General features: G+C 64.7%; 62 protein-coding genes (2 of these 62 only partly in view). 27 read left to right on the forward strand and 35 right to left on the reverse strand.

Translation table 11 applies throughout. The features are described 5' to 3' along the window. The 3 genes from aroC to fabI form a co-directional block, all read right to left on the reverse strand. Positions 1-843, reverse strand: partial view of a chorismate synthase gene (aroC, locus tag I6F20_RS20180; RefSeq protein WP_225127554.1) — the 5' portion only. It extends 246 nt beyond the left edge of the window; only the first 843 of its 1,089 coding nucleotides appear in the window; it begins with the start codon at positions 841-843; the stop codon falls past the left edge of the window. Positions 844-1,029: 186 nt separating this feature from the next. Continuing rightward, positions 1,030-1,629, reverse strand: coding sequence for a histidine phosphatase family protein (locus I6F20_RS20185; protein ID WP_036004064.1), 600 nt, complete (start codon positions 1,627-1,629; stop codon positions 1,030-1,032). A gap of 12 nt (positions 1,630-1,641) precedes the next feature. Further along, complete coding sequence (fabI, locus tag I6F20_RS20190; protein WP_080135587.1) at positions 1,642-2,457, reverse strand: enoyl-ACP reductase FabI; 816 nt, start codon at positions 2,455-2,457, stop codon at positions 1,642-1,644. A 172-nt stretch (positions 2,458-2,629) separates the two neighbouring features. Here fabI and I6F20_RS20195 point away from each other — a divergent pair, with 172 nt between their 5' ends. Both I6F20_RS20195 and I6F20_RS20200 read left to right on the forward strand, forming a co-directional pair. Then, positions 2,630-3,118 (forward strand): RNA polymerase sigma factor, encoded by a 489-nt coding sequence (locus tag I6F20_RS20195; protein WP_225127555.1) that lies wholly within the window; start codon positions 2,630-2,632, stop codon positions 3,116-3,118. A gap of 106 nt (positions 3,119-3,224) precedes the next feature. Further along, positions 3,225-3,995: an anti-sigma factor family protein gene (locus I6F20_RS20200; protein ID WP_225127556.1), complete on the forward strand. Its 771-nt coding sequence runs from the start codon at positions 3,225-3,227 to the stop codon at positions 3,993-3,995. Between the two features lie 314 nt (positions 3,996-4,309). Here I6F20_RS20200 and I6F20_RS20205 read toward each other — a convergent pair whose 3' ends face one another. Further along, entirely contained in the window at positions 4,310-5,272 is a 963-nt protein-coding gene (locus I6F20_RS20205; RefSeq protein ID WP_225127557.1) for a DnaJ C-terminal domain-containing protein, read from the reverse strand. Between the two features lie 188 nt (positions 5,273-5,460). Further along, positions 5,461-5,865 carry an RT0821/Lpp0805 family surface protein gene (locus I6F20_RS20210; protein ID WP_225127558.1) on the reverse strand — a complete coding sequence of 135 codons (405 nt, stop codon included), beginning with the start codon at positions 5,863-5,865 and terminating at the stop codon, positions 5,461-5,463. A gap of 113 nt (positions 5,866-5,978) precedes the next feature. Here I6F20_RS20210 and pdxH point away from each other — a divergent pair, with 113 nt between their 5' ends. Together pdxH and I6F20_RS20220 are read left to right on the forward strand one after the other, a co-directional pair. Continuing rightward, complete coding sequence (pdxH, locus tag I6F20_RS20215; protein ID WP_225127559.1) at positions 5,979-6,620, forward strand: pyridoxamine 5'-phosphate oxidase; 642 nt, start codon at positions 5,979-5,981, stop codon at positions 6,618-6,620. 26 nt (positions 6,621-6,646) lie between these two features. Further along, the gene (locus I6F20_RS20220) at positions 6,647-7,399 is read left to right on the forward strand and encodes an SDR family NAD(P)-dependent oxidoreductase (protein WP_036004050.1); all 753 of its coding nucleotides are present in this window, start codon (positions 6,647-6,649) and stop codon (positions 7,397-7,399) included. Positions 7,400-7,612: 213 nt separating this feature from the next. Here the strand turns inward: I6F20_RS20220 and I6F20_RS20225 are convergent, their stop codons facing one another. Continuing rightward, the gene (locus I6F20_RS20225; RefSeq protein ID WP_035696491.1) at positions 7,613-7,831 is read right to left on the reverse strand and encodes a hypothetical protein; all 219 of its coding nucleotides are present in this window, start codon (positions 7,829-7,831) and stop codon (positions 7,613-7,615) included. Positions 7,832-8,035: 204 nt separating this feature from the next. Then, positions 8,036-9,013, reverse strand: a complete 978-nt coding sequence (locus tag I6F20_RS20230; RefSeq protein WP_036004038.1) for a magnesium transporter CorA family protein — start codon at positions 9,011-9,013, stop codon at positions 8,036-8,038. 340 nt (positions 9,014-9,353) lie between these two features. Between I6F20_RS20230 and I6F20_RS20235 the strand changes: the two genes are divergently transcribed. Next, the gene (locus I6F20_RS20235) at positions 9,354-10,034 is read left to right on the forward strand and encodes a L,D-transpeptidase (RefSeq protein WP_036031037.1); all 681 of its coding nucleotides are present in this window, start codon (positions 9,354-9,356) and stop codon (positions 10,032-10,034) included. Positions 10,035-10,070: 36 nt separating this feature from the next. Here the strand turns inward: I6F20_RS20235 and I6F20_RS20240 are convergent, their stop codons facing one another. Next, positions 10,071-11,153 (reverse strand): extensin family protein, encoded by a 1,083-nt coding sequence (locus I6F20_RS20240; RefSeq protein WP_225127561.1) that lies wholly within the window; start codon positions 11,151-11,153, stop codon positions 10,071-10,073. 65 nt (positions 11,154-11,218) lie between these two features. Between I6F20_RS20240 and I6F20_RS20245 the strand changes: the two genes are divergently transcribed. Beyond that, positions 11,219-12,847 (forward strand): fatty-acid--CoA ligase, encoded by a 1,629-nt coding sequence (locus I6F20_RS20245; protein ID WP_036004029.1) that lies wholly within the window; start codon positions 11,219-11,221, stop codon positions 12,845-12,847. A gap of 253 nt (positions 12,848-13,100) precedes the next feature. Continuing rightward, complete coding sequence (locus I6F20_RS20250) at positions 13,101-13,955, forward strand: DUF1499 domain-containing protein (protein WP_036004020.1); 855 nt, start codon at positions 13,101-13,103, stop codon at positions 13,953-13,955. 70 nt (positions 13,956-14,025) lie between these two features. Here I6F20_RS20250 and I6F20_RS20255 read toward each other — a convergent pair whose 3' ends face one another. From I6F20_RS20255 to I6F20_RS20270, 4 genes are all read right to left on the reverse strand, one after another. Further along, positions 14,026-14,943, reverse strand: a complete 918-nt coding sequence (locus I6F20_RS20255) for an MBL fold metallo-hydrolase (protein WP_036004017.1) — start codon at positions 14,941-14,943, stop codon at positions 14,026-14,028. Between the two features lie 163 nt (positions 14,944-15,106). Further along, positions 15,107-16,321 carry an acyl-CoA dehydrogenase gene (locus tag I6F20_RS20260; protein ID WP_036004014.1) on the reverse strand — a complete coding sequence of 405 codons (1,215 nt, stop codon included), beginning with the start codon at positions 16,319-16,321 and terminating at the stop codon, positions 15,107-15,109. Positions 16,322-16,457: 136 nt separating this feature from the next. After that, complete coding sequence (gene ribB, locus I6F20_RS20265) at positions 16,458-17,534, reverse strand: 3,4-dihydroxy-2-butanone-4-phosphate synthase (RefSeq protein WP_036004011.1); 1,077 nt, start codon at positions 17,532-17,534, stop codon at positions 16,458-16,460. 189 nt (positions 17,535-17,723) lie between these two features. Beyond that, positions 17,724-19,454: a cation:proton antiporter gene (locus tag I6F20_RS20270; RefSeq protein ID WP_036004008.1), complete on the reverse strand. Its 1,731-nt coding sequence runs from the start codon at positions 19,452-19,454 to the stop codon at positions 17,724-17,726. 67 nt (positions 19,455-19,521) lie between these two features. Between I6F20_RS20270 and I6F20_RS20275 the strand changes: the two genes are divergently transcribed. Together I6F20_RS20275 and I6F20_RS20280 are read left to right on the forward strand one after the other, a co-directional pair. Then, complete coding sequence (locus I6F20_RS20275; protein ID WP_036004005.1) at positions 19,522-20,049, forward strand: DUF3124 domain-containing protein; 528 nt, start codon at positions 19,522-19,524, stop codon at positions 20,047-20,049. A 51-nt stretch (positions 20,050-20,100) separates the two neighbouring features. Next, entirely contained in the window at positions 20,101-21,333 is a 1,233-nt protein-coding gene (locus I6F20_RS20280) for an aminotransferase-like domain-containing protein (protein ID WP_225127563.1), read from the forward strand. 20 nt (positions 21,334-21,353) lie between these two features. Here I6F20_RS20280 and I6F20_RS20285 read toward each other — a convergent pair whose 3' ends face one another. Then, on the reverse strand, positions 21,354-21,626 hold the full coding sequence (locus I6F20_RS20285; protein ID WP_036031024.1) for a helix-turn-helix domain-containing protein: 273 nt from the start codon (positions 21,624-21,626) through the stop codon (positions 21,354-21,356). A 159-nt stretch (positions 21,627-21,785) separates the two neighbouring features. Between I6F20_RS20285 and I6F20_RS20290 the strand changes: the two genes are divergently transcribed. Together I6F20_RS20290 and I6F20_RS20295 are read left to right on the forward strand one after the other, a co-directional pair. After that, positions 21,786-22,238 carry a hypothetical protein gene (locus tag I6F20_RS20290; protein WP_225127566.1) on the forward strand — a complete coding sequence of 151 codons (453 nt, stop codon included), beginning with the start codon at positions 21,786-21,788 and terminating at the stop codon, positions 22,236-22,238. Positions 22,239-22,340: 102 nt separating this feature from the next. Beyond that, on the forward strand, positions 22,341-22,583 hold the full coding sequence (locus I6F20_RS20295; protein ID WP_036031049.1) for a hypothetical protein: 243 nt from the start codon (positions 22,341-22,343) through the stop codon (positions 22,581-22,583). A 61-nt stretch (positions 22,584-22,644) separates the two neighbouring features. Here the strand turns inward: I6F20_RS20295 and I6F20_RS20300 are convergent, their stop codons facing one another. The 5 genes from I6F20_RS20300 to I6F20_RS20320 form a co-directional block, all read right to left on the reverse strand. Next, entirely contained in the window at positions 22,645-23,463 is an 819-nt protein-coding gene (locus tag I6F20_RS20300) for an aldo/keto reductase (RefSeq protein ID WP_225127567.1), read from the reverse strand. Between the two features lie 256 nt (positions 23,464-23,719). Further along, positions 23,720-25,285: an alkaline phosphatase D family protein gene (locus tag I6F20_RS20305; protein ID WP_225127569.1), complete on the reverse strand. Its 1,566-nt coding sequence runs from the start codon at positions 25,283-25,285 to the stop codon at positions 23,720-23,722. Positions 25,286-25,397: 112 nt separating this feature from the next. Beyond that, positions 25,398-25,814 carry a hypothetical protein gene (locus I6F20_RS20310; protein WP_225127571.1) on the reverse strand — a complete coding sequence of 139 codons (417 nt, stop codon included), beginning with the start codon at positions 25,812-25,814 and terminating at the stop codon, positions 25,398-25,400. A gap of 109 nt (positions 25,815-25,923) precedes the next feature. Next, positions 25,924-26,925, reverse strand: coding sequence for an NAD(P)H-dependent flavin oxidoreductase (locus tag I6F20_RS20315; protein WP_036031011.1), 1,002 nt, complete (start codon positions 26,923-26,925; stop codon positions 25,924-25,926). A 61-nt stretch (positions 26,926-26,986) separates the two neighbouring features. Then, positions 26,987-27,724, reverse strand: coding sequence for an SDR family oxidoreductase (locus I6F20_RS20320; RefSeq protein ID WP_225127572.1), 738 nt, complete (start codon positions 27,722-27,724; stop codon positions 26,987-26,989). A gap of 173 nt (positions 27,725-27,897) precedes the next feature. On the opposite strand from I6F20_RS20320, the gene I6F20_RS20325 reads away from it, so the two are divergent. After that, a complete protein-coding gene (locus tag I6F20_RS20325; RefSeq protein ID WP_036031008.1) occupies positions 27,898-28,362 on the forward strand; it encodes a winged helix-turn-helix transcriptional regulator in 465 nt (154 codons plus the stop codon). 24 nt (positions 28,363-28,386) lie between these two features. On the opposite strand, the gene I6F20_RS20330 is transcribed toward I6F20_RS20325, so the two are convergent. Then, a complete protein-coding gene (locus I6F20_RS20330; protein WP_036003959.1) occupies positions 28,387-28,761 on the reverse strand; it encodes a PRC-barrel domain-containing protein in 375 nt (124 codons plus the stop codon). 145 nt (positions 28,762-28,906) lie between these two features. On the opposite strand from I6F20_RS20330, the gene I6F20_RS20335 reads away from it, so the two are divergent. From I6F20_RS20335 to I6F20_RS20360, 6 genes are all read left to right on the forward strand, one after another. Continuing rightward, a complete protein-coding gene (locus tag I6F20_RS20335; protein WP_225127573.1) occupies positions 28,907-30,694 on the forward strand; it encodes a thiamine pyrophosphate-requiring protein in 1,788 nt (595 codons plus the stop codon). A gap of 8 nt (positions 30,695-30,702) precedes the next feature. Then, positions 30,703-30,930 (forward strand): hypothetical protein, encoded by a 228-nt coding sequence (locus I6F20_RS20340; protein ID WP_036003954.1) that lies wholly within the window; start codon positions 30,703-30,705, stop codon positions 30,928-30,930. Positions 30,931-31,016: 86 nt separating this feature from the next. Beyond that, complete coding sequence (locus I6F20_RS20345) at positions 31,017-31,571, forward strand: DUF4142 domain-containing protein (protein ID WP_225127574.1); 555 nt, start codon at positions 31,017-31,019, stop codon at positions 31,569-31,571. A 159-nt stretch (positions 31,572-31,730) separates the two neighbouring features. Further along, on the forward strand, positions 31,731-32,315 hold the full coding sequence (locus I6F20_RS20350; RefSeq protein WP_225127575.1) for a phosphatase PAP2 family protein: 585 nt from the start codon (positions 31,731-31,733) through the stop codon (positions 32,313-32,315). After that, a complete protein-coding gene (locus I6F20_RS20355; RefSeq protein ID WP_036030998.1) occupies positions 32,312-32,659 on the forward strand; it encodes a DUF3147 family protein in 348 nt (115 codons plus the stop codon). Before I6F20_RS20350 ends, I6F20_RS20355 begins: the two co-directional genes overlap by 4 nt. After that, on the forward strand, positions 32,659-33,147 hold the full coding sequence (locus I6F20_RS20360) for a DUF3147 family protein (protein WP_225127576.1): 489 nt from the start codon (positions 32,659-32,661) through the stop codon (positions 33,145-33,147). Before I6F20_RS20355 ends, I6F20_RS20360 begins: the two co-directional genes overlap by 1 nt. A gap of 97 nt (positions 33,148-33,244) precedes the next feature. Here I6F20_RS20360 and I6F20_RS20365 read toward each other — a convergent pair whose 3' ends face one another. Then, positions 33,245-33,412 carry a hypothetical protein gene (locus tag I6F20_RS20365; protein ID WP_167361644.1) on the reverse strand — a complete coding sequence of 56 codons (168 nt, stop codon included), beginning with the start codon at positions 33,410-33,412 and terminating at the stop codon, positions 33,245-33,247. Positions 33,413-33,578: 166 nt separating this feature from the next. On the opposite strand from I6F20_RS20365, the gene I6F20_RS20370 reads away from it, so the two are divergent. Then, the gene (locus I6F20_RS20370; RefSeq protein ID WP_036003940.1) at positions 33,579-33,824 is read left to right on the forward strand and encodes a hypothetical protein; all 246 of its coding nucleotides are present in this window, start codon (positions 33,579-33,581) and stop codon (positions 33,822-33,824) included. Between the two features lie 146 nt (positions 33,825-33,970). Here the strand turns inward: I6F20_RS20370 and I6F20_RS20375 are convergent, their stop codons facing one another. The 3 genes from I6F20_RS20375 to I6F20_RS20380 form a co-directional block, all read right to left on the reverse strand. Then, on the reverse strand, positions 33,971-34,174 hold the full coding sequence (locus tag I6F20_RS20375; protein WP_036003938.1) for a hypothetical protein: 204 nt from the start codon (positions 34,172-34,174) through the stop codon (positions 33,971-33,973). A gap of 71 nt (positions 34,175-34,245) precedes the next feature. After that, positions 34,246-34,374: a hypothetical protein gene (locus I6F20_RS37970; RefSeq protein WP_260346296.1), complete on the reverse strand. Its 129-nt coding sequence runs from the start codon at positions 34,372-34,374 to the stop codon at positions 34,246-34,248. A 112-nt stretch (positions 34,375-34,486) separates the two neighbouring features. Further along, entirely contained in the window at positions 34,487-34,681 is a 195-nt protein-coding gene (locus I6F20_RS20380) for a hypothetical protein (RefSeq protein WP_074447527.1), read from the reverse strand. Between the two features lie 95 nt (positions 34,682-34,776). Between I6F20_RS20380 and I6F20_RS20385 the strand changes: the two genes are divergently transcribed. Further along, positions 34,777-35,289: a DUF4142 domain-containing protein gene (locus I6F20_RS20385; RefSeq protein ID WP_225127577.1), complete on the forward strand. Its 513-nt coding sequence runs from the start codon at positions 34,777-34,779 to the stop codon at positions 35,287-35,289. A 2-nt stretch (positions 35,290-35,291) separates the two neighbouring features. Here I6F20_RS20385 and I6F20_RS20390 read toward each other — a convergent pair whose 3' ends face one another. Then, a complete protein-coding gene (locus tag I6F20_RS20390; protein WP_036030987.1) occupies positions 35,292-35,585 on the reverse strand; it encodes a hypothetical protein in 294 nt (97 codons plus the stop codon). Between the two features lie 284 nt (positions 35,586-35,869). Here I6F20_RS20390 and I6F20_RS20395 point away from each other — a divergent pair, with 284 nt between their 5' ends. Continuing rightward, positions 35,870-42,163 carry a HAMP domain-containing protein gene (locus tag I6F20_RS20395; protein ID WP_225127578.1) on the forward strand — a complete coding sequence of 2,098 codons (6,294 nt, stop codon included), beginning with the start codon at positions 35,870-35,872 and terminating at the stop codon, positions 42,161-42,163. Between the two features lie 13 nt (positions 42,164-42,176). Further along, positions 42,177-43,664 carry an HWE histidine kinase domain-containing protein gene (locus I6F20_RS20400; RefSeq protein ID WP_036003924.1) on the forward strand — a complete coding sequence of 496 codons (1,488 nt, stop codon included), beginning with the start codon at positions 42,177-42,179 and terminating at the stop codon, positions 43,662-43,664. Here the strand turns inward: I6F20_RS20400 and I6F20_RS20405 are convergent. Then, positions 43,661-43,882, reverse strand: a complete 222-nt coding sequence (locus I6F20_RS20405) for a hypothetical protein (protein ID WP_036029983.1) — start codon at positions 43,880-43,882, stop codon at positions 43,661-43,663. The genes I6F20_RS20400 and I6F20_RS20405 overlap by 4 nt on opposite strands. A gap of 140 nt (positions 43,883-44,022) precedes the next feature. Here I6F20_RS20405 and I6F20_RS20410 point away from each other — a divergent pair, with 140 nt between their 5' ends. Both I6F20_RS20410 and I6F20_RS20415 read left to right on the forward strand, forming a co-directional pair. Next, a complete protein-coding gene (locus tag I6F20_RS20410) occupies positions 44,023-44,280 on the forward strand; it encodes a hypothetical protein (RefSeq protein ID WP_036029986.1) in 258 nt (85 codons plus the stop codon). 124 nt (positions 44,281-44,404) lie between these two features. After that, a complete protein-coding gene (locus I6F20_RS20415) occupies positions 44,405-44,617 on the forward strand; it encodes a hypothetical protein (RefSeq protein ID WP_225127608.1) in 213 nt (70 codons plus the stop codon). Positions 44,618-44,713: 96 nt separating this feature from the next. Here I6F20_RS20415 and I6F20_RS20420 read toward each other — a convergent pair whose 3' ends face one another. Next, positions 44,714-44,935 (reverse strand): hypothetical protein, encoded by a 222-nt coding sequence (locus tag I6F20_RS20420; RefSeq protein WP_225127579.1) that lies wholly within the window; start codon positions 44,933-44,935, stop codon positions 44,714-44,716. A gap of 115 nt (positions 44,936-45,050) precedes the next feature. Here I6F20_RS20420 and I6F20_RS20425 point away from each other — a divergent pair, with 115 nt between their 5' ends. Both I6F20_RS20425 and I6F20_RS20430 read left to right on the forward strand, forming a co-directional pair. Then, the gene (locus I6F20_RS20425) at positions 45,051-45,245 is read left to right on the forward strand and encodes a DUF3072 domain-containing protein (RefSeq protein ID WP_225127580.1); all 195 of its coding nucleotides are present in this window, start codon (positions 45,051-45,053) and stop codon (positions 45,243-45,245) included. A 90-nt stretch (positions 45,246-45,335) separates the two neighbouring features. After that, positions 45,336-45,653 (forward strand): DUF6496 domain-containing protein, encoded by a 318-nt coding sequence (locus tag I6F20_RS20430; RefSeq protein WP_036003905.1) that lies wholly within the window; start codon positions 45,336-45,338, stop codon positions 45,651-45,653. 6 nt (positions 45,654-45,659) lie between these two features. Here I6F20_RS20430 and I6F20_RS20435 read toward each other — a convergent pair whose 3' ends face one another. Then, entirely contained in the window at positions 45,660-46,022 is a 363-nt protein-coding gene (locus tag I6F20_RS20435; protein WP_036003965.1) for a hypothetical protein, read from the reverse strand. Positions 46,023-46,291: 269 nt separating this feature from the next. After that, positions 46,292-47,845, reverse strand: coding sequence for a Do family serine endopeptidase (locus tag I6F20_RS20440; RefSeq protein ID WP_225127581.1), 1,554 nt, complete (start codon positions 47,843-47,845; stop codon positions 46,292-46,294). A 205-nt stretch (positions 47,846-48,050) separates the two neighbouring features. On the opposite strand from I6F20_RS20440, the gene I6F20_RS20445 reads away from it, so the two are divergent. Continuing rightward, positions 48,051-48,887, forward strand: a complete 837-nt coding sequence (locus tag I6F20_RS20445; protein WP_036003894.1) for a universal stress protein — start codon at positions 48,051-48,053, stop codon at positions 48,885-48,887. A gap of 18 nt (positions 48,888-48,905) precedes the next feature. Here the strand turns inward: I6F20_RS20445 and I6F20_RS20450 are convergent, their stop codons facing one another. The 7 genes from I6F20_RS20450 to I6F20_RS20475 form a co-directional block, all read right to left on the reverse strand. Continuing rightward, a complete protein-coding gene (locus I6F20_RS20450; protein WP_036003891.1) occupies positions 48,906-49,118 on the reverse strand; it encodes a hypothetical protein in 213 nt (70 codons plus the stop codon). Positions 49,119-49,287: 169 nt separating this feature from the next. Next, entirely contained in the window at positions 49,288-49,608 is a 321-nt protein-coding gene (locus I6F20_RS37975) for an EAL domain-containing protein (RefSeq protein WP_275945387.1), read from the reverse strand. 23 nt (positions 49,609-49,631) lie between these two features. Further along, positions 49,632-51,143, reverse strand: a complete 1,512-nt coding sequence (locus I6F20_RS20455) for a putative bifunctional diguanylate cyclase/phosphodiesterase (protein WP_275945388.1) — start codon at positions 51,141-51,143, stop codon at positions 49,632-49,634. A gap of 252 nt (positions 51,144-51,395) precedes the next feature. Continuing rightward, positions 51,396-52,133 (reverse strand): ribulose-phosphate 3-epimerase, encoded by a 738-nt coding sequence (gene rpe, locus I6F20_RS20460; RefSeq protein ID WP_225127582.1) that lies wholly within the window; start codon positions 52,131-52,133, stop codon positions 51,396-51,398. Then, on the reverse strand, positions 52,130-53,062 hold the full coding sequence (gene cbbX, locus I6F20_RS20465; protein ID WP_225127583.1) for a CbbX protein: 933 nt from the start codon (positions 53,060-53,062) through the stop codon (positions 52,130-52,132). The genes rpe and cbbX overlap by 4 nt, the downstream gene beginning before the upstream one ends. 99 nt (positions 53,063-53,161) lie before the next feature. Next, complete coding sequence (locus tag I6F20_RS20470; protein ID WP_225127584.1) at positions 53,162-53,569, reverse strand: ribulose bisphosphate carboxylase small subunit; 408 nt, start codon at positions 53,567-53,569, stop codon at positions 53,162-53,164. An 11-nt stretch (positions 53,570-53,580) separates the two neighbouring features. Beyond that, positions 53,581-53,762, reverse strand: partial view of a form I ribulose bisphosphate carboxylase large subunit gene (locus I6F20_RS20475; protein ID WP_036003865.1) — the end only. 1,279 nt of this gene lie beyond the right edge of the window; 182 of the gene's 1,461 nt are visible here — the last part of the coding sequence; its start codon lies beyond the right edge, outside the window; its stop codon occupies positions 53,581-53,583.

The following is a 53,762-nucleotide window of genomic DNA, read 5'->3' on the forward strand; positions in this document are numbered from 1 at the left end:
GTGGTTGGAGAGGAAGCGCGTGCCGTCATTGCCGGAGCGCATCTCGTCGGCGTTCTGTTCGCCCGTCAGTTCCGCCGCGCCAAAACCGGCGCCGATCTCGACGCCCTTCACCGCGTTGATGGTCATCATCGCGCCCGCCAGATCGGAATCGAGCTTGGCGTAGATCGGCGCGCCGAGACCCGCCGGCACGCCCTCGGCGACGACCTCGATCACGGCGCCGATCGAGGAGCCGCTTTTGCGGATGCCATCGAGATAGGTCTCGAAGAACGCGGCCTTGTCCTTGTCGGGACAGAAGAACGGATTCTTGGCGACCTCGTCCCAGTCCCACTTGTCGCGATCGATCTTGTGCGGGCCGATCTGCACCAGGGCGCCTCGCACCTTGACATCGGGGAGCACTTTCCGCGCGATGGCGCCGGCGGCAACGCGCATCGCGGTCTCGCGCGCCGAGGAGCGCCCGCCGCCGCGATAGTCGCGCAGGCCGTACTTCGCCTCATAGGTGAAGTCGGCATGACCGGGACGAAACTTGTCCTTGATCTCGGAATAATCCTTCGAGCGCTGGTCGGTGTTCTCGATCAGAAGGCCGATCGGCGTGCCCGTCGTCACCTGAACGCCGGTCTCGGGATGGGCCATCACGCCGGACAGGATCTTCACCTGGTCCGGCTCCTGGCGCTGGGTGGTGAAGCGCGACTGGCCGGGACGGCGCCGGTCGAGATCCCGCTGGATGTCGGCCTCGGTGAGCGGGATCATCGGCGGGCAGCCGTCAACCACGCAGCCGATCGCCACCCCATGGCTCTCGCCGAAGGTTGTGACGCGGAACATGTGGCCGAAAGTGTTGAAGGACATCGCTGCTCGCGGGTTCGTAAGTCAATGCTGACTTAACTCGCCCTGAAATAGGGGTCAAATATCGGCGAAGCCGTCATGGCCGGGCTTGTCCCGGCCATCCACGTTCTTGGTGGCTGCGAGCACGAAAGTCCGTGGATGCCCGGGACAAGCCCGGACATGACGGCGGGGGCGAGGCAGCGCTCCGGGCTAACTAAACTTCTCCAACCGCCCGTCGCGGAACACGTAGACGGCGCCCTGCTCGATATAGAGCTCGGCGGCGCTGGCGGGCGTCTCGAGGCCCAAGGCCACCATCAGAGCTCGGCAGGTCCCGCCATGGGCCACTGCGACGGTGTCGGACAGGAGCTGGTCGTACCAGGTGCGCACGCGGACCTGCACGTCGGCGTAGGTCTCCCCGCCCGCAGGCCCCACGGTCCATTTGTCGGCGAGGCGCCTTGCATAGATGTCCGGATCCCTCGCCTCACTCTCGGCCAGCGTCAGCCCCTCCCAGGTGCCGTAGCCGATCTCGCGCAGACGATCGTCGAGCGCGTAATCGGCAGGCGGCAATTCGAGCTTGCCGCGCGCGAGCTCCATGGTCTGGCGCGCACGGCCGAGCGGGCTCGACACGTAAGCCAGCGCGGCCTTGTCGCGCCCGTCGCGCTTGAACAGTTCGGCGAGAATGCCGCCGGCCTGCACGGCCTGGCTGCAGCCGCGCGCGTTCAGCGGAATGTCCCTGGTGCCCTGAAGCCTGCCGAGCGCATTCCACTCGGTCTCGCCGTGGCGAAGATAGTAGATCGTAGGCTTGGGCATTTCAGTTAGAGGCTAGTCCTTCCCGCCAAGCGAGATGTCAGGCGCATCCGGCCGCTTCATGCCGAGCACGTGATAGCCGGAATCGACGTGGTGCACCTCGCCGGTGACGCCGCGCGAGAGATCGGAGAGGAAATAAAGCGCGCTGCCGCCGACGTCTTCGGTGGAGACGTTGCGCCGCATCGGCGCGTTGGTCTCGTTCCACTTCAGGATATAGCGGAAGTCGCCGATGCCGGATGCCGCCAGCGTCTTGATGGGACCTGCCGAGATCGCGTTGACGCGAATGTTCTTCTCGCCGAGGTCGGCGGCGAGATAGCGCACGCTGGCTTCCAGCGCCGCCTTGGCCACGCCCATGACGTTGTAGTGCGGCATCCACTTCTCGGCGCCGTAATAGGAGAGCGTGATCAGCGAGCCGCCATCCGTCATCAGCTTCTCGGCGCGCTGCGCCACCGCCGTGAACGAATAGCAGGAGATCAGCATCGACTTCGAAAAATTCTCCTGCGTGGTGTCGACGTAGCGGCCGTCGAGCTGCTCGCCATAGGCGATCGCATGCACCAGGAAGTCGATCTTGCCCCATTTCTCTTTCAGCACAGCGAAGGCGGCATCGATGGTCGCCGCATCGGTGACGTCGCAATGGCCGAGCACGAGGCCGCCGATCTCGGCGGCGAGCGGCTCGACGCGCTTCTTCAGCGCATCGCCCTGATAGGTGAAGGCGAGCTCGGCCCCGGCGGCGTGGCATGCCTTTGCGATGCCCCAGGCGATCGAACGGTTGTTGGCGACGCCGAGGATGACCCCGCGCTTTCCCTGCATCAGACCCGAATTCTGCGCCATTCTTGCACGTCCCGTCGAACTCTCGTTGAGGTCTGGAGGTACACCAGCCCTCCCTCGCGGTACAGCCCTAATCCGCGGCATTAACGCTGTTTCGAGTGCCGGAATAGCTGTTCCGCTGGGGTGTTATGATCGCTATGGGCGCGCGCCGAACGCCAGGGATGTCAGGACCGCAATGAGTGCGTTTCGCCAGAGTGTGGAAGCCATGATCCCGGCGTTGCGCCGCTATGCCCGCGCCCTCACACGCGATGCGGATGCGGCCGACGATCTGGTGCAGGATACGTTGGTACGCGCGCTACGTTCGGAGCGGCTGTTTCTCGGAGGCGACGTCAGGAGCTGGCTCTATACGATCCTGACCAACCTCAACAAGAACCGGCGGCGCTCGCTGGCAAGGCGGCCGCACTTCATGCCGCTGACGGATAACAACCCGGATGCCAGCGGGACCGAGGCCGAAGGACGCGACATCGAGAAGGCGCTGGCTACTCTGGTCGAGGAGCAGCGTTCGGTGCTGCTGCTGGTGATGCTGGAAGGCATGAGCTACCGCGAGGTTGCCGACATCCAGGGCGTGCCGATCGGCACCGTGATGTCGCGCCTGGCGCGCGCAAGAGCCCACGTCAAAGCCTCGCTGGAGGGCGAGCGTACGGCGCTCAGGCGGGTGAAATGATGGCCGGGTCGATGCGTCGAACGATCTCCGCCCGCAGCCGGACAGTGAGCTGCGCGAAGCTAACTCGCAGAAGACATTTTGGGCCGCAGAGCCAGAGACGACCGACATGAACGACCGCAAGATCCCAGTGACCGAGGACGAACTGCACGCCTATGTCGACGGCGAGCTGCCGGCCGAGCGACGCGCCGATGTCGAGGCCTTTCTTGCCGCCCACCCGGAGGATGCCGAGCGGGTGCAATCCTGGCGCACCATGGCCGAGATGCTGCACGCCCGCTACGATGTGGTTGCCCATGAGCCGGTGCCCGCACGGCTCGAGCTCGAGCGGCTGGAGCGCCGCCCGCGGCAATGGCTCTATGGCGCCGCAGCGGCCGTGCTGGTCGCCTTCGTCGCCGGCGGCACCGCCGGCTGGGTGGCGCATGGCGCCGCCAACGCGCCCTCGACCTTCCGGAGCTTTACGGCGGACGCGCTCGACGCCCACCGCCTCTATGTCGTCGAGGTCCGTCACCCCGTGGAGGTCGGCGGCAATGAGCGCGATCACTTGCAGGCCTGGCTGACCCGGCGCTGCGGCTGGACCGTGTTCGCGCCGAACCTGGAGGCGAGCGGGCTGAAGCTGGTCGGCGGCCGGCTGCTGCCGGGACCGAACGGTCCCGCGTCGTTCCTGATGTACGAGGGCGCCTCGGGCGAGCGGTACACGATCTACAGCGCCAAGACCGAGAATGGTGCAACGCAAATGCGCTACGCCAAGACGGACAAGGACGGCGCGTTGTTCTGGTCCGAGCGCGGCGTCGGCTACGTCGTCAGCGGCAGCAGCGATCGCGAGCGGCTGACCAAGGTGGCGCAGGCCGTCTACGACCAAGCAGAGAAAAACGGCACATAGACAACCGCGCAAGCGCGGTGCCTAGATTCCGACATCGAAAATTTGGAATCAGGACATCGACGCGTCTCATTATCGCACCGGGTGTTCACGCGATTATGAGTGGCGTTCGATCCGCCGATCGACGCGGGCGGCCTCGATTGGGGTTTTTGGTACCGCGCTGGTCCCCCTCTCGAGGCCGCACCTTTTCATCGGCTGCCCCGCCGGACAGCCGACACGTCGAAACCATGAAGCGCTACCACGCCTCAGGCGTATGATGGGCATCATCTCCACGATGATGCCTCGGTCCTTTAGGAGAACCCCTTCAGTTCGAACGCCTAACCAAGCCCGCTACGTGGATTGTAGGGGTGTTGGTCCCGCCACTTCTCCATCAATGCTTCAAGCTCGGCGTCGTTCCCGTCCGGTAGCATAATCCTGACGGTGACGAAGAGATCCCCGGTCCCGCCGGCTTTCGGCAGGCCCTTGCCCTTGAGGCGGAAGGTCCGGCCGCTGGAGGTGTTTTTGGGGACCGAGAGCTCGACGGCATTGCCGAGAGTGGGCACGCGGACCTTGCCGCCGAGCACCGCCTCGTACAGCGTCACCGGCAGGTCGATCCTGAGGTCGGCGCCCTCGACCTTGAAGAACGGGTGCGGGGCAATGTTGATGGTGATCAGGAGATCGCCGGGCGGATGGCCCTGCGCACTTTCTCCCTGCCCCCGCAGCCTGATCTGCTGGCCCTCGGTGACTCCGGCCGGAATCTTGACGTTGAGCTCCTTGCCCGTCGGCAACCGAACCCGCTTCTCGCCGCCCTTGACCGCCTCTTCCAGCGAGACGCTCATGGCGACGTTGACGTCGAGATCGAGCCCGACGCCGCCGGTGTCGAACTCGAACTGGGCACCGCCGCCGGCACCGGGCCGCGCGCCGCGCATCCCGCCGCCGAACATGCTGTTGAGGATGTCCTCGAAGGCGCCGCCGCCCGGGCCGCCCGCACCGCCGCTTCGGAACGTATAGCTTTCGAACCCGCCAGGGCCCGCGCGGCCGCGCGGACCGCCGCCGCCCGGAAAACCCTGGAAGCGCGGCTTGCCGTCGGCGTCGATCTCGCCGCGATCAAACTGCTTGCGCTTGTCCTCGTCGCCGAGGATCTCGTTGGCCGAGTTGATCTCGGCGAAGCGTTCGGCCGCCTTCGGATCGCCCGTGTTGCTGTCCGGATGGTGCTTCTTGGCCAGCTTGCGATAGGCGCTCTTGATCGCGGCAGCGCTGGCGCTCCGCGGCACCCCCAAGACCTCATAGGGGTCGCGCATTCGTCACGTCTCCTTCAAGAAATCGAATTGTTCAAAGGGCTCCCCGCCCCACCTGCCGGTGATGTGGGAAGAGAGTGGCATTTTTGCAACTAGCCACGCGAGCTGAAGCTCTTTCTTTGGAGCATGGTCTTATCGGAAAAACCGGTTCCTACTTTTCGCGAACGCGGCCTTTCGGGTTCGGATCATGCTCAGCTGCGCCACGGCTTTAGCGTATGAATCTCCCAACGGCCACGGCCGCTTTGGCAGCCGGCGCCCTGGAGCCAGCTTTCGGTATTGCCGTTGACATAGCTCGCCAGGAAGTCGCGGCATTTGCGCCCGTCCTCGGCGGCGTAGGACTGGGCGATGGGCGTCACCGAGCCACGCGCCCCGGTCTCCGGATTCTCCCAATGCTGGCTGGAATCCTTGTCGCCCTTGCTGAGGACGTCGGAGGCGGCGTTGCGGGTGAAGGCAAGATCGGTCTCGGTCGGGGGAGCGTCCTTCGGCCGCGCGATCGAACCGGTGAGGTCGCTGTCGTCGGCCTTGGCATAGGCGCTGCTGTCGTTGCGGGAAAAGCTGCAACCGCCGGCGCCAAGCCCGATCAGAATCATCGTCATGACGAAGCCGGAAGGCCGGATCGCCGATAGGCCAACGCGTCCCCATGCCCTATATAGGGCGGTAGCGGACAACAACGCGTTTTGGGCCGCGGGACGCAACTCGGACTCCGGACATGACCGACACGACCTCGATGAAACACCAGACACCCTTAACATCCGGTGATTTCACCGCCGCCGACGAGCCATTTGCGTTGTTCGAGGCCTGGTTGAACGAAGCGGTCAAGAGCGAGCCGAACGATCCGAACGCCATGGCGCTCGCAACCGTCGATACCGACGGGATGCCCGATGTGCGTATGGTGCTCATGAAGGGCTTCGATGCCGACGGTTTCGTCTTCTACAGCCACATCGCCAGCCAGAAGGGCCGCGAACTCGCCGCAAATCCTAAGGCAGCGTTACTTTTTCACTGGAAGTCGCTGCGCCGTCAGGTGCGCATCCGCGGCAACGTGACGCCGGTGACCGACGCGGAGGCCGACGCCTATTTCGCGACGCGACCGAAGCAGGCCCAGATCGGCGCCTGGGCGAGCAAGCAATCGCAAGAGCTGGAGAGCCGCTTCGCGTTCGAGCAGGCCATCGCCAAGGTCGCGGCCAAATACGTCATCGGCGAAGTGCCGCGGCCGCCGGGCTGGAGCGGCTGGCGCATCACGCCGGTGCGGATCGAGTTCTGGCACGACCGCCCCTTCCGCCTGCACGACCGCATCGAATTTCGCCGTGACGCGGCCGGCCAACCGTGGTCCAAGACGCGAATGTATCCGTAAGCTTTGGGCCGACCTGAAAGATGTCCATGCCGCATTCGTCCAATGCGCCGCGCCGTACGCTGCTCCTGACCGGAGCCAGCCGCGGCATCGGCCACGCCACCGTGATCCGTTTCTCCTCGGCGGGCTGGCGCGTCATCACCTGCTCGCGGCATCCTTTCCCGGAGGACTGCCCCTGGGACGCAGGGCCGGAGGACCACATCCAGGTCGACCTCGGCGATCCCAAGGACACCGCGCGCGCGATCTCGGAGATCCGCAACCGGCTCGAGGGCGGCACGCTGCATGCGCTGGTCAACAACGCCGCGATCTCGCCGAAGGGCGCCGGCGGCTCGCGGTTGGGCTCGGTCGACACCGACCTCGATACCTGGACCCACGTCTTCCATGTCAACTTTTTCGCGCCGATCATGATGGCGCGGGGGCTGATCGAGGAATTGAAGGCCGCCAAGGGGTCGGTCGTGAACGTCACATCGATCGCGGGCTCGCGCGTGCACCCCTTCGCAGGCGCAGCCTACGCCACCTCGAAGGCCGCGCTCGCAGCGCTGACACGCGAGATGGCCTCCGACTTCGGCCGCATCGGCGTCCGCGTCAACGCGATCGCCCCGGGCGAGATCGACACCTCGATCCTGTCGCCGGGCACCGAGAAGATCGTCGAGCAGCAGATCCCGATGCACCGCCTCGGCACGCCCGACGAAGTGGCAAAGATCATCTACGTGCTGTGCACGGACACCAGCTCCTACGTCAACGGCGCCGAGATCCACATCAACGGCGGCCAGCACGTGTAGGCGGGCACTGTCATTGCGAGCGAAAGCGAAGCAATCCAGACTGCCTCCGCAAAGACAGTCTGGATTGCTTCGTCGCGGAGCCTGTCATCCGGCCCGCCGGAGGCGGGACCGGGTGGCTCCTCGCAATGACGGAAGTGGAAATGGCCGCTCAGGGAAGCAAGGCGATCCAGACAACGCCGCCGCAAGACCTGGATCGCCCTTACCTTCCGTTCCTCAATCGAGTCGAATCCGACGTGACCGCTCGCGCGGCCGCGGAGCGGCCGTGCTGAATGCAGTCGAGCAGTCGTCGTCGTTCTCACCATCGAGCAGCGGAGCACCACAGTGCCGGCACATGCGTGCCGACATCGACGGCGCCTTGCCGCTCGCCAGAACCTGACGGTAGTTCGCCAGATCGATGACGTTGCGGGGCGACGTTATGTGTTTCTCAACCATGGCTGTTCCTCGCGGCTACGCCCTGCTTATCGCAGACAAGTTTCGCGCAAACGTTCAGCCCACCGCTCAAATTTTACCGGAGGAATTGCGGCATGACACACGCGTCACCGCGTCGCCGCAATCCCGATCGATTCTGCGACACGATTCATCGTGTCTATGCGAGCGGCGTAAGGTCTCGGTAGGTATCTTTGCTCGCGCACGATCCTACAGCCACTTCTTCCACTTGAAGATCCAGTAGGGGACGATGGCGGCGATCAGCATCATCACCAGTGCCATCGGATAGCCGTGCACCCATTCGAGTTCCGGCATCACCTTGAAGTTCATGCCGTAGATCGAGGCGATCAGGGTCGGCGGCATCAGGACAACGGCCATGACCGAAAACAGCTTGATGATGTTGTTCTGCTCGAGATTGACGACGCCGAGCATGGCGTCGAGCACGAAGGTGATCTTGCTGGAGAGATAGGAGGCGTGATCGGTCAGCGAGGCGACGTCGCGCTGCATGGTCTTGAGCTGCTCGCGCATGTCCTTCGACCACTTCACGCCCTCGACCACGGCGGACAGGAACGTCACGACGCGGCCGATCGACACCAGGCTCTCGCGAACCTTCGAGGTCAAGTCGCCCTTGCGGCCGATCGAGATCAGAATCTGGGAATATCGCTTGGCATGGCCGTGGCGCTCGCTCTCCGGCTCGAAGATCTCGTGGGAGACCTGGTCGATCTCGGCGCCGCAGCGCTCCAGAATGTCGGCGCAGCGGTCGATCACGGCGTCCAGGAGCTCCATGAGCACCATCTCGCCGGTGATCGAGGGCGTGCAGGAGCGGGCGAGCTTGGCCTCGACAAGCGCAAAGGGCTTGGGCAGGTCGTAGCGGACCGTCACCAGGCGGTGGTCGCCAAGGATGAAGGTCACCGCGGTGGTCCGGGGCATGTCGGTATCGGAGTGGCACATCAGCGTCGCGGTCATGTAGCGCGCGCCGTTCTCCATATAGAGGCGACTGGAGATCTCGATCTCCTGCATGTCTTCCCGGGTCGGGATGGCGATGCCCGCCAGCCGCTCGACCGCCTTGTCCTCGGCAGCCGAGGGGTTGACGAGGTCGATCCAGACTGCGTTCTCCGGCAGCGCTGTGAGATCCTCGACAACCGCCTTCTTGAGGGAGGTCTCGGAGAGAACGAACACCGAAAACATCAAAAGCTCCAGAGATCCTACGACAGAACGACAGCCCTTAGCGCGATTCTGACAGGTTCACGATGACAACAACATTAACGGAGCGTTTGCATCTGCGGCGGCCGCTAGGGCTCAACTGTGGCGCCGGAGGAACAGTCTGGCGCGTCTTACCAAAAAAACCCGCACGACACCCCCAAATTTGCGGCAGAAAAGCCACAGCTGGGGTCTTACAGCCCTGGAAAACGGCTTCAGCGCTGGAATTGTGGCAGATTTCAACCATAATGGGCTTAACGGAGTCGAGGAACTTGGGCGCTACGCTCAGGTCCCTTCCGCACGGTATTGTTTTGATTGGAACCAAACCATGTCGTCGCTGAAAATTATGTTTGGGATTTTGGCCGCTGGCCTGATGCTGTCGGGCTGCATGCAGGCCACGACACGTTACGAGGCGACGGACACCAAGGCGTTCAAGCCCAAGGACAAAGAACTCCTTGCCAAGGTGAAATACGAGAATACCGCGGTCGCAGAACCGTTCCGCCGCGCCATTGTCGAATTCCACCGCAAGGAAGCGCCGGGCTCGATCGTGGTCGATTCCGACAACCATTACCTCTATTACGTGCTGGAGGGCGGCAAAGCGATCCGCTACGGCATCACTGTCGGCGAAGAGGCCATGGCCTGGTCGGGCATCGCCAAGGTGGCCAGCAAGACCGAGTGGCCGGCCTGGCACCCCACCCCCGGCGAAATCTCGCGCCTCGGCGTGCCGACCTATGTCGCACCCGGACCGGACAATCCGATGGGCTCCCGCGCGCTGTACCTCCATTCTGGGGGCAAGGACACGCTGTTCCGCATCCACGGCACCAACCAGCCGGAATATATCGGCGCCTCGATCTCGTCAGGCTGCATCCGCCTGACCAACGAGGACGCGATCGATCTCTATGATCGCGTCAAGCTCGGCACCCTCGTCGTGGTGCTCGAGCCCAAGCACGGCGATTCGCCCTACAAGCCGCGCCTCGCGCTCCAGGGCGGTTCCAGTTCACCCTACTAAGCAGGCCTTGTCCGAGGCCTTTCAAAGGCGCCGGTTTCACCGGCGCTTTTTTGTTGCCGGCTGGTGCGATCGGGCTTTGTTGCCATCCGCCGCCGGCTTGTCCGCAGGTGCAGCAGGCTTTTCCGCCTCACCGCCGTCGGCGCCCTCCTTTGCCTCGGGCTTGGCCGCGACCTCGCGCGGCGGTGCCTCCTCGGGACGCTCCGCCGGCAGCAGCGGTGCGACCTGAGGCAGCGGATCCCACACGTTCCATTGGCAAATCCGGTAGTCGTTGCGTCGCTGCGCAAGATCGAGATGGATGTGGTCCTCGTGGTACCAGTCCGAACCCGGGCCTAGCACGGTGGAAAAGCGAGTGCAGACCGAGTGCAGCACGCGCTCGCGCACCTCGCGCGAGGTGGTGCGGTCGGTCAGGCCGATCGACTGCCCATTGGCGAGCTTGACGGCGCGGATGTCGATGGCATTGGCCTTGCCGTGCTCGGACAGCATCGCGCCGGCCACGCGGTTGCGGCCGCGGCACTCGAAGCTGTCGAAATTGTCGAGCTCGCTGACGGCGGAGCCGAGGCTGGTCGCCAGCGGCGTCATGTCCTTGCGCACCCAATCGGCGAGCGCGGACGCCATGGTGCAGCGGAGGATGGCCGCCGGCTTGACCGTCACCTTGCGCTTGTCCGGCAGCACGATGGCCTCCAGTCGCACCAGATCCTCGCCGCCGCAGGCACCGGGACCGCGGATATCCGGAATGGACGGCGCGATCGCGATCTCCTCGGTCAGCGCCAGCCGGCAGGCCGAGGCCTGCTTCTCGGGCGGCGGCGCGGACTCGGCGGGCTTGTCCGCGCCTGGCTTGTCGGGGGACGGCTTGCCGTCTGCCTGCGCCGCCCCCTCATCCGACGCTTTGGGGGCCTCCTCGGGACGCGGCTTCGGCAGCGGAATCCTGGCGGCGCGAACGGTTGCGCGGGGCTTCGGTGCTCCAAGGTTGAAGATATCGAGCGGCGCAGGATATTTCCGCGCCTCTGCCCTTTCGGCGATCAGCAACAGCCCCGCCGCAGCGGTAACCATTGCCGCCCCGGCGGACATATAGCCGCGACAAGACCATTTGCGACGCAAGTCCGGCAGGCTAAAACTCATGGCAATTCTTTGGCCCAACGCTGAGAGCGATAACGCGCCCAGCGACTTCTCGGAGGAACGTCGGAATGCTTGGTTTGATGCAAGATTGGCCCCTGCTCTGCCACCGGATCATCGAACACGCCGCCAGGATTCATGGCAAGCAGGAGGTGGTCACACGCTCGGTCGAGGGACCGATCCATCGCACCAACTACGCCGAGATCCACAAGCGCGCGCTCAAGGTCTCGCAGATGCTGGAGCGCGACGGCATCAAGCTCGGCGATCGCGTCGCGACGATCGCCTGGAACACCTGGCGCCATCTGGAGGTCTGGTACGGCATCATGGGGATCGGCGCCATCTGCCATACCGTCAATCCGCGCCTTTTCCCCGAACAGATCGCCTGGATCATCAATCATGCGCAGGATCGCGTCGTGATGACCGATCTCACCTTCATTCCGATCCTGGAGAAGATCGCGGACAAGCTGCCCAGCGTGGAGCGCTACATCGTGCTCACCGACAAGGCTCACATGCCGGAGACCACGCTGAAGAACGCGGTCGCCTACGAGGACTGGATTGCGCAGGCCGACGGCAAATTCAAATGGAAGGACTTTGACGAGAACACGGCGGCGGCGATGTGCTACACCTCCGGCACGACCGGCGATCCCAAAGGTGTGCTGTATTCGCATCGCTCCAACGTGCTGCACGCGCTGATGGCCAATAACGTCGACGCGCTCGGCACCAGTGCGTCCGAGACAATGCTGCCGGTCGTTCCGCTGTTCCATGCCAACAGCTGGGGCATCGCCTTCTCCGCGCCCTCGCAGGGCACCAAGCTGGTGATGCCGGGCGCCAAGCTCGACGGCGCCTCGGTCTACGAACTGCTCTCGACCGAGAAGGTGACGCACACCGCCGGCGTGCCGACGGTGTGGCTGATGCTGCTCCAGCACATGACGGCCAACAATCTCAAACTGCCGGATCTGAAGATGGTGATCTGCGGCGGCTCGGCGATGCCGCGCTCGATGATCAAGGCCTTCCTCGACATGGGTTCGAACGTCCGCCACGCCTGGGGCATGACCGAGATGAGCCCGATCGGAACCGTCGCGGCGCTGAAGCCGCCGTTCCAGAATGCGACAGGCGATGCCAGGCTCGACGTGCTGCAGATGCAGGGTTATGCGCCGTTCGCCGTGCAGATGAAGATCACCGACGATGCCGGCAAGGAGCTGCCCTGGGACGGCAAGACCTTTGGCCGCCTCAAGGTCTCCGGGCCCGCCGTCGCCAAGGCCTATTACCGCGTCGATAGCAACATCCTCGACGAGGACGGCTTCTTCGACACCGGCGACGTCTCGACCATCGACGAGGACGGCTATATGCGGATCACCGACCGCTCCAAGGATGTGATCAAGTCCGGCGGCGAGTGGATCTCCTCGATCGACCTCGAAAACCTCGCGGTGGGCCACCCCGCCGTGGCGGAAGCCGCCGTGATCGGCGTGTTCCACCCGAAATGGGACGAGCGGCCGCTGCTGATCGTGCAGCTCAAGCAGGGCCAGCAGGCCACGCGCGAGGACATCCTGAAGTTCATGGAGGGCAAGATCGCCAAATGGTGGATGCCCGACGACGTCGCTTTCGTCGACGGCATTCCGCACACCGCCACCGGCAAGATCCTGAAGACGGCGCTGCGCGACCAGTTTAAGGATTACCGGTTCCCGAACGCGGCGGCGTGACGGGCTGGGTGCGCCCCTCCTTGGAGGGGCGTCAGCGTCCGACTTGTTGAAGCCTCCACGACGTCATGGCCGGGCTTGTCCCGGCCATCCACGCCTTGCCCCACGGTGCAGTGAACGTGGATGGCCGGGACAAGCCCGGGCATGACGGCTTGGGCGTAGCAGGAACCCTTGAATTTGCTCCCGCGCCGTGGTCTCAACGGCGCATCGTCGCGCCAAATCGGCCGGCATCGCCAACCCCGGCAGAGCTCACCCGATGGCCCGCAGGTTTTCCGCTCCCTACCAGTCGGAGCCCGTGTCCAGCCTCGCGAGCTGGGCGCGCAATCTGGCCGTGTTCGCGGTTCTGGCGGTGGTGGTGTCGATCATCGTCGTCCGTTTCGATTTCCTGGAGCCCAAGCCGGCGCTGGCGACGTTCATCGGCGGGCTCGCGATCGCCGGCCTCTCGATCCTGTTCGGGCTCGCCGGCTTTGCCGCAATCTGGCAGAACGGCTCGCGCGGCATGGCGCGCATCCTGCTCGCCTTCCTGATCGACGGGGCGATCCTCGCCTATCCCGCCTATCTGGCCTTTCAATATCGCAAGCTGCCGTCGATCTACGACATCACCACCAATCCGATTGATCCGCCGCGCTTCGATGCGCTGGCGCGCCTGCGCACCGGCGAGGGCACCAACACCGCGGTCTATGCCGGCCTCTATTCGGCGGAGCAGCAGCGCCATTTCTATCCCGAGATCGAGCCCGTCGAGCTCGAGATCTCGGCCGACCGCGCCTATGCGATCGCGCTTCAGCTCGTCCACAAGCGCAAATGGATCGTGATCGACGAGCGCGCACCGCAGCCGCCGCGCCGCATCGGCCGCATCGAGGCGGTGGCGCGCACGCCGATCATGGGTTTCCGCGAGGACGTTTCGATCAGGGTCGTGCCGGATGGCGATGATTCCCGCGTCGATATCCGCTCTGCGTCGCGCAATTTCGACAGCGACCTCGGCAGCAACGCCGCACGCGTCAAGACATTCATCGACGACCTCAACACCGCCGCCGACGCCGATGCACTCAAGCCGGTGAAGAAGACGCCGGTGACGCCGCCCAAGGCGCCGGCGAAGACGGTGAAGAAGTGACTTGGCGAATGGGGAGTAGCGAATAGCGAATGGAGCCGCCCATTCGCTATTCCCCATTCGCTATTCGCCCCTAGGCCATCCGATAGGTCCCGCCGATCACGGGATCGCCATCCGTCGCCACCACGCCGCGGGCGACCAGATCTTCCAGATGCGCCAGCACGGAATAGCCGGCAGCTGTCGTCAGGCGCGGATCGATACCGATATAGATCGCGCGGACCATGGTCGGGATGTCGGTCTCGCCCTTGGCGAGGCGGTGCAGGATCGAGGCCTCGCGTGCCTTGCGGTGGCGGATCAGGAAGCGCACGAAGCGCTGGCCCTCGGGAATCTCGGGGCCATGGCCCGAGAAATAGAGATCCTCCTCGCGGGTGGCGAGCCGGTCGAGCGAATCCATGTAGTCGATCATCGAGCCGTCCGGCGGCGCCACGATCGAGGTCGACCAGCCCATCACGTGATCGCCGACGAAGTTGAACTTCCGCTCCGGCCAGGCGAATGCCAGATGGTTGGCCGTGTGGCCGGGCGTCGCGACGGCTTCGAGCCGCCAGCCGTCACCTTCCACGACGTCGCCGTGCGCGAGATTGACGTCCGGGGCAAAATCGCGGTCGGCGCCGGATTCCGGATTGTGCTTCTCGCTCTCGAATCGCGGCCGCGAGGCGCGATGCGGGCCTTCGGCATAGACCGGCGCCGCCGTCGCCTGCTTGATCCGCGCGGTGTTCGGCGAATGGTCGCGATGGGTGTGGGTGACGAAGATGTGCGTCACGGTCTCGCCGCGCACGGCATCGAGCAGCGCCGCCGCATGCGCCGCATCGTCTGGACCGGGATCGATGATCGCGACATTGCCCTTGCCGACGATGTAGCTGACCGTGCCCGTGAAGGTGAACGGGCTCGGATTGTTGCAGAGCACGCGCCGCACGCCGGGGCGGACCTCCTCGACGATGCCGGGCTTCAGCGGAAAGTTGCGGTTGAACGGGACGTCGTCGTTGTCGGACATGGGACTTCCTGTGCCACACTCTCTGCCGTCATACCCCGCGAAGGCGGGGTATCCAGTACGCCGCAGCGCCAGTGACAAAAGCGAAGTCTCTGGGATACTGGATCGCCCGCCTGCGCGGGCGATGACAGTTGAGCAAGCTAGCCGCGGCGGAAAAACACAGTGACTAGAAAAACGCCTGAATGCCCGTGATCGCGCGGCCCAGGATCAGGGCGTGGACGTCGTGGGTGCCCTCGTAGGTGTTGACCGTCTCGAGGTTATGGACGTGGCGCATCACGTGATACTCGATCGAGATGCCGTTGCCGCCGTGCATGTCGCGGGCGGTGCGGGCGATGTCGAGGGCCTTGCCGCAATTGTTGCGCTTCATGATCGAGATCATCTCGGGCGCGAACTTGCCCTCGTCCATCAGGCGGCCGACGCGAAGCGAGCCCTGCAGGCCGAGCGCGATCTCGGTCTCCATGTCGGCGAGCTTCTTCTGCACCAGCTGGGTCGCGGCGAGCGGCTTGCCGAACTGCTTGCGGTCGAGCGTGTATTGACGGGCGCGGTGCATGCAGTCCTCGGCGGCGCCAAGCGCACCCCAGGAGATGCCGTAGCGGGCGCGGTTGAGGCAGCCGAACGGGCCCTTGAGGCCGGACACGTTGGGCAGCAGGGCGTCCTCCGGGACCACGACGCCGTCCATCACGACCTCGCCGGTGATGGAGGCGCGCAGCGAGAGCTTGCCGCCGATCTTCGGCGCGGACAGGCCCTTCATGCCCTTCTCCAGCACGAAGCCGCGGATCTGGTTGTCGTGCGCGGCCGACTTGGCCCAGACCACGAAGACGTCGGCGATCGGCGCGTTCGAGATCCACATCTTGCTGCCGGTGAGGCGATAGCCGTCCGACACCTTCTCGGCGCGGGTCTTCATGCCGGCCGGATCGGAGCCGGCATCGGGCTCGGTCAGGCCGAAGCAGCCGACCCACTCGCCGCTGGCGAGCTTGGGCAGGTACTTCTTGCGCTGGTTCTCGTCGCCATAGGCGTAGATCGGGTACATCACCAGCGAGGACTGCACCGAGTTCATCGAGCGATAGCCGGAATCGACCCGCTCGATCTCGCGCGCGACGAGGCCATAGGCGACGTAGCTCGCATTGGCGCAGCCATATTCTTCCGGCAGCGTGATGCCGATCAGGCCGAGCTCGCCCATCTCGTTGAAGATCTCGCGGTCGGTCTTCTCCTCGAGATAGGCCTTGGAGACGCGCGGCAGCAGCTTGTCCTGCGCATAGGCGCGGGCGGTGTCGCGAACCATGCGCTCGTCTTCGGTGAGCTGCTCGTCGAGCAGGAACGGATCGTCCCACTGGAAAGAAGCCGCAGCCGGCTTGTCCTTGGCCTGAGGGCGCACGCTCATGAAACGTCCTTTCGCGTCTGGTTCCGTCGATAATTGCCCGACAAAGTAAAGCGCCGCGGCAACAAGTTCAATTGCATCCTGGCTTGGTCGTTCCGGGGTGGCGCTTTCAGCGCGACCGGGAGAAAGACAATGCGTGTCAGCTTTCGAGCTGCTCGTTGGCGACGATCTCGATGCCGAAGCCCGATAGGCCCTTGTAGTCGTGCACCGACGAGGTGAGATGCCGGATCGAAGTCACGCCGAGGTCGCGCAGGATCTGCGCGCCGACGCCGACCTCGCGCCACTGGCGGTTGCGGTCGGCCTCCGTCGACGTCTCGTCCGGCAGCGGCGAAACGGGCACGCCGGCCGCGCCGTCGCGCAGGTAGACCAGCACGCCGCGGCCGGTCTTCTTGAAATGCTCGAGCACGGCGGCCATGCGCTTGTGGCCGGTGAAGGTGTCCTTGACGATGTTCGGCTTGTGAAAGCGCGTCAGCACGTTCTTGCCGTCGCCGACCCCGTTATAGACGAAGGCGACGTGGGCGATGGAATCGAACGGCGAGCGGTAGGCATAGCCCTGCAAGGGACCGATCGGGCTGTCGGTGACGAAGGTCGAGACCCGCTCGATCAGCTTCTCGCGCGCCTGGCGGTAGGCGATCATGTCCGCGATGGTGACGTGCTTGAGCTTGTGCCTGACCGCGAATTGCGCGACCTGCTCGCCCTTCATCACGCTGCCGTCGTCGTTCATGAGCTCGCTGATGACGCCGACCGGCGGCAGGCCGGAAAGCTTGCAGAGGTCGACCGCGGCCTCGGTGTGGCCGGAGCGAAGCAGCACGCCGCCGTCCTTGGCGATCAGCGGGAAGATGTGGCCGGGCCGGGCGAAGTCGTTGGCGCCGACATTGGGATTGGCGAGCGCGCGGCAGCACGAGGCGCGCTCCTCGGCGGAGATGCCGGTGCCGCCGTCGGGCTTGTAGTCGATCGAGACCGTGAACGCGGTGGTGTGCGCGGAATCGTTGTGGGCGACCATCGGATCGAGCCGCAGCCGGCGCGCGTCCTCGGTCGTCACGGGCGCACAGACGATGCCGGAGGTATGGCGGATGATGAAGGCCATCTTCTCGGCGGTGCACAGCGAGGCGGCGACGATCAGATCGCCCTCGCCCTCGCGGTCCTCGTCGTCGGTGACGACCACGAGCTCACCCCGAGCAAAGGCCTGCAAGACTTCCTGAACGCTATCGGGCATTTCCCAATCTCTATCGGTTATGGCCGGGAGGCTTAGCCGGACTTGGGTCGGGGCGCTAGTCTCCCCAGCGCAACCACATATGTCCGAGGGCGGGCCTGCCGATGGGTTTCAGGCTTGCACCGGGCATACCAGCGATATAGGCGCAGATTGCCCGCAAGGAAGGCGGGCAAGGAAGGCGGCCCGACGCCGTCAGGGCAGCACCTCGCGGCGCTCGCCGAGGCGCTGATCGAGCTCGGCGCGCTTGTCCGCGAGCAGGCCGGCCTGGGCGGCTTCGATCACGGTAAACAGCTCATGTGCATCGCTGAGCCGGGTCACGGTGACATAGCTGGCGCCGGCCTCGTAGAGCGCGCCGACGTCGGCCAACAGGTCGGCCGTGGCGACGATCAGGGCGGTCGGATTGAGCGCGCGGACGTGACGGACCAACTTCTCGTTGGTGGCGCCCTTCAGCAGCGAATCCGGCACGCTGAGGATGATCATCTCGGACTTGCCGACGCCGGCATGGAGCAGCGTGTCGGCGCTGCTGATGTCGCCATAGATCACGTGCAGACCACGTGAAAGCAGGGTCTGGTACACATTGGGGTTGAAATCGACCACGGTGATCTGCTCGAGCAGCACCGGTGCCTGCCGTTCGATCTCGGCCAGCAGCGCGCTCGCCGCACGGAAAAAGCCGAGGATAACGATGCGGCGGGCCTCGCCATGGCCGCCCCCGTGGCCCTCCTCGGCATGGCCGTTGCCATGGTCGAGATCGCGCAGGCCGATCCGCTTCAAGGGGCCGATCGCCCAGCGGGTGATCTCGTCGCTGCGGGTCATCACGAAGGTCGAGAGCACCGCCAGCACCACGAAGGCGAACGAAGCCGCATTCGCCGTCTCGGCTGCGATGTGGCGGTCCGCGACGCCGGTCTGGATCACGACCAGCGAGAACTCGGAGATTTGCGCGAGGTTGAGCGCCGGCAACAGGCTGGCGCGCAGGCCCTGCTTCATCAGATAGAGCGGGGTGAAGGTGGTGACGAGGCGGCTCACCACCGTGAACGCCGCGATCATCAAGGCGAGGCTGATCACCGAGAGGCCGGGCACGGGAATGGTCATGCCGAGCGCGACGAAGAACAGCGTGATGAAGAAGTCGCGCAGCGTGGTGACCTTGGCGGTGACATCGAGCGCATAGGGGAAGGTCGAGAGCGAGACGCCGGCGATCAGCGCACCCATCTCGCGCGACAGCGACAGTTGATAGGCGGTCTCGGCGACGAGAAAGCACCAGGCGAGCGCACCGAGCAGGATCAGCTCGGGCCGCCGGGCGATCTGGTGGAACACGCGCGGCAGCACGTAGCGGCTGACCAGAAGCGCGGCCGTGACCAGCACCGCGACGCGGCCGATCGAGAGCAGGATGACGCTGACCTGCAGATTGGCGAGACTCGGCTGCACCGCCAGGAACAGGATGGCAAAGATGTCCTGGAGCACCAGCACGCCGAGCGTGATGCGGCCCGGCAGCGTATCGAGCTCGCGCTTCTCGTAGAGCACCTTGACGATGATGACCGTGCTCGACAGCGCGCAGGCGACGCAGAGATAGACCGCATCGAAATGCCCACCGCCGAGCGACAGGCCGATGCCGACGAAGAACAGAAGCCCGAGCAGACAGCCGCCCAGCAGCTGGCTGCCCGCCGCGAACAGGATCACCCGCCCGGCCCGAACGATCTTCTTCAGGTCGATCTCGAGCCCGATCATGAACAGCATGAAGATCAGGCCAAGCTCGGAGATGACGCTGATCGATTCCTGCGAATGGACCCAGCCGGCGCCGAATGGACCTATGCAGAAGCCGGCGATAAGGTAGGCCAGGATCAGCGGTTGCCGGGAGAAATGGGCGAGAAGCCCCAGCATCCAGGCGAACAGAATAGAGAGTGTGATATCGCGAATGAGCTCATGCATGCCAAATTGGTCCGTTTTGCCGCACCCTAGAGGTGGGTTGCGGTGCGGCAAGCGAGCAATTCGTCACATGCGGAATGGGCTCTTCGCAGCCATGCTGCTCGCTCCCCTCGCCTTTGCCGTGCCCGCCGCCGCGCAATCCAAGGTCAGTATCGAACAAAACTTTGCCGATTCGCTCACCACGCCGCTGAAGGAGGACCTCGCCGTATCCGGCGGTTTCTACGTGCCCGCCTATTCCAGCGTCGCGATGAGCCAGGGCAAGCTGCGTGTCGACTTCTCGGTGACGCTGAGCGTACACAACGCCTCCGAGACCCAGCCGCTGGTCATCAAACGCATCGCCTATTTCGACACCGCAGGCAAGCAGGTCGAGAGCTATCTGAAGACGCCGGTGGCGTTGAGGCCGCTCGCCACCGTCTCGATCTTCATTCCGACCGACGACGTGCGCGGCGGGACCGGCGCCAATTTTCTGGTCGACTGGGCCGCCACGGGCGAGATCGCAGAACCCGTGGTCGAAGCCTTAATGGTTGGCGGCATCGCCAACACGCATTACGCTTTCATCAGTCAGGGCCGTCCGACCAGGACGGCCGGCAAGAAGTAAGGCGGCCGGTGCAAAGCCGAGCTCAACAAGAACAAAACGAGGAACGCTCCCATGACGTCCAGCTTCGATTTCGCGCCCCTGTTTCCAGCAGGGCTGCCGGCCCCGTCTGCGCGCTGGACGGGCCTTGCCAAATACAGCTTCGTCGGCGGCAACAACGATTCCGAACAGGTGCCGCTCGACGAGCTGATCGAAGCGGCCGACACGGTGCTGCGGCGCGAGGGCCGCTCGCTCGCCACCTACGGTCTGGCGCATGGTCCGCAGGGCTACCTGCCGTTGCGCGAATTCCTGGTGACGAAACTCAAGCGCGACGCCGGCATCAGCTGCACGGTCGACGACCTCCTGATCGTCTCCGGCTCGCTGCAGGCGCTCGACCTCGTCAACGCCACCCTATTGACGCGCGGCGACACCGTGATTTTCGAGCAGGAGAGCTATCAGGGCTCCCTGACACGGCTGGCGCGGCTCGGCGTCAACGTCGTCGGCATTCCCCTCGACCAGGACGGCATGCGCATGGATCTGCTGGCCTCCGCGCTGGCCGACCTGAAGCGCCGCGGCATCCGGCCGAAATACATCTACACCATTCCGACGGTGCAGAACCCGACCGGCAGCATCATGCCCGAGAGCCGCCGCACCGAGCTGTTGCGGCTCGCGACCGAATATGGCGTGCCCATCTTCGAGGACGATTGCTATGCCGACCTCATCTGGTCGGGGCAGCGGCCGCCCGCGATCTACGCGATGAGCGAGAGCGGCGGCGTGATTCATATCGGCTCGTTCTCCAAGTCGATCGCGCCGGCGCTGCGCGTCGGCTTCGTCGTGGCGCCCTGGGAGGTGATGTCGCGGATGCTGGCGCTGAAGACGGATGCTGGCTCCGGTGCGCTGGAGCAGATGGTGCTCGCCACCTATTGCAAGCCGCATTTTTCAACTCACGTGCCGGCCCTGACCAAGGCGCTGCGCACCAAGCTCGACACGCTCATGGAAGCGCTCAACGAGCAGTTCGGGACCGCCGCTGAGTTCGAGGAGCCCAAGGGCGGCATCTTCCTTTGGGTGAAGCTGCCCGACCAGGTCGATACGCTGAAGCTGTATCAGGCCGCGCTCGCCGCCGGCGTCTCGATCAATCCGGGGCCGGAATGGTCGACCAGCAAGGGCCATTCCGCTTCGCGGCTGCGGCTGTGCTTTGCCAGCCCCACGCACCAGCAGATCCGCGATGGCGTCGCCGTGCTAGCCGAAGTCTGCCGCAAGGAGTTTGGCGTGCCCGCCCGCAGCGCCAATGTGGAGAAGCGAGCCTGAGGCCCAGTCCGGACGTCTCCTCACGCCGCCTGTGGCTGACTGCCGTGAATCGCGGAAGCCAGCCGCAGCAACAGGACGATGGAGACGTTGCCTTTGCCGGCCTCGATCTGGGCGATGTAGCGCTCGGAAATCCCCGAGCGCCGGGCGAGCTCCCGGCGCGACAGATCGCAGCGCATGCGTGAGGACCGTAACCGATCGCCCAGCTCGCTCAGAAACGCGGCCTCGGAATAAGGCGGTACGGCACAGCTCCCCGGCAGTACTTCGCCCGCAAAATCCATGACTTGATTCAGCATTGCTCTATCCACGTTCGCCTTCGGGAAACGCCATCTTATCTTCGAACCGCCCCGCCTCATTGACGCGGATCAAATTCGCGGGCGATCGGCAGCCGCCGTGGCAGGGCCGCGCGCGGGATGCTAAACTTTGGAATTGTTCGAGGCGGGGTTTTTCAGGACATGATGCGTTGTTCGGGCCGCTGGATCGCGGCTGCGGTGCTGTGGGTCGCGTTCACCCCCGCGGCTGGTGCCGAGACGCTGGCCGTGACCGTGGAGCAATGGGGCCTGCTCGGCTCCTGGGCGGTCGATTGCTCGGGTAGGCCCGACCGCGACCAGGGCGCGCGCTTGACTTACGAAATCCGGAAAGACGGCCGTGTGATGTACCGGCGCGATTTCGGCGAGGCCAGGGACGAGAACGAGGTGGTGTCCGCCACGGTCAATGCCGAGGGCCTGCTCAATGTCATGGTGTACTTCCCCTCGCTGCATCAGGCCCGCGAGTTCGGGTTGCTGTTGCAGAAGGACGGCAGCCTGCGCGCGATCTACAATCGCAGCGAGCGCGGCGAGTACACGATCAGGAACGGCAAATACGTCGCCAGCGGTGCGCCGACGCCCGCGCAGCAGCGCTGCGATTAGCACGCCTTCGTCTGAACATCCGTTCAGAATTCTCTTCCCGCTCCTCCGGAACGTTCGCGCAAATCTGCGGTTTAGATGTGCATTCGTTTGGAGGAGGACATCATGAAGAAGCTTGGTTATGTGGTTGCGGCTCTCGGTGCGCTCGTGATCGCGGCGCCAACGCTCGCAAGTGCGGAGACGGTGGTGATCAAGCGCAGCGGCGGTTATCATCATCATCATCACCACGGCCCGTACGGCGCCCGCGCCGAATTCCGCGGACATCGTCATCATGGCTGGCATCGCCACCATCGCGGCGACAAGGTCGTCGTGATCAAGCGCAGCCATCGCCATCACCACTGGGACTAATGCGCAACGCGACAAGGAAATGGCCCCTCACGGGGCCATTTCTATTGCCCGATCACTGCAGCTAATCCCACGCCGGCGCAAAGCCCGGACTGACGCAGCGTCTGTCCTTCGCCAGCGCCGCGATCTTCTCGCGGTCGACATCGTCGAGCGTGATCTTCAGCGCGTCGAGATTGGCCTGCTGGCTCTCGCGACGCGAGGCCTTGGGGATCGCGGCGACGCCGTCCTGGTCGAGCAGCCATTTCAACGCGACCTGCGCGGCGGTGGCATTGTGCCGGGCGCCGATGTCGGCCAGCACCGGATCGCTCGCGAAACGCCCTTGCGCCAGCGGACAATAGGCAACCAGCGGAATCGACAGCGGCTGGAGATAGGCCAGCACCTTCGATTGATCGAGCATGGCGTGATATTCGACCTGGTTGCAGGCGATCGGCGCCTTGATCTCCTCGACCGCGACCTTGAGCAGCGCGGTGGTGAAATTGGCAACGCCGATGGCGCGCGTGCGCCCCTCCTCCTCGAGCGTCATCAGCGTTTCGAACACCGCCCCCCAGTTCGCGGCCTTCGACGGCCAATGCACGAGATAGAGGTCAACATGGTGGAGCCGGAGCTTCCTAAGGCTGGCGTCGAAAGCGCGGCGGATTGCATCGCGGTTGAGGTTCTCGTGCCAGACTTTCGTGGTGACGTGCAGCTCGCCGCGCGGCACGCCGGACGCGGCGATGGCCGCACCGATCGCCTCCTCGTTGGCGTACATCTCGGCCGTGTCGATGTGGCGATAGCCGATCGAAAGCGCGCTCTCGACCGCGGCACGGCAGGCATCGCCCTGCATGCGGAAGGTGCCGAGGCCGAGCTTGGGCATGCTGATGCCCTGGGTTTTCAGATGATCCATGCAACAGGCTCCTGAGCAATTCAGCCCACCGGATCGCGCGGCGATGCCGCGTGAGCAGACTTTTCGGTGATGGAAAAGAAGTGGCGGGACCCCTCACCCTAGCGCGGGAGGAGCACAGCGGCCAATCAAGATCGGGTTAGCAATGCCTCTCCATCGTCATGGCCGGCTTGTCCCGGTCATCCACGCATTGCCACGCGGCACGAAGAACGTGGATGCCCCGGACAAGCACGGGCATGACGACTGGCGCGCCGCAACCTCACCAATGCTGCGCCACGACCGCGGGTTGCACCTGCGGCTGCGGCACGATGTCGACCGACCAGAGGTCGCGATTGTCGACGTCCTTCAGGGTCACCGTCATCACGCCGCTGTGGCCATCGATGTCGACCCGCCCGAAGAACTGCAAGCCGAAGCAGGGCGCGAGATTCTCGCCTTGCGCAGCGCTGCAGCCATGCTGGTATATCGCGACCGGGCCGAAGGTGTCGTCGAGCTCGCCCGGTCCCCAGCTGCCGGCATGCAGCGGGCCGGAGACGAACTCCCAGAACGGCTCGAAATCCTTAAATTGCGCCTTCTTCGGATCGTAGTAGTGCGCGGCGGTGTAATGCATGTCGGCGGTGAGCCAGACGATGTTGCGGATACCGGCGCGCGTGATGAATGCGAGCAGATCGGCGATCTCGTGCTCACGCCGGTCGGGCGGCCCATCGCCGAGCGCAACGGCATCCAGGCTGATCAGGCCAATCGGCAAGTCGGCCGCGATCACCTTCCAGGTCGCGCGCGAAGCGGCGAGCTCGCGCTTGAGCCAGGCGAGCTGCTCGGCGCCCAGGATCCAGCCGCGGTGATCATCGCCCTTGTTCCAGCTCTCGTCGCGGTAGCTGCGCATGTCGATCATGAAGACGTCGAGCAGCGGGCCATAGGCGATCTTGCGATAGACGCGGCCGTGCCGCGCGCCGATGTCGCGGATTGGCATGAAGTCGAAGAAGGCCCGGCGGGCTCGCGCGACCAGGCGCGGGGTGCCGTCGTCCTCGTGTCCGGACTCGTCATAGGTCCCGATCGGCGACCAGTCGTTGGTCACCTCGTGATCGTCCCATTGCGCGAACATCGGCACCTCTGCATGGAAGGCGCGAAAGTGTTCGTCGAGATGGTTGTATTTGTAGTTGCCGCGGAACTGCGCCAGGGTGTGCGCCACCTCCGACTTCTCTTCGGTGACGAGGTTGCGCCAGGTCTCGCCGTTCGGCAGCTTCTGTTCGGAAGGGATCGTGCAGTCCGCGTAGATGTGATCGCCACAGTGGATGAAGAAATCTGGATTGTTATCGAGCATGGTGCGATAGCTGCGATAGCCGCCGCGGGAGACGTCGATGCCCCAGCCCTGGCCCGCGGTGTCACCGGACCACAGAAACGAGATCGACTGGCGCGCTGCCGGCGCGGTGCGGAAATGGCCGACGCGGCTTTCGCCGACGAGTCCGGTGGCGATGTCGTCGAAGCCGACGCGGTAGAAGATGTCTTGCCCAGGCGGCAGATCCGCCAGCAGGAGTTTTGCAGTGAGATCGGCAGCGGGCAGCGCATCGCCGGAGGCCGAGGCGATGATGGTCTTGAAGCTCTCGACCGTGGAGCATTCCACCTGCATCCGCGCGGGCCGATTGGCGCGCGCCCAGATCACCGCGGAGCCGCCGGAGACGTCGCCGGACTGGATGCCGCCTGTGATCTGCGGTCGATCGGCGGCGCGGCTCACATGAGGCTTCGCGAGCGAGGCGATGGCGAGACCGGAGGCGGAGCGGACCAGGAACTGCCGCCGGGTCCAGGCGCGCGAGGCGCGGAGCGTTGCCATTCAGGAGACCTTCGTCGAATCGCGACGGAAGGTGCCTGCGCTCCTTGACTGCCAGCTTACGGTTTCTTGACTCCGCGCCTACGGTTTTGCGACGCGGGGATGACGGCTGTGATCACCGCTTCCAGTTGCAAATGCCGCCAGAGCGGCATGGCCAGGTCTGGATGCGGGTGTCCATCGCCTGCGCATCGAGCGGGTTGCCGCGGCGTGCTAGCTTGGCGCGGGCCGCCCCGCGCGACGGTGCGCTTCTGGCATGCGCGCTCTTCGGCTCGGCCACACGAACACGTTCGGCGGCAACCTTCTTCGGCACATCGACCGGCTCAGCACGCGCCTGCGCTTCGTTCGCGCCACGCGCTTCGAGCGCGACCGGCGCGAAGTGCGTCTCCGGCCCGAGACGTTTCGGCGACAGCACCGCCTTGGAGAGATCGAGACCAAGATATTCGCCGGGCTTGTAGTCGTCGGCGCGCGCAACACCGGCCCCTGCGACCACGAGGGCGAAGGCAATTGCGAAGGGAACGCTTTTCAGGACCACGGACGCCTCCTGAAATCGATTTATGAAAGGGGCAATTTACCCCTATCTAGGAGGCGCCGCGCGTAATTCCAGCGGTCAGATGCCGCCGTGGTTAAGAAGTTTGACGGTGTCAGGCGACCTTTCGCGCAGCGTCCGTCCCGTCCAGGAACCCCAGCAGGCGGCTGCGGATGATGGTTTCAGCCTCGCCCATGATGCGATCGATCAGCTCCTTGCAGGACGGGATGTCGTGGATCAGGCCCGCGACCATGCCGCAGCTCCAGGCGCCGGCATCCATCTGGCCGTCCAGCATGATCTTGGGATAGACGCCCGCGACCTGGTCGTGGATGTCGTCGATCGTGAGCTTGGCGCCCTTTTCGCGCTCGATCTCGAGCAGGCGGTCGACATTGGCGTTCTTCAGGACGCGCTCGGTATTGCGCAACGCCCGCATGATCAGGCGGGTATCGAGCTCGGTGGCTGCGACGAGAGCATTCTTGACGTTCTGGTGCACCGGCGCTTCCTTGGTGGCGATGAAGCGCGTGCCCATGTTCATGCCCGCCGCGCCCAGCGAGAGCGCCGCGACCAGGCTGCGACCATCGGCCATGCCGCCGGAGGCGACGAACGGGATCTTCAGCTCTTCCGCCGCACGCGGCAGCAGGATCATGTTGGGAATGTCGTCCTCGCCGGGATGGCCGCCGCACTCAAAGCCGTCGACGCTGACGGCGTCGCAGCCGATGCGCTCGGCCTTCAGCGAGTGACGCACCGATGTGCATTTGTGGATGACCTTGATGCCGGCGGCCTTCAGCGCCGGCATGTAGGCTTCCGGGCTGCGGCCCGCGGTCTCCACCGCCTTGATGCCGCCCTCGACGATGGCCGCGATATATTCCGGATAAGGCGGCGCCGAGAAGGCCGGCAGGAAGGTGAGGTTGACGCCGAACGGCTTGTCCGTCATGTCGCGGCAGCGCGCGATCTCCTTGGCGAGCAGCTCGGGCGTCTTCTGCGTGAGACCGGTGATGATGCCGAGCCCGCCGGCATTGGAGACGGCAGCGGCCAGCTCGGCGAAGCCGACGAAATGCATGCCGCCCTGGATGATCGGGTGCTCGATGCCGAACAGTTCGGTGATCGCGGTCTTCACTGAAAATCCTCCCGGTTTTGCTTGATGTTGAGCTCAGTCTAGCCGGACTTTCTCGCGGCGGTCACCATTTCTCTCCGAAGGGGCGGATCTCCATCTCGAAGGTCCAGGCGCTCTTCGGCTGCTGGTAGAGCTGCCAATAGGCGCTCGCGACCGATGACGGCGGCATCAGGAGATCGGGATTATCGAGCGCATTCGGCCCGAGCGCCTCGAGCCGGCGCTGGCGCACCCATTCGGTGTCGACGCCGGAATCGATGATGAGATGGGCGACGTGGATGTTCTTCGGCCCGAGCTCGCGTGCCATCGCCTGCGCGACCGCGCGCAGGCCGAACTTGGCGCTGGCGAAGGCGGCATACCCGCTGCCGCCGCGCAGGCTTGCAGTCGCACCCGTGAAGAAGATGTTGCCGCCGCCCCGCGGCAGCATCAGCCGCGCCGCCTCACGGCCCGCGAGGAAGCCGGAATAGCAGGCCATCTCCCACACCTTCCGAAACACGCGCTCGGTGGTGTCGAGGATCGGGAAATTGACGTTGGCGCCGACGTTGAAGATGCAGATGTCCAGCGGTGCGTGCTTGTCGGCGTCGTCGAGGAAGGCGATGACCTCATCTTCTTTCCGCGCGTCGAGTGAGCGGGCGTGGATCTCGCCGCCGGCGGCTTCGATCTCTTGCACCAGCGGCGCCAGCTTATCGCCATTGCGGCGGCCGGCGAAAATCGAGAACCCTTCGGCGGCAAACTTCTTGGCGATCTCGGCGCCGATGAAATCGCCGGCTCCGATGACGGCCGCAGTGGCGTTTCGCTTGGACAAGACCGCCTCCTCCCATGGGCCGCGCTGCGAGCGCGCGGCATTTATGTGCCGGAGGCTATAGTTCAAAAATAGAACTGTCAAACTGAGTGGCTGAGTGTTAGCTTCCAGTGAAAATCTCTCTGATCGATCAACTTAGTTCCTTTTTCAGACTGACGACTTGCAGGAACTGCATCATGAAATGGGACACGCTGGAGGAAGAGCCCTGCTCGCTCGCGCGCACCGTCGCCGCGATTGGCGACCGCTGGACGCTGCTGATCCTGCGCGAGTGCTTCCTGCGGGTACGGCGGTTCGAAGCGTTTCAGTCCTCGCTGCAGATCACACGCCATCTGCTCTCGGAGCGGCTGAAGAAGCTGGTCCGCTTCGGCATCCTGCGCCGCGTCCCCTATTCCGAGGCACCGAAGCGCTACGAATACATCCTCACCCAGAAGGGGCTCGACCTCTACCCGATCATCATGGCGATGGTGCATTGGGGCGACGCCCATATGGGCGACGAGCGCGGCCGCCCGCTGCTGCACGAGCACAAGAGCTGCGGCAAGCTGTTCGATCCCGTAATGGTGTGCTCGGAATGCGGCGAGGTGCTGCATGCCAAGCAGGTGCATGTGCATGCGGGCCCGGGGCGGAGAGAAGCGGCGGAGTGAGTGAGACGCCGCGCCTCTCAAAGCTCAAGCGAAGGGAACACCGTAATAGGAGTTGATGCCGCGCACGGCGGCGTCGTCGCTCCAGTTCCAGTCGGTCTTCTCACCGTATTTCGGCGCGCCTTCGAGATCCTTGGCGGTGATCGCAGTCACGTAACCGCCGAGCTCGGTGTCGTACTTCAGAGATTGCCAGGGCAACGGATAGTGATCATTGCCGAGGCCGAGAAAGCCGCCGAAACCAAGCACCGCATATGAGACCTTGCCGCTGATCTTGTCGATCATGACCCGTTCGATTGAACCGATCTTGTTGCGATCGGCACCGTAGACCGCGGTTCCCTCGACCTTGTCGCTTCCGATCAGCCGGCCCATCTCGTTACGGTCCAGTTCGCTCTGATTGAGCATCGTTATTCTCCACTCGGCTATTTGTGAATCAACCGAAAGGGGTGCGTGATCGTTCCGGCGCGTGTTCCGGAAATGCTTGGGAACATCGCCACAAAGAACCGGTTCTCTGAGGCTATCGAGGCCGCAACAGAGAAAGCCGCCCGCAATGTCCCAGACCGTCTCCGACTTCATCATTCAGCGCCTGCACCAATGGGGCGTGCGCCACATCTTTGGCTATCCCGGCGACGGCATCAACGGCGTGTTCGGTGCGATGAACCGGGCGGGCGGCAACATCGGCTTCGTGCAGGCGCGGCACGAGGAGATGGCGGCATTCATGGCCACCGCTTACGCAAAATTCTCAGGTCAGCTCGGCGTCTGCATTGCGACCTCCGGTCCCGGCGCCTCGCATCTCGTCACCGGGCTGTACGATGCGCTGCTCGATCACCAGCCGGTGCTGGCGATCGTCGGCCAGCAGTCGCGCAACGCCCTCGGCGGTCAATATCAGCAGGAACTCGACCTCCTCTCGATGTTCAAGGACGTCGCGGGCGCCTATGTCATGCAGGCCTCCTCGCCTGCGCAGGTGCGACACCTGATTGATCGGTCGGTGCGGATCGCACTGGCGCGGCGGACTCCCACCGTCATCATCTTGCCCAACGACTTGCAGGAGGAGAATTACGAGGACCCGCCCCGTGCGCACGGCACGCTGCATTCCGGCGTCGGGTACAGCCCACCTAAAGTCGTCCCTCGTGATGCCGATCTCGACCGCGCCGCGGAGATCCTCAATGCCGGCAAGAAGGTCGCGATGCTCGTCGGCGCCGGAGCGCTCGGTGCAACCGACGAAGTCATCGCGGTCGCCGACCGGCTGTCGGCCGGCTGCGCCAAGGCGCTGCTGGGCAAGGCGGCGCTACCCGACGACCTGCCATGGGTCACCGGCTCGATCGGCCTGCTCGGCACCGAGCCCAGCTACAACATGATGATGGAATGCGACACGCTGCTGATGGTGGGCTCGGCCTTTCCTTACGCCGAATTCCTGCCGAAGGAAGGCAGCGCGCGCGGCGTCCAGATCGACATCGACGCCGGCATGATGTCGATCCGCTTTCCCATGGAGGTCGGCCTCATCGGAGATGCCGCCGAGACGCTGCGCGCATTGCTGCCGCGGCTGAAGCCCAAGAGCGACGGCGCCTGGCGCCAGGGCATTCAGGACGACGTTGCGACCTGGTGGAAGACTTTGGATGGCCGCGCGCATCAGCCCGCCGCGCCAGTTAATCCGCAGCTCGTCGCCTGGGAACTGTCGCCGCGCCTGCCCGACCGCGCCATCATCACCAGCGATTCCGGCTCCTGCGCCAACTGGTTCGCCCGCGACCTGAAGATGCGGCGCGGCATGACGGCCTCGCTTTCCGGCGGGCTCGCCTCGATGGGTGCTGCTGTGCCTTACGCGCTCGCGGCCAAATACGCCCATCCGGACCGCCCCGTGATTGCACTCGTCGGGGACGGCGCCATGCAGATGAACAACATGGCCGAGCTGATCACCGCGGCGAAGTACTGGCGCGACTGGAACGACCCGCGCTTCATCGTCTGCGTCTTCAACAACGAGGACCTCAACCAAGTCACCTGGGAGCAACGCATCATCAACGGTGATCCCAAGTTCGAGGCGTCACAGCGCATTCCCGACGTCTCCTATTCGCGCTTCGCCGAACTGATCGGCCTGCGCGGCATCTTCGTCGACAGCCCACAGCTGCTCGGCTCGGCCTGGGAACAGGCGCTAACAAGCGAGATGCCCGTCGTGCTGGAAGTGAAAACCGATCCCGAGGTGCCGCCGCTGCCGCCGCACATCACCTTGCAGCAGGCGAAGAACTTCTCGCTCGCCCTGATGAAGGGCGACCCGAACGAGAGCGGGATGATCAAGGGAGCAGCGCGGCAGGTGCTGGAATCGATCCTGCCAGGAAAGCAATGAGGCGAGCCATGAGTGATTTCCGCGACATCCGGCACGGCGTCAACGATCCGGTCGACGGTCTCGACGTCAAGCGCCGGATCAGTGACAACCCCACCTCCCACGAGCAGGCGCAGCACCACGCGGACGTACGGGCCGACGCGACCGCCACGGCGGCCGAACCGTTCCTGCCCGAACGGCTTCGACGCAAGCCGACAGATCCCATCAATCCGCGCACCGGACGGAATCGCGCGGATTAGCCGTTAGGAACCTCGGCCCCGGCGGCGTGTTGGTCGCCGCACGTCGCCGGCAAGCGGCCACGCGACCTTTTCGGAAGGATTTGACCATGAAACGCACAATCATCGCTCTTGCCTGCATGATTCTCGCAGGCCCTGCCGTCGCCCAGTCGCTGGGCGAAAAGACCGGCGTGAATTCGGCGCTCGGCGTTGCGCCTGCGACCGCGGACTTCGTGACGCAGGTCGCGATCAGCGACATGTTTGAGATCGAATCGAGCAAGCTCGCCCAGCAGAAGGGCAACGCGGAAGAGAAAGCCTTCGCGCAGCAGATGATCACCGATCACACCAAGACGAGCAACGAGCTCAAGGGACTGGTCGGCAATGGCAAGGTGCAGGCCAAGCTGCCGACGGCGCTCGACAGCTCGCATCAGAGCAAGATCGACAAGCTCAAGAATGCGAGCGGCAAGGATTTCAGCTCGGACTACAATTCCTATCAGGTCAGCGCGCATGAAGATGCCGTGTCGCTGTTCGAGCGCTACGCCAAGGGCGGCGACAATGCCGAGCTCAAGGATTGGGCCGGCAAGACGCTCCCGGCGTTGAAGCACCACCTCGAGATGGCCAAGAACCTCGGCAGGGCGCCAAGCGTCGGCCAATCCAGCAAGTAACGCATTGCTGAAAGGACGCCGGCCCTCCGGCGTCCTTCCTGACGCGCGATGAGAACGTCATCGCGCTGCCGCTGGGCGGTGCCTGCCGGTTGAGCCAGGAACCTTCTTTGTTTCCAGGCTTTACAAAATTGTCATGGAGGAACAGTCGCCGACGGACCGATGGCCCTTGTAACAGTCAAACCCACCCGGATCGACACGGCGGTCGCCAACGAGATCGCGCACAATACCAACTCGGGGCTCGAGCATGCCGCCCAGGCCATGACCTGGGGCGCCGACGAGCATGTCCTGGTTGCGCTCGCGGCAGCAGGATGGCTCTACACCCGCTTCCGGCACCCGCAGCAGCGCCCCGTTGCTGATCATGTCCTGATCGTGTCGCTGGCGACGGCCGTGTTACCGCATGTCTTGAAATCCGTGTTCGATCAGACGAGGCCCGACCGGCTGACGGTGAGCGGCCATGGGCGCGGTGTTCCCTTTTCGGGACGCGCGCACGATGCATTTCCCTCAGGTCACGCCGTGCATATGGGCGCCCTTGCCTCGGCCGCAGGCCTGTTGCCGCCGGTCCCGCGCAACCTGGCGCGCTCCTTTGCGGTGGCGCTGTCCCTGACGCGCGTCGCGCTGCTCGCGCACTGGGCCAGCGATGTCGTGGCAGGTTTCATGCTGGGCATCGTTGTCGAGCGCCTGTTCCGGCCGTTCACGATGGCGAAGTCACGGCAGCGGCAGCGCAAGGCCGGGGGACAGCCATGACTGAATATCTCGTGCGCTTCGTCGCCGGCGGCCTGATCGTATCCGTCTTCGCGATCCTCGGTGACATGCTGCGGCCGAAGAGCTTTGCCGGGCTGCTCGGCGCCGCACCGTCGGTGGCGCTTGCCACCCTCGCCATCGCAGTGGTCCAGCACGGCCCGCAATATGCTGCGGCCCAGAGCTGGACGATGATATATGGCGCCGTCGCACTCGCCTGCTACAGCGTCGTCGTCTGCCACCTCCTGATGAGGTTCCGTTTCGGCGCGCTTCCAGCCACGATCCTCGCCTTTGCCGCATGGCTCGTTGTCGCCTTCGGCCTGCTCGCCGGCCTGGGAGGTGCCGCCTGATGCTGGTGAAGCTATCGACATCGGCGCTGAAACAGACGCGGTGGTACGAGTACGCCATTCGCTTCGTGCTCGGCGGCGGTGCGACGGTGCTCGCGGGCGTTATCGGCTCGAAGTTCGGCCCGTCCGTCGGCGGGCTCTTTCTTGCTCTTCCGGCCATCTTCTGCGCCAGCGCGACGCTGATCGAAAGCCACGAGCGTCACGCCAAGGAGAAGGCCGGCCTGAGCGGGCGGCGTCGCGGACAGAAGGCCGCGGCGCTCGATGCTGCCGGCGCCGCGCTCGGTAGCATCGGCCTCGCCGCGTTCGCCGCTATCTTCCATTTAATCGTCGGGGCAAGCGTCGCGCTCGCTTTTTTCGCCGCGCTGACGGTCTGGGCCATCGTGTCCGTGTCGGCCTGGTGGCTCAGACGCAAGCTTCGCAGTGTCTCCCACAAATCGCGCCGATCAGGCCATTCGCCGTCGGCAACGGGCTCTCGCTTCGCAGAGCCTTAAAGCGCGATGAGATTTGGATGAATCGTCATCGCGCTTTAGATTGTTGTTTACGCATGATCTTTGCGGAAAACCCCTTCGCACTTTTTCGGATCATGCCCTAGCTCGCTTTCGCTCCCGTCGAAGGCTGCGATTGCGGCGGCTGGAGGCCCGGGCTGTTGGCCCAGCGCTCGACCTCATCGATGATCTTCTGCTGGCTTGGCCGCACCGGCTCGGGCGCTGCGGGTTCTTCGGAAAGCTTGCGAGGTAACCTGACTTCGTCCGTCATGGTCTTCTCCCTTCCGGAACAATGCCTTACGGCGGCATGCGTTTCAATAAATTATTGATTTTATTTGATTTCCTGCTCCCTTGCAGACTTCGTCGGCTTTCGCGGAACTCTCATCAAGTAGGTTCGTTGAGTAAGCTACTCAACCTACTCAATTTGCGTGATCGCCATGAACGACCTTCGCGCCGAGCGCCTTCAGGTCATGCTCTCGCCGGAAGAGTTGGCCGCCATTGACGATTTCCGGTTCAAGCACCGCATGCCGACGCGGGCGGCAGCAGTCCGCGAACTCCTGAAGTTCGGACTGGCCGCTGTGGGCGTCGATGCCGCTGCGGGCGTGAAGTCAAGCAGCTTCGGCGTATTCGGCCGCGGGCCTGAAGGACATACTCAGGGGGATCCGGAGAGCGGCGCCGAATGACGCACGGAAAGCCCCCACCAAAAGCAAACGACCCCGGCACGGTGGGTGCCAGGGCCGTCCTTGGAGATTGCTTCCGGCGCACCGGGGGCATGACTGCCGGAAGCAATCCGTCGACACTTCCCGCGGAAATTCGTTCCTGGTGAGAGCTAGCCCGTGGCGTCGCTCGAGCCGTCCGGCATGGCGCCGGAACCCGGCGTCTTGATGTTGTCGTTCAGCTTGGGATCGCGCGTCGCTTCACGCGAGGGGGAGCCTTTCGGATCCGCCTTGTGCACGGATTGCGCACGTTCCTTGTCGCGGGGCTGCACCTCCCCACGCTTGTCCTTGACGATGCCTTGGTCGGAATGGGCCATGATGCGCTCTCGCTTCTGCTGATGTGTCGGAGCGCTTACGCATAGCGGCGTCAAATGTTCCGCTGCGGCAATCAGCTGCGCACGGCGTGGACGGGAGATGCGCTCTCGAGATGCACCTGTCGCACCGTGGTCACCGTCGCGAACGCGACGGAGACGCCAAAGGCGAGAATGAGGGAGAGAAGAGCCAGACGCGGAGCCATCGCCAAACCTCCTTCTGCAATTGGAAATCTCCGCGATCGACGTTCCCGGATGATCCCAAATCAGTTGTGCGCCTTCCTTGAGCGGTCTCACATGCAGATTTTGAAGACGAGCTCACCCGTTCCGCTTTGGAGCTGCATGGACGGGAACGGGCGAAATTTCGCCGTCGAGCCAATCCTGCTCGTTGGCGAGTGCCGTCCAGGCGTCGGCCATGCGCGAATAGCGCTTATGGGCGGGCTGTCCGTCAGCGCGCTCGGCAAGCTGAAGACAATTGTCAGCGTTGTCTCTGAAGACATCAGACTGTTTCATATAGAGGACGTGGGGACGGAACTCTTGCGCCGCAACCCGCTTACCGGATCGTAATGGTCGGGGAACTTTCGCACGCGGTTCGTCATTGAAGATCGATGCGAGTTGTCGCCGCAATCATTCTGGCATTGATCAGCACCTCGGCGCTTGCCGACAGCCTTGGCGAACGAAAGCCCGGCGCACGGGTGCCCTCCGCGATCGAGGTGATCAGCGGTGCCTACAATTTCAGCCGGTTTCAACAGGGGCTGCTCGAGAACACCGACCTCAAGGGCAACGCCGAGGTCAAGAACCTCGCCGCCCTGCGCGCCGAGGAAGCGGCTAAGCGCGACAAGAGGCTGAAAGAGGTCCAGCAGGCGATCGGCGCCGAACTGCAGCTCGGCAGGGCAACATCCTCGAGCGCGAGCCTCGTCGAGCCCGAAATGTCGGATGGTCCGGCCTATGTCAGAAGTTTCTATGCCGCGCAGATTCCCGAGTATGAATCGATCATCGGCCTGCTCGAGCGCTATCTGACGGCGCCCGACAATGCGGCGCTCGCAGCGTTCGCGCGCGAACAGCTTCCGCTGCTGCGCGCGCAGGTCAGGGACGCCGAGCGCACCATGGCGGACAAATAACTCTACTTGGCATTCGGATGTTGCTGGCTCTGCGGCCGCACGGTGCGGTCGCTCTCCGGCATCTTGTCGCGACCCGCATCGCCGTTGTCGTCCTTGCCGCCGGACGATGACGTGCCGCTTCCGCTTGGATTCGAGCGGGTGGCCGCTCCGGTGGTCGGCGTGTCCGCCTGCGGGTTAGCGGAGCTTGCGGCGGGGTCGCCCGTCACGGAGCCGCGCCCGCTTGGCGCACCGCCCTGCGCCAGAGCCGACCCCGCGGCAAGCGCCGTGATGGCGATGGCGAAAATTGCTGCCTTCATGTCCGTTCTCCCTGTCTGCGCTGGCTAACCGTCAGGCTCGGCGCTCCGTTCCGAAGGAGGGCTGCGGACGACGGACGCATGGACAACCCGCACTTGCGGGCCTTTTTCCTTCTGAGGCCATGGAACCAAACCGGCCGGACCGCCGTTAGTGTGGTTGGGCTGAGCAAAGCGGGTTCCAATTCCTGGCGCCGTACGTTGGCGCTTGATTTCGAATTTGGCTGACGCTCTTATTTCGTCGAACGCGTCTTGCCTCAGATTCGGCCGACGCCTGCGGGGGAAACAGTATGAGCGACCTCGATTCCGGAACTGCATCACGCTCCGGTCGTCGCGTCCCAAAGCCAAAAATCAACGGTACGTCCGAGCCGGATTCCCGAGCGGAGCTGCTGCTCGCCCTCCAGGCGATGCGCAGCGGTGACTTTTCGGTGCGCATGAGCGGCGACTATCTCGGTATCGACGGCAAGATCGCCGACACTTTTAACGAAATTATCGCCGCCAACCAGCGCATGGCACAGCAGCTCGAGCTGGTGGGCCAGGTGGTGGGACGCGAAGGCAAGACCCGCCAGCGCGTGAAGTTCGGCCTCGCCTCCGGCTCCTGGGCCGACATGGAAGGCTCCGTCAACACGCTGATCGACGACCTGTTGTGGCCGACCCGCGAGGTGACGCGTGCGGTCGCCGCTGTGGCGCAAGGCGACCTGCTGCAGACCGTCAAGCTCGACGTCGACGGCCGTCCGCTCCGCGGCGAGTTCTTGCAGTCGGCGACGATCGTCAACACCATGATCAAGCAGCTCGGCGTGTTCACCTCGGAGGTGACGCGCGTGGCGCGCGAGGTCGGCACCGAAGGCAAGCTCGGCGGCCAGGCCCAGGTGCCGGAGGTGACCGGCGTCTGGAAGGACCTCACCGAGAGCGTCAACTCGATGGCGAACAACCTGACCAACCAGGTTCGCAACATCGCCGAGGTGACGATCGCGGTCGCCAATGGCGACCTCTCCAAGAAGATCACGGTCGACGTCCGCGGCGAGATCCTCCAGCTCAAGGAAGCCATCAATACGATGGTGGACCAGCTGCGCTCCTTCGCCTCCGAAGTGACGCGCGTGGCGCGCGAGGTCGGCACCGACGGCAAGCTCGGCGGCCAGGCCATCGTGCCCGGCGTCGCCGGCACCTGGAAGGACCTGACCGACTCCGTCAACGCGATGTGCGGCAACCTGACCGCACAGGTCCGCAACATCGCCAACGTCACCACCGCCGTGGCGCGCGGCGACCTCTCGCGCAAGATCACCGTGGACGTGCGCGGCGAGATCCTGGAGCTGAAGGACACCATCAACACCATGGTGGACCAGCTCAACTCGTTCGCCTCGGAAGTCACGCGCGTCGCGCGCGAGGTGGGCACCGAGGGCAAGCTCGGCGGCCAGGCCCAGGTGCCGGGCGTCGCCGGCACCTGGAAGGACCTCACCGACAACGTCAACTTCATGGCCTCCAACCTGACCGCGCAGGTCCGCAACATCGCCGACGTCGCGACCGCCATCGCGAGCGGCGACTTGTCGAAGAAGATCACGGTGAACGTCTCGGGCGAGATCCTTCAGCTGAAGGAAACGCTCAACACCATGGTCGACCAGCTCAACGCCTTCGCCGGCGAAGTGACGCGCGTCGCCCGCGAGGTCGGCACCGAGGGCCGGCTCGGCGGCCAGGCCAACGTGCTCGGCGTCGCCGGCACCTGGAAGGACCTCACCGAGAGCGTCAACTCGATGGCCTCGAACCTGACCGCGCAGGTCCGCAACATCGCCGAGGTGACCACCGCAGTCGCCGGCGGCGACCTCTCGAAGAAGATCACCGTGGACGTGCGCGGCGAGATCCTCGAGCTGAAGGACACCATCAACACGATGGTGGACCAGCTCAACGCCTTCGCCGGCGAAGTCACGCGCGTGGCGCGCGAGGTCGGCACCGAAGGCAAGCTCGGCGGTCAGGCGGTGGTGCGCGGCGTCGGCGGCACGTGGAAGGACCTCACCGACAGCGTCAACTCGATGGCCTCGAACCTCACGGGCCAGGTACGCAACATCGCCGAGGTCGCAACCGCGGTGGCGAAGGGCGACTTGTCCAAGAAGATCACGGTGAACGTCTCGGGCGAAATCCTTCAGCTGAAGGAAACGCTCAACACCATGGTCGACCAGCTCAACGCCTTCGCCGGCGAAGTCACGCGCGTGGCGCGCGAGGTCGGCACCGACGGCAAGCTCGGCGGCCAGGCCGACGTGCCCGGCGTCGCCGGCACCTGGAAGGACTTGACCGACTCCGTGAACTCGATGGCGGGCAACCTCACCGCGCAGGTCCGCAACATCGCGGAAGTTGCCACCGCCATCGCCGGCGGCGACCTGTCGCGCAAGATCACCGTGGACGTGCGCGGCGAGATCCTTCAGCTCAAGGACACGCTGAACACCATGGTCGACCAGCTCAACCGCTTCGCGGGCGAGGTGACGCGCGTGGCGCGCGAGGTCGGCACCGAAGGCCGCCTCGGCGGTCAGGCCAACGTCCCCGGCGTCGCCGGCACCTGGAAGGATCTCACCGACAGCGTCAACTCGATGGCGGGTAACCTCACCGCCCAGGTCCGCAATATCGCCGAGGTGACGACCGCGGTGGCGCGCGGCGACCTCTCGCGCAAGATCACCGTCGACGTGAAGGGCGAAATCCTCGAGCTGAAGAACACCATCAACACCATGGTGGATCAGCTCAACGGCTTTGCCGGCGAAGTCACGCGCGTGGCGCGAGAGGTCGGCACCGAAGGCAAGCTCGGCGGCCAGGCCGAGGTGCCCGGCGTCGCCGGCACCTGGAAGGACCTCACCGACAACGTCAACTTCATGGCCTCCAACCTGACGGCGCAGGTCCGCAACATCGCCGAGGTCGCAACCGCGATCGCCGGCGGCGACCTGTCGAAGAAGATCACGGTGGACGTACGCGGCGAGATCCTTCTCCTGAAGGACACGCTGAACACCATGGTCGAGCAGCTCCGCTCCTTCGCCGCCGAAGTCACGCGCGTGGCGCGCGAGGTCGGCACCGAGGGCCGGCTCGGCGGTCAGGCCGTGGTGCCCGGCGTCGGCGGCACCTGGAAGGATCTCACGGACAACGTCAACCTCTTGGCTGCGAACCTCACCACCCAGGTCCGCAACATCGCCGAAGTCACCACGGCGGTCGCGCGCGGCGACCTCTCGCGCAAGATCACCGTCGACGTGAAGGGCGAAATCCTGGAGCTGAAGAACACCATCAACACCATGGTGGACCAGCTCAACGCCTTCGCCGGCGAAGTGACGCGCGTCGCGCGCGAGGTGGGCACGGAAGGAAAGCTGGGCGGCCAGGCGCAAGTGCCCGGCGTCGCCGGCACGTGGAAGGATCTCACCGACACCGTCAACTTCATGGCGGCGAACCTGACCGAGCAGGTCCGCGGCATCGTCAAGGTGGTGACCGCGGTCGCCAATGGCGATCTGAAGCAGAACCTCACGGTGAAATCGAAGGGCGAGGTCGCAGCGCTCGCCGACACCATCAACAACATGACCGAGACGCTCGCGACCTTCGCCGATCAGGTGACGTCGGTGGCGCGCGAGGTCGGCGTCGAAGGCCGGCTCGGCGGCCAGGCCAACGTGCCCGGCGCTGCCGGCACCTGGAAGGATCTCACCGGCAACGTCAACCTGCTCGCGGCCAACCTGACCTCGCAGGTGCGCGCGATCGCGGAAGTCGCAACTGCGGTGACCAAGGGCGACCTGACGCGGTCAATCCAGGTCGACGCCCGCGGCGAAGTGGCGGAGCTGAAGGACAACATCAACACGATGATCACCAACCTCCGTCTCACGACGGACGTGAATACCGAGCAGGACTGGCTCAAGACCAACCTCGCCAAGTTCACCAACATGCTCCAGGGACAGCGCGATCTCACCACGGTCGGCCGATTGCTGCTCACCGAATTGTCGCCGCTGGTGAACGCCCATACGGGCGTGATCTACCAGGTCGAGAACGAGAACGATCCCCAGCTCCTGCTGCTCGCCTCCTACGCCAGCGACGGCGTCTACCCCTATCAGCCGGTGCTGCAGTTCGGCGAAGGCCTGATCGGCCAATGCGCCTTCGACAAGCGGCCGCGCGTCGTCTCCGACATTCCCTCGGACGTGGTGCCGATCAACTCGGCGCTGTTCCGCGTCGCCCCGAAGAACCTCGTCGTGCTGCCGGTGCTGTTCGAGGGCCAGGTCAAGGCCGTGATCGAGCTCGCCTCGCTGGTCTCCTTCACGACCTCGCAGATGACTTTCCTGGAGCAGCTCACCGACTCCATCGGCATCGTGCTCAATTCGATCGAGGCCACGATGCAGACCGAAGGCCTGCTCAAGCAGTCGCAGCAGCTCGCCGGCGAGCTGCAGACCCAGCAGCGCGAATTGCAGCAGACCAACGACCAGCTCGAGCAGAAGGCGCAGCAGCTCGCCGAGCGCAACGTCGAGGTCGAACGCAAGAACCAGGAAATCGAGCAGGCCCGCCGCGCGCTCGAGGAGAAGGCGACCGAGCTCGCGCTGACGTCGAAGTACAAGTCCGAATTCCTCGCCAATATGAGCCACGAGCTGCGTACGCCGCTGAACTCGATCCTGATCCTCGGACAGCAGCTCAGCGACAATCCCGATGGCAACCTCTCGGCCAAGCAGGTCGAGTTCGCCCGCACCATCCATGGTGCCGGCACCGACCTGCTCAACCTCATCAGCGACATTCTCGATCTCTCCAAGATCGAGTCCGGCACCGTGACGGTCGACGCCGAGGAAATCCTGACCGCGAACCTGCTCGAGACCGTCGGCCGGCCGTTCCGGCACGAGGCGGACAACCGCAACCTGTCGTTCAAGATCGACGTCGATCCGAACCTGCCGCGCAGCATCGTGACCGACTCCAAGCGGCTGCAACAGGTTCTGAAGAATCTGCTCTCCAACGCCTTCAAGTTCACCGCCGACGGGGAAGTGCGCCTGAAAGTCGCCGGCGCAATCGGCGGCTGGGGGTCGGATCATCCGGTGCTGAACTCGGCGCCGGCCGTGATCGCCTTCGAAGTGTCCGACACCGGCATCGGCATTCCCCTGGAGAAGCAGAAGCTGATCTTCGAGGCGTTCCAGCAGGCCGATGCCGGCACCAGCCGCAAATATGGCGGCACCGGCCTCGGCCTTGCGATCAGCCGCGAGCTTGCCAGCCTGCTCGGCGGCGAGATCCACCTGCGCAGCGCGCCGGGCAAGGGCTCGACCTTCACGCTCTATCTGCCCTTGAAATATTCCGGCCCGACCCTCGCGCCGCGGGCGCCGGCGTCACAGCAATACGGCCAGCCGCCGGCGCTGCAGCCTGCCGCGCCTGACCAGCAGCGCGTTATCGAGCAGCTGCCCGACGACCGCCTCAACCTCGAGCCCGGCGACACCATTCTCCTGATCGTCGAGGACGACCCGCATTATGCCCGCGTGCTGGTCGATCTGGCCCGCGACAAGGGCTTCAAGGTCCTGGTCGCCGCGCGCGGCGCCGAGGCCCTCGAGCTCGCCAAGCAATACCAGCCGACGGCCGTCTCCCTCGACGTGTTCCTGCCCGACATGCTGGGCTGGACCGTGCTGAGCCAGCTCAAGCACAATCCGCTCACCCGCCACATCCCGGTTCAGATCATCACGCTCGACGAGGACCGCCAGCATGCGCTGGCGCGCGGCGCCTTCTCCTTCGTCAACAAGCCGACGACGACCGAGGGCGTCTCGGCCGCGCTGACGCAGATCAAGGAATATGCGCGGCCGCGGCGCAAGCGACTCTTGATCGTCGAGGACAACGAGGCCGAGCGGCTCTCGATCCGCGAGCTGCTGCACCACGACGACATCGAGATCCTGGCCACGGATACCGGGGCCGGTGCGCTCACGACGTTGCGCGAGCAACCCTGCGATTGCGTGGTGCTCGACCTCAGGCTGCCCGACATGAGCGGCTTCGAGGTGCTCGATCAGATCCGCAACGACGAGGCGCTGTCGAACATCCCCGTCGTGGTGTTCACCGGCCGCGAGCTCTCGGCCGAGGAGGATGCGGAACTCCACACCATGGCACGCAGCATCGTGGTCAAGGGCGTGGAATCGCCCGAGCGCCTGCTCGACGAGACCGCGTTGTTCCTGCACCGCGTGATCACGGAGTTGCCGCTCGAGAAGCAGCGCATGCTGGAGAAGCTGAACAGTTCCGACGAGGACCTGATCGGCAAGACCGCCCTGCTCGTCGACGACGATGCCCGCAATATCTTCGCGCTCTCGAGCGTGCTGGAACGACGCGGCATGAAGGTGCTGACGGCCACGACCGGCAGCGAGGCGGTGACCTTGGTCGAATCCAATCCGGAGATCGCGATCGTGCTGATGGACATCATGATGCCGCAGATGGATGGCTACCAGACCATCGGCGTGATCCGCGAGAACCCGGCCTTCGCCCGTCTGCCGATCATCGCGTTGACCGCCAAGGCGATGAAGGGCGACCGGGAGAAATGCCTCGAAGCCGGCGCGTCCGACTACCTCGCCAAACCGGTCAACACCGACCAATTGCTGCTTGCGATCCGCATGTGGCTGCATCGCTGAGTTGGACACGCGCATGGACCAGGAAAAGGTCAACATCCTGCTCGTCGACGACCAGCCGGCCAAGCTGCTCGCCTATGAGGTGATCCTGAAGGATCTCGGCGAGAACCTCGTGATCGCCTCCTCGGGCCGCGAGGCGTTGGAGGTGCTGCTCAAGACCGAGATCGCGGTGATCCTGGTCGACGTCTGCATGCCCGAGCTCGACGGCTTTGAGCTCGCCGCGATGATCCGCGAGCATCCGCGTTTCCAGAAGACCGCCATGATCTTCATCTCGGCGATCCAGGTCAGCGACATCGACCGGCTGCGCGGCTACGAGATGGGCGCGGTCGATTACGTGCCGGTTCCGGTCGTGCCGGAGGTACTGCGCGCCAAGATCAAGGTGTTTGCCGAGCTCTACCGCAAGACGCGCGAGCTCGAACGGCTGAACCACGAGCTCGAGGATCGCGTCCGCGCCCGCACCGCGGAACTGGAGGCTTCCACCGCGAAGCTGCGCGAGAGCGAGCAGCGGCGCAGCATGGCGATCGCGGCAGGCAAGATGGGGTCCTGGGACTGGGACTGGATCAGCGGCGATTGGATGTGGGACGAGGGGCAATACAATATCTTCGGCGTCAGCCCCGACAATTTCGAGATCAATCCGGCCAACGTTCAGGCCCTGCTGCACCCCGACGACGTCGACCAGTTGCGCAAGGCGATCGCCGAGTTCAACAAGGGCACACGCGCCTATGAGACGGAGTTCCGCATCATCCGGCCCGACGGCGAGGTGCGCTGGTGCGTCGGCACGGCGGCCGCAACCACGGACGAGAGCGGGCGCGTGGTGCGCGTCAGCGGCGTGACCGTCGACATCACCGAGCGCAAGCGCGCCGAGGAGCGGCAGAACCTGCTGGCGCGGGAAGTCGATCATCGCGCGAAGAACGCGCTGGCGCTGGCGCAGTCGATCGTGCGCCTCACCCGGGCCGACGAGGTCAAGGCCTATGTCAACGCCGTCGAGGGGCGCATCAATGCGCTGGCGCGCGTGCACACCATCCTGTCGCTGTCGAGCTGGCAAGGCGCCGAGCTCTCCAGGCTGATCGACGAGGAGCTTGCGCCCTACTCGCTGGGCGACCAGATCAAATTGGCAGGGCCCGAAGTTCAGTTGCTGCCGGCGACGGCCCAGACGCTGGCGCTCGCACTGCACGAGCTCTTTACTAACTCGGCAAAGTACGGCGCGCTATCCACGCGAGCGGGGCGGCTCGCGATCGATTGGCAGGTCGACGAGGAGCTGCTCACGCTGAGCTGGGAGGAATCCGGCGGTCCCCTGGTCAAGACCCCGAAATCGCGCGGCTTCGGCACGCGAAGCCTGCTTGCGAGCATCGAGTCCCAGCTTGGCGGACAGGCGCAGTTCGATTGGCGCGCCGAGGGCCTGCTGTGCCGTCTTGAGGTGCCGTTGACACGCAAGACCGCGGCGGCTGCACCAAGCAAGTTCGACACCGCCGGCGCTGCCGAATTGCAACGCGCATCCGGTTAACCTGACGCTGCGCTGCTCATGCGCTGCGCCGTGCGCGGTTCGCGCGCGACGCGCCCCTCGAGCCAGGCTTCCGTTCGGGCGAGATCGCGCAGCGCCCTCGCGTAGCGGCGGGCCGCGCTCCGCTCCGCGCCAAGCGGAAGCTTGCGCGCCTTGCGCAGGATGTCCGCGGCCGCGTTGCGATAGGCCAGCGAGCGGTAAAGAAAGACGACCTTACCCATATCGATGTTCCCGTTTTGCTGGCGCCCATCTTGGCAAGCCCGGCATGAACGCCGGATGAAACGGGCGGTAACAATTCCTTCAGCGGAACGGAACCCGGCGATCACATGCGCGTTGGCGTGGCAGTTCGGGATGCCGTCCCATGCGCACCAAGAAGTCGTCTGAGCTGATCTCTGCCAGCGGCCTTATCAAGCTGATGACGCATGCAATGATGGGCGCAGCGCTCGGCCTCATTTTCAGCCTCACGCTCGTCCTGTCCAATCCAGCCGTCGCCAACCTGCTGAACAATGGCGGAAGCCAGGCCGCGATGGTCTTCGCCCTCACCTTGGTGACGACCTTCGCGATCGGCGCGACGCTCACCGGCGCCGTGTTCATCCTGGCCGAGGACAAGCAAACTTGAAGCGTGGGTGACGCACGGAAGATACTTCGCCGGGAACTCCCTGCCGCGACGCGCGGTTGTGCCTGCGTCAATTTAACTCAGGGAGTTTCCCCGCACGAAGACGACCAAGCTCGCTCTCGCCGTAATATTGGCAACCGGCCTTGCCGCCGCGCCGTTTGCCGCCCAGGCCAAATCGCACAAGGCCAAGCATGGATCCTCGATGTCGTCGGCACAGACCACCGGCGCCAACACCAAGTCCTCCAAGGGCGCTGATCCGTCCGGCCAAGGCGGCGCCGGTCCCGGCTCTGATCAGGGCGGCACCATGACCAACAAGGGCGGCATGACCGACACCAAATAGGCGCTCCCTGGAATCATGAAGGGCTCCGCATTGCGGAGCCCTTTGTCTTCTATCTTTGATTCGGCACTCGGCCTTCAGTATCCGGCGCCAAGGATCTCAGCGGCGCTCGGCTGCGCGCGCGGAGTTGCCGCCTGTCTTCACGGCACGAAGCCGCACCCGGTCGCGGACGTTCGGCAGTACGTCGCTGCCGCCGGCAGCCTCCCATTCGGCGATCAAGAGATTGATCTTCCGGCGCAGGTCCATCTGCGCCAGGGCCCTTTCCGTGCAGTCGTGATCGCGCTCGACGAGGTCGCGCACCGACGCCTCGACGTCGGCCATCTCGAGCCTCAAGGCTCTGATTTTACGTCGAATTTCATTGATTCTGTTGTCCATGCCTTGTTAGAACAAAATAAGAACATATAGTCAAGTCACGATTTCAGGACGGAGACTCCAGATGCAGGTTCAAGGTAAATACGACGCCAGATTTTTCCTGGGCGAGCAGATGACGCGGGCGCAGGGTCTCAAGCTGAAGCGGCTCAGCGAAGAGGCCTACCAGCCCGGCCAATATGCGCGGGATCTGTCCTTCAGCGAGGCCGCCCGGCGCATCCAGGTGCTGGAAGCGGAGATCAAGCTGGCAAACTCCTTCTAGAGCATCGCATCGCGCTTTAGGCATGCGCCGTTCCACGCTCCCGGAACCATGGCTGTGCAGAATGGTTCTCCCCGCCGAGGGAGAATATGCATGGCACGCAAGGCAAAAAAGCGCCGCTACTCACGCAGCTCGGGAAGCGATGTCGCCACCGAGATGCGGCGTTACAAGAAGGGCACCGCGAAGAGCGGCCGTGGCGGGCGCGGCGGCCGCGTCAAGAACCGCAAGCAGGCCATCGCGATCGGACTGTCGAAGGCACGCAAGAAGGGCAAGAAGGTCCCGAAGAAGGCTTCGAAGCGCAAGAGCGCCAAGAAGACGTCCAAGAAAGCATCCAAGAAAACGTCCGGGACGTCGTCCAAGAAATCGTCGAACAAGAAATCATCGAAGCGCAAATCCAAGCGGTCGCGCTGACCCGCCTCAGATCATGCTCCCCGGCATGAAGCAGCGGATCGAAATCCCGAACGCAGTCTTGACCGGCCACACCATCGTGCGGCCGGCCCGGTTGGGCTCGGTGATGACGGCCTCATCCGGCACATCGATCCACTGTCCGTCGATGCGGACACGGTAGCGCCCGTTGTGCGACTCCCAGTCGAGATCGGCAAGGGCGAAACCGTCCGCGTCCGAGCAGCACGGACCGAGATGGCTGCGCAAACTGTCGAACCATGGCTTCAGAGGAGAATTCGCGTAGCGGCCGTCGTCGCGCCCGAGCGCGTTTCCCCCCGAGAGCACCAATGGCGCCACGAGCAGCGCACTCCTGAGCGAGAGCTTCAATCGATCCATGTCGGCACCGATCACTTGTGAACCACCGGCGAGTTCCACAAAGCGCCGGGAGGCTCGAAGTTCCACGCTTGCAACCCCTCTCAGCGGCGACGTTGGCGCAGAGCACCGAGGCGCCCTGCGAGTGTGATCAGCGAACACGGCTTTTTCGGACGCACCAGGTCATCATCCCTGCCGTTAACGAGAATGTGACCGGCCTGGTGCGGACGTGACGTGTGTGCAAAAGGCGGCCCGAAGGCCGCCTTCCTGGATTGGTAAGGGTCGAGTTGACGTTATGCGAGTGGCACCGCAACGAAGCGGGTGGCCTCCGCGCTTCTGACCTGAAGCAGCACGCTGCGCTTGCCCGACGATTTGGCCTGCGCCAGCTCGGAGCGCACCTCGCCGACATTGCTGACAGCCTTGCCGCCGACATTGAGGATGACGTCGCCGGTCCGGATGCCGCGTTGCGCGGCCGGGCCTTGCGGATCAACCTCGGTGACGACGACGCCGTTCTGGCCTGCGCCCTGAACGTTACCGGCGGGCGCCAGGCTGAGGCCGAGGCGCGGCGTGCCGGCACCCGGCTGTCCGCTGCCCTCGTCGGCATTGCCACTGCCATTGCCCTTGGCCTGCCGCTCGTTCGGCAACTCGCCGAGCGCCAGCGTCACCGTCTTGCTGTCGCCCTTGCGGAAGACATCGAGCTTCACGGACGTGCCCGGCGTCAAGCCGGCGATGGTGCGGGCGAGGTCGCGAGAGTCCTTGATCGTGGTGCCGTTGACGGCGGTGATGACATCGCCCGCCTGGATGCCGGCCTTCGCCGCCGGGCTGCCATCCTGCGGATTGTCGACGATCGCGCCGCGCGCCTCCTTGAGCCCGAGGCTGTCGGCGATATCCGACGTCACCGGCTGCACCTGCACGCCGAGCCAGCCCCGGGTGACCGCGCCCTTGTCCTTCAATTGCGCGACGACGAGCTTGGCGGTCGAAGCCGGGATATCGAAGCCGATGCCGACCGAGCCGCCCGAGGGCGAGAAGATCGCAGTGTTCACGCCGATCACGTTGCCGTTCATGTCGAAGGCCGGGCCGCCGGAATTACCCTTGTTGATCGGCGCGTCGATCTGGATGAAGTCGTCATAGGGACCGTTGCCGATGTCGCGGCCGCTGGCCGAGACGATGCCGGCGGTCACGGTGCCGCCAAGACCGAAGGGATTGCCGACCGCGACCACCCAGTCGCCAATGCGCGGCTTCTGGTCGGAGAACTTGACGAACGGAAAGTCCTTCTTGCCGTCGACCTTGATCAGCGCGAGATCTGTCTTCGGATCGGTGCCGACCACTTTCGCAGTGTAGGTCGTGCCGTCGTCCATCGTCACCTGCACGGACTCGGCGCGATCGACGACATGATTGTTGGTCACGGCATAGCCGTCGGCGGAGATGAAAAAGCCGGAGCCTTCGCCCGTGATCATCTGGTGGCGCTGGCGCGGCATGCCGTTCGCGCCGCCCGGAAAGCGGAAACCGAACTGTCGCGAGAACTGGTCGAACGGCGTGTCCTCGTCCGAATCCATCCGGTTCTGCTGCAGCATCGCGCTCTTGTCGTTGTCCTGATCGATTTTGACCCGCACCGAGATCACAGCGGGTTTGACCCTGCTGACGAGATCGCCGAAGCCGGGCGGCGTCGCGGCGGCTTCGGCCGCCTGAGCCGGCGCAATCAAGGAGTTGATGCCGTACGGCGAGGCGCCTGGCGCAATGGCCAGGGCGGCCACGCCCAGCGCGGCCACGGTGCCGAGCAGCGCGAGCCGCCGCGGCCGCAAGATCTTGCGAGACGTGGTGATGTCGGAATTGACGCGATCGTTCATGTCGAAATGTCCATGTTGAGCAGGTGTCGCCTTGCCCGCAACATGGTCGCTGCCACCTTACGGCGTCCCGTCCGTCCGATTAAATCTCGGCAAAGAATGGATGAGCGGTCGCAGCAGGCAATCCGGACGTTTGATACAGCTCAACGCGCCGCCTTCGCGCAGTGAAAAACTGCGACCATCGGATGATGCTCAGCGGAGGCGCGCCATGTACAAAGACATTCTCGTCCACATTCCCACCGAACGTCCCATGCGTCCCGCGATCGAGGGCTCGGTCTCGCTCGCGGCGAAGCTCAACGCGCATCTCGACGCGGTCGCGGTCGGCTATGTCGCCACCAGTACGGCTTACGTCATGGAAGGCGGCGCGGCGGTGGCGGCCGTTTTCGAGCTGGAGCGCGAGCGCGCCGTGGAGCGGGCCGAGGCGGCGCTCGCGGTATTCAAGAGCGAGGCGGCGAACGCCGGCATCGCCTATACCTGCCACGCACTCGGCGCGATCCCGGCAGATGCCGCCGGCTCGCTCGGCGAGATGGCACGGCTGCACGACCTCAGCGTCCTGCTCCAGCCCGATCCGGCGCAAGGCTCGTTCGACAACGACATGCCGAGCGAGATCCTGTTCCGCGCGGGCGGCCCGGTGCTGTTCCTGCCCTACACCTTCCGGGGAGCCTTCAAGGCGAAGCGGATCGGCATCTGCTGGGACGGCAGTCGCGTTGCCGCCCGCGCTATGCGCGACGCAGCTCCGTTCCTGGCGCGCGCCGAAGAGATCGTGATCATCACCGTCAACGAGACCGACGACGTCTGCGGCGAAGCTTCAGCGAGTGGCTTGGCCAGACATCTCGGCCGGCGCGGATTGTCCACCCGCACGGTCAGCCTGACCGCCACGCGCGCCGACATTCAGCCGATCATTCTGTCGCTGGCGGCCGACGAGAGTCTCGATCTTCTGGTGATGGGCGGCTACGGCCATTCGCGGTTGCAGGAACGCTTTCTCGGGGGCGTCACCCGCGCCATGCTGGAAGCCATGACGGTCCCGACGCTGATGTCGCATTGACGCGCCGGCCTGGCGCCGTCACGCCGCGACGGGAGCTTCCCATGTCGTGGGCGCGGCGGCGTCCTTGTCGCGGTGCACATTGCACGCGTCGAAGTGCGCCTTGAGCTCGATTTCGGCAAGATGTTCGAAATGTTCGGCCTGGCCGAGGAGTTCCCAGTTCTGGAGCGGCCGGTAGGCCGCCTGCTGACGGCAGAGGGACGCCAGCGCCCGGTAGCGACGTACGTTCTCCATGAGACCCTCCCTCGCGTTCACCGGCTTATTGCCCTGATTTGCGTCAGGCCGATGGCGTTTATGCAAAACATTTGCTGCGCGCTCAACGTCGCCCGAACCAAGTTAATTTTCGAGAAGTGCCGGTAAGGATTTTAGTTCCAAACGTCCGCTCGGAACTCTGTGCCCAATGCTAGGCGTAGAGGCGGCGCTCCACGGCGAGGCCCACCAGGTCGAGGTAGCGCTCGATCAAGTCGGGACGGCCGACGAGATAGCCTTGCATCTCCTCGCAGGCCTCGCGGGCCAAGAAGGCACGTTGGGCTTCCGTCTCCACCCCCTCGGCAATGACCGGGATCTTCAGCGCGTGCGCCAGGCTCAGGACGGCGCGGACAATCTCGGCCGATTGCGGCGTCGCCTCCAGGTTGGAGATGAAACTGCGGTCGATCTTGATCTTGTCGAACGGGAACGACTGCAGATAGGACAGCGAGGAATAGCCGGTGCCGAAATCATCCATGGCGATGCGGATGCCGAGCGCCTTCAGCCGCCGCAGCAGGTGAGCGCGCGGGTGAAATCGCCGATCAGCACGCCCTCGGTGATCTCGACCTCGAGCCGCGTCGGCGTCAATCCCGTCTCCAACAGGATCTGATGGATCGAGCGCTCGAGATCGCCCGCCTGAAACTGGACCGGCGACAGATTGACCGCGACCTGCAACGGCCGCGGCCAGGATGCCGCCTCACGGCACGCCTCGCGCAGCACCCATTCACCGATCTCGACGATCAGCCCGTTCTCCTCGGCGAGCGGAATGAACTGGTCCGGCGGCACGAAGCCCCGCGTCGGGTGATTCCATCGCAGCAGCGCCTCGAAGCCGATGACCTCGCCATCCACCCGCGCCTGCGGCTGGAAATAGACGAGGAGCTGGTTCTGCTCCAGCGCCTGCCGCAGGTCGTGCTGCAACAGCCTGCGGTCGCGCAGCTCCTGGTCCATCTCGGATTCGAAGCAGCGGACCCGGCTCCTGCCCTCGCGCTTGGCGCGGTAGAGAGCTGAGTCGGCATTGGCGAGCAGCGTCGCCGCGTTCACGCCATCGTCGGGATAGAACGCGATGCCGACGCTGAGGCCCACGTGGGAGAGATAGTCGTCGACCTCGAGCTCCTTGCCGATCGTCTCGACCAGGCGTTCGGCCAGCGCCAGAACGTCCTCACGGCTGGCGTTGTCGGGCATCAGGATCATGAACTCGTCGCCGCCGATCCGGGCGACGAAGGCGCCTTCGGCTTCCGCGGCAAGCCGGTCGGCGGCCGCCCGCATCAGCATGTCGCCGACGGGGTGACCGAACACGTCGTTGACCTCCTTGAAGCGGTCGAGATCGAGGCTCAGCACAGCGAAACTGGTCGATGCCTCCTGCGCCCGCTCCAGCCGTTCGTCGAGCGCCGCGTTGAAGGCGCTGCGGTTCGGCAGGTCCGTGAGCGCATCATGATGCGCAAGATGGCTGATCCGCTGCCGGGTGGTGACACGCTCCGTGACATCCTCGATCACGCCGACCAGATATTGCGGATCCCCGTTGCCATCCGTGATCAGCATCTTGCGTGAATTGACGACCCGGTCGCGGCCCTTGACGCCGACTTCGAGCAAATGCTCCTCCAGAACCATCGGCATGCCGCTGGCCGCGACGCGTCTATCCTGCTCGTTGACCACGCGGGCCACGTCAGCCGGGAAGATCTGCTCGGGCGTTCGGCCCAGCATCTGTTCGCGCGGCATGCCGTAATAGTCTTCTCCGGCGCGGTTGAGCAGGATGTAGCGCGAACTCTCCGCACATTTCGCGAAGACGGCGATCGGAATGTTTTCGATGATTGTGTCGAGGAACTCGCGGGTCCGCAGCAGATCCTGCTCGACCTCGTCGCGCGTTTGCGCGCGTACTTCGATCATCCGCTGACGCTCGCGATCACCGGCCTCGTAAGCCGCGCTGACGAACTTGCCCAGCTTGACGAGATCGACCTGTCCGGTGGCATCGGTGGCGCAGCGGAGCTGCTCGGCGAACAGGCGATGCATGCTCATGCCATCACTTTGCGCCGCGTGCGGGCTTCATGCCGCAGTTTCCGTCGTTACGCATCCGCGCTCTCATAGCGTCCCTAAACCACAGATTGAGACGCTTGGCATTGCGCGGTCGTTAATCGATTGTCCTTCTCCGGTGCGTTGGTTACCCCGGCCTGAATGAGCCGATCGATTTGGAAGGCATGCTCCGTAGAGATCCGGAGAAAGTGGCGCGCCTTGACACACCGGAGCCACGGCGGCGGGCTGATCCGTAATCTACCGGAAAAGCGCACTTTCTTCGGCCCGCTTCGCGGGCGCGGAACTATCTTGCAGCTTCGGAACCCGGCCGGTCTCCGCGGCGATGCGAATAGCCGCGATATTGGCGGCATATTCGCCAGCGCTCTTGCCGCGAAACACGGCGGAGCCCGCGACCAGCGTGTCGGCACCCGCTGCAGCCACGGCCGCGGCATTGTCGCACGTGACACCGCCGTCGACCTCGAGCCGGATCGGCCGCCCGCCGATCATGGTCCTGATCCGCCTGATCTTGTCGATCTGCGATGCGATGAAGGATTGGCCGCCAAAGCCCGGATTGACCGTCATCACCAGCACGAGATCGATACGATCGAGCACATACTCGATCACCGCTTCCGGGGTCGACGGACAAAGGCTGACGCCAGCCTTGCTGCCGAGCGAGCGGATCGCCTGGAGCGAGCGGTCGAGATGCGCCCCCGCTTCGGCGTGCACCGTGATGATGTCCGCTCCGGCCTTTGCGAACGCCTCGAGATAGGGATCTGTCGGCGCGATCATCAAATGCACGTCGAACGGCTTCTTCGAATAGGGACGGACCGCCTTGATGACGTCGGCACCGAAACTGATGTTCGGCACGAAGTGTCCGTCCATGACGTCGCAATGGATCCAGTCGGCCCCAGCGGCGTCGATCGCGGCGACCTCCTCGCCGAGACGCGCGAAATCCGCGGCGAGGATCGATGGAGCGATCATGATCTCCTTCGTCATGGCACTGCACTCCGCGCATCCGCACCGCCGCTGAAGACTCGGCTCGCCAAGACGTCCATGGCATCGATGGTTTCGAGGTCGGCGACATCGAGCATGCGATTGAGATCGGACACCAGCCGATCGGCCTGCCGCAGGCGGATGCGGTCGACGGCGTTGCGGATCGAGCGCGCGTTGGAGAAGAACGGCTGGGTCCGACGCAGCGCGATGTATTTCTCTAACGCCTCGCGCGCCGCGGCCGACAAGCGATAGCCGCGCTCCTTCAGCATCAGCTCGGCTATGACGAGCAGCTCGGCCTCTGCATAGTCAGGGAATTCGATGTGGTGGGCGATGCGCGAGCGGAAGCCGGGATTGGAGGCGAAGAATTTCGTCATCCGCTCGCCATAGCCGGCGAGGATCACGACGAGGTCCTCGCGCTGGTTCTCCATCACCTGGAGCAGGATCTCGATCGATTCCTGACCATAGTCGCGCTCGTTGTCGGGACGATGCAGATAATAGGCCTCGTCGATGAACAGCACGCCGCCCATCGCCTTTTTCAGTATCTCCTTGGTCTTCGGCGCGGTGTGGCCGATATACTGGCCGACGAGATCGTCGCGCGTCACCGAGATCACCTGCCCGCGCCGCACGAAGCCGAGCCCGTGCAGGATCCTGGCCATGCGCAGCGCCACGGTGGTCTTGCCTGTTCCAGGATTGCCGGTGAACGACATGTGCAGGGTTGGCGGCGCGGAGGCCAGGCCCGCACGCTGCCGGATGCGCTCGATCAGCAACAGCGAGGCGATCTGGCGCACGCGATTCTTGACCGGCTTGAGTCCGATCAGCTCCTGATCGAGCTGTTGAAGCGTCTCGGTGATTCCGGCGGCTTCAGCCTCCTTGCGGAGATCGAAATGGGTCTCGCTGTGTTCGGTCGTGGTTGCGTGGGGGACATCGAGCATGGCTACCCTCGAAGAAAAGAGCTTCGCCGCGAGCGAGGCGGCGAAGCAGTGGTCCGCCAGGATGCGGAGCAGGGAGAGCTCCGCGCGGAAGCGGATGACTCAAGCTGGCGCGTGCGCGGCCGGCTTTCGAACCGTGGTGTAGCGGACCGCACGGCCGCCGACCTCCTGCCGCACCAGCTCGAACTCCGTTTCTTGCTTCGGCCGGTTGACCAGGAAGGAGATCCGCACCGATTCCCAGCCGTGGCTGGCATCGAAGCCGCTGATGCGGATGTAGCTGTTACCATAGACCCTGCGGCACTCGGCGAGCTCCATCATCACGCCGGCGGCGTCCTGGAGATCGAACATCGGCAGGCCCCACATCTCCCAATAGGTGTTTCGGGGATGCGGATCGTCGGTGAACTCGATGTTCACCGCCCAGCCATTGGCGAGGCAATACTGCACCTGGCTGGTGATCTGCTCGTCGGTCAGATCCGGCAGGTACGAGAAGGAGCCCTGGGTGATCTTCATCTCAAATCTCCTCAGACGGTTTCCAGCGCGGTCGGCACGAAGTCCGGCGTGTCGGTGGATTGATAGTTGAAAGTGACATCCTTCCAGACTTCGAGCGCGGCCTTCAGCGGCGTGCAGGTCTGGGCCGCCTTGGCCAAGATTTCCGGGCCCTCGTGGACATAGTCGCGGCCCTCGTTGCGGGCGAGGATCATCG

The organism is Bradyrhizobium sp. IC3123, from assembly GCF_020193625.1.
Classification (GTDB): domain Bacteria; phylum Pseudomonadota; class Alphaproteobacteria; order Rhizobiales; family Xanthobacteraceae; genus Bradyrhizobium; species Bradyrhizobium yuanmingense.

Excerpts from the sequence above, each read along its gene's own strand:
- I6F20_RS20185 (WP_036004064.1), bottom strand. The coding sequence starts at position 1,629 with ATGCCCAAGCCTACGATCTACTATCTTCGCCACGGCGAGACCGAGTGG.
- fabI (WP_080135587.1), bottom strand. The coding sequence starts at position 2,457 with ATGGCGCAGAATTCGGGTCTGATGCAGGGAAAGCGCGGGGTCATCCTC.
- I6F20_RS20195 (WP_225127555.1), top strand. The coding sequence starts at position 2,630 with ATGAGTGCGTTTCGCCAGAGTGTGGAAGCCATGATCCCGGCGTTGCGC.
- I6F20_RS20200 (WP_225127556.1), top strand. The coding sequence starts at position 3,225 with ATGAACGACCGCAAGATCCCAGTGACCGAGGACGAACTGCACGCCTAT.
- I6F20_RS20205 (WP_225127557.1), bottom strand. The coding sequence starts at position 5,272 with ATGCGCGACCCCTATGAGGTCTTGGGGGTGCCGCGGAGCGCCAGCGCT.
- I6F20_RS20210 (WP_225127558.1), bottom strand. The coding sequence starts at position 5,865 with ATGACGATGATTCTGATCGGGCTTGGCGCCGGCGGTTGCAGCTTTTCC.
- pdxH (WP_225127559.1), top strand. The coding sequence starts at position 5,979 with ATGACCGACACGACCTCGATGAAACACCAGACACCCTTAACATCCGGT.
- I6F20_RS20220 (WP_036004050.1), top strand. The coding sequence starts at position 6,647 with ATGCCGCATTCGTCCAATGCGCCGCGCCGTACGCTGCTCCTGACCGGA.
- I6F20_RS20225 (WP_035696491.1), bottom strand. The coding sequence starts at position 7,831 with ATGGTTGAGAAACACATAACGTCGCCCCGCAACGTCATCGATCTGGCG.
- I6F20_RS20230 (WP_036004038.1), bottom strand. The coding sequence starts at position 9,013 with ATGTTTTCGGTGTTCGTTCTCTCCGAGACCTCCCTCAAGAAGGCGGTT.
- I6F20_RS20235 (WP_036031037.1), top strand. The coding sequence starts at position 9,354 with ATGTCGTCGCTGAAAATTATGTTTGGGATTTTGGCCGCTGGCCTGATG.
- I6F20_RS20240 (WP_225127561.1), bottom strand. The coding sequence starts at position 11,153 with ATGAGTTTTAGCCTGCCGGACTTGCGTCGCAAATGGTCTTGTCGCGGC.
- I6F20_RS20245 (WP_036004029.1), top strand. The coding sequence starts at position 11,219 with ATGCTTGGTTTGATGCAAGATTGGCCCCTGCTCTGCCACCGGATCATC.
- I6F20_RS20250 (WP_036004020.1), top strand. The coding sequence starts at position 13,101 with ATGGCCCGCAGGTTTTCCGCTCCCTACCAGTCGGAGCCCGTGTCCAGC.
- I6F20_RS20255 (WP_036004017.1), bottom strand. The coding sequence starts at position 14,943 with ATGTCCGACAACGACGACGTCCCGTTCAACCGCAACTTTCCGCTGAAG.
- I6F20_RS20260 (WP_036004014.1), bottom strand. The coding sequence starts at position 16,321 with ATGAGCGTGCGCCCTCAGGCCAAGGACAAGCCGGCTGCGGCTTCTTTC.
- ribB (WP_036004011.1), bottom strand. The coding sequence starts at position 17,534 with ATGCCCGATAGCGTTCAGGAAGTCTTGCAGGCCTTTGCTCGGGGTGAG.
- I6F20_RS20270 (WP_036004008.1), bottom strand. The coding sequence starts at position 19,454 with ATGCATGAGCTCATTCGCGATATCACACTCTCTATTCTGTTCGCCTGG.
- I6F20_RS20275 (WP_036004005.1), top strand. The coding sequence starts at position 19,522 with ATGCGGAATGGGCTCTTCGCAGCCATGCTGCTCGCTCCCCTCGCCTTT.
- I6F20_RS20280 (WP_225127563.1), top strand. The coding sequence starts at position 20,101 with ATGACGTCCAGCTTCGATTTCGCGCCCCTGTTTCCAGCAGGGCTGCCG.
- I6F20_RS20285 (WP_036031024.1), bottom strand. The coding sequence starts at position 21,626 with ATGCTGAATCAAGTCATGGATTTTGCGGGCGAAGTACTGCCGGGGAGC.
- I6F20_RS20290 (WP_225127566.1), top strand. The coding sequence starts at position 21,786 with ATGATGCGTTGTTCGGGCCGCTGGATCGCGGCTGCGGTGCTGTGGGTC.
- I6F20_RS20295 (WP_036031049.1), top strand. The coding sequence starts at position 22,341 with ATGAAGAAGCTTGGTTATGTGGTTGCGGCTCTCGGTGCGCTCGTGATC.
- I6F20_RS20300 (WP_225127567.1), bottom strand. The coding sequence starts at position 23,463 with ATGGATCATCTGAAAACCCAGGGCATCAGCATGCCCAAGCTCGGCCTC.
- I6F20_RS20305 (WP_225127569.1), bottom strand. The coding sequence starts at position 25,285 with ATGGCAACGCTCCGCGCCTCGCGCGCCTGGACCCGGCGGCAGTTCCTG.
- I6F20_RS20325 (WP_036031008.1), top strand. The coding sequence starts at position 27,898 with ATGAAATGGGACACGCTGGAGGAAGAGCCCTGCTCGCTCGCGCGCACC.
- I6F20_RS20330 (WP_036003959.1), bottom strand. The coding sequence starts at position 28,761 with ATGCTCAATCAGAGCGAACTGGACCGTAACGAGATGGGCCGGCTGATC.
- I6F20_RS20335 (WP_225127573.1), top strand. The coding sequence starts at position 28,907 with ATGTCCCAGACCGTCTCCGACTTCATCATTCAGCGCCTGCACCAATGG.
- I6F20_RS20340 (WP_036003954.1), top strand. The coding sequence starts at position 30,703 with ATGAGTGATTTCCGCGACATCCGGCACGGCGTCAACGATCCGGTCGAC.
- I6F20_RS20345 (WP_225127574.1), top strand. The coding sequence starts at position 31,017 with ATGAAACGCACAATCATCGCTCTTGCCTGCATGATTCTCGCAGGCCCT.
- I6F20_RS20350 (WP_225127575.1), top strand. The coding sequence starts at position 31,731 with ATGGCCCTTGTAACAGTCAAACCCACCCGGATCGACACGGCGGTCGCC.
- I6F20_RS20355 (WP_036030998.1), top strand. The coding sequence starts at position 32,312 with ATGACTGAATATCTCGTGCGCTTCGTCGCCGGCGGCCTGATCGTATCC.
- I6F20_RS20360 (WP_225127576.1), top strand. The coding sequence starts at position 32,659 with ATGCTGGTGAAGCTATCGACATCGGCGCTGAAACAGACGCGGTGGTAC.
- I6F20_RS20365 (WP_167361644.1), bottom strand. The coding sequence starts at position 33,412 with ATGACGGACGAAGTCAGGTTACCTCGCAAGCTTTCCGAAGAACCCGCA.
- I6F20_RS20370 (WP_036003940.1), top strand. The coding sequence starts at position 33,579 with ATGAACGACCTTCGCGCCGAGCGCCTTCAGGTCATGCTCTCGCCGGAA.
- I6F20_RS20375 (WP_036003938.1), bottom strand. The coding sequence starts at position 34,174 with ATGGCCCATTCCGACCAAGGCATCGTCAAGGACAAGCGTGGGGAGGTG.
- I6F20_RS37970 (WP_260346296.1), bottom strand. The coding sequence starts at position 34,374 with ATGGCTCCGCGTCTGGCTCTTCTCTCCCTCATTCTCGCCTTTGGCGTC.
- I6F20_RS20380 (WP_074447527.1), bottom strand. The coding sequence starts at position 34,681 with ATGAAACAGTCTGATGTCTTCAGAGACAACGCTGACAATTGTCTTCAG.
- I6F20_RS20385 (WP_225127577.1), top strand. The coding sequence starts at position 34,777 with ATGCGAGTTGTCGCCGCAATCATTCTGGCATTGATCAGCACCTCGGCG.
- I6F20_RS20390 (WP_036030987.1), bottom strand. The coding sequence starts at position 35,585 with ATGAAGGCAGCAATTTTCGCCATCGCCATCACGGCGCTTGCCGCGGGG.
- I6F20_RS20395 (WP_225127578.1), top strand. The coding sequence starts at position 35,870 with ATGAGCGACCTCGATTCCGGAACTGCATCACGCTCCGGTCGTCGCGTC.
- I6F20_RS20400 (WP_036003924.1), top strand. The coding sequence starts at position 42,177 with ATGGACCAGGAAAAGGTCAACATCCTGCTCGTCGACGACCAGCCGGCC.
- I6F20_RS20405 (WP_036029983.1), bottom strand. The coding sequence starts at position 43,882 with ATGGGTAAGGTCGTCTTTCTTTACCGCTCGCTGGCCTATCGCAACGCG.
- I6F20_RS20410 (WP_036029986.1), top strand. The coding sequence starts at position 44,023 with ATGCGCACCAAGAAGTCGTCTGAGCTGATCTCTGCCAGCGGCCTTATC.
- I6F20_RS20420 (WP_225127579.1), bottom strand. The coding sequence starts at position 44,935 with ATGGCCGACGTCGAGGCGTCGGTGCGCGACCTCGTCGAGCGCGATCAC.
- I6F20_RS20425 (WP_225127580.1), top strand. The coding sequence starts at position 45,051 with ATGCAGGTTCAAGGTAAATACGACGCCAGATTTTTCCTGGGCGAGCAG.
- I6F20_RS20430 (WP_036003905.1), top strand. The coding sequence starts at position 45,336 with ATGGCACGCAAGGCAAAAAAGCGCCGCTACTCACGCAGCTCGGGAAGC.
- I6F20_RS20435 (WP_036003965.1), bottom strand. The coding sequence starts at position 46,022 with ATGGATCGATTGAAGCTCTCGCTCAGGAGTGCGCTGCTCGTGGCGCCA.
- I6F20_RS20440 (WP_225127581.1), bottom strand. The coding sequence starts at position 47,845 with ATGAACGATCGCGTCAATTCCGACATCACCACGTCTCGCAAGATCTTG.
- I6F20_RS20445 (WP_036003894.1), top strand. The coding sequence starts at position 48,051 with ATGTACAAAGACATTCTCGTCCACATTCCCACCGAACGTCCCATGCGT.
- I6F20_RS20450 (WP_036003891.1), bottom strand. The coding sequence starts at position 49,118 with ATGGAGAACGTACGTCGCTACCGGGCGCTGGCGTCCCTCTGCCGTCAG.
- I6F20_RS37975 (WP_275945387.1), bottom strand. The coding sequence starts at position 49,608 with ATGGATGATTTCGGCACCGGCTATTCCTCGCTGTCCTATCTGCAGTCG.
- I6F20_RS20455 (WP_275945388.1), bottom strand. The coding sequence starts at position 51,143 with ATGAGCATGCATCGCCTGTTCGCCGAGCAGCTCCGCTGCGCCACCGAT.
- rpe (WP_225127582.1), bottom strand. The coding sequence starts at position 52,133 with ATGACGAAGGAGATCATGATCGCTCCATCGATCCTCGCCGCGGATTTC.
- cbbX (WP_225127583.1), bottom strand. The coding sequence starts at position 53,062 with ATGCTCGATGTCCCCCACGCAACCACGACCGAACACAGCGAGACCCAT.
- I6F20_RS20470 (WP_225127584.1), bottom strand. The coding sequence starts at position 53,569 with ATGAAGATCACCCAGGGCTCCTTCTCGTACCTGCCGGATCTGACCGAC.